At 70.0% G+C, this 55,942-nt stretch carries 55 protein-coding genes and 3 tRNA genes (2 of these 58 cut by a window edge); 30 read left to right on the top strand and 28 right to left on the bottom strand.

What is annotated here, in order from left to right; translation table 11 throughout:
* A protein-coding gene (locus FFT09_RS08955; RefSeq protein WP_138382373.1) for a glycosyltransferase crosses the window boundary here: on the top strand, nt 1-1,883 show its 3' portion. 64 nt of this gene lie to the left of the window's left edge; the window shows 1,883 of its 1,947 coding nt (coding positions 65-1,947); its start codon lies beyond the left edge, outside the window; its stop codon occupies nt 1,881-1,883.
* 82 nt (nt 1,884-1,965) lie between these two features.
* Here the strand turns inward: FFT09_RS08955 and FFT09_RS08960 are convergent, their stop codons facing one another.
* Complete coding sequence (locus FFT09_RS08960) at nt 1,966-2,208, bottom strand: hypothetical protein (protein ID WP_024876586.1); 243 nt, start codon at nt 2,206-2,208, stop codon at nt 1,966-1,968.
* Nucleotides 2,209-2,369: 161 nt separating this feature from the next.
* Here FFT09_RS08960 and FFT09_RS08965 point away from each other — a divergent pair, with 161 nt between their 5' ends.
* The 4 genes from FFT09_RS08965 (at nt 2,370) to FFT09_RS22885 (ending at nt 5,881) form a co-directional block, all read left to right on the top strand.
* A complete protein-coding gene (locus FFT09_RS08965) occupies nt 2,370-3,149 on the top strand; it encodes an ESX secretion-associated protein EspG (RefSeq protein WP_138382374.1) in 780 nt (259 codons plus the stop codon).
* A 127-nt stretch (nt 3,150-3,276) separates the two neighbouring features.
* Entirely contained in the window at nt 3,277-3,753 is a 477-nt protein-coding gene (locus tag FFT09_RS08970; protein ID WP_138382375.1) for a hypothetical protein, read from the top strand.
* A 2-nt stretch (nt 3,754-3,755) separates the two neighbouring features.
* Nucleotides 3,756-4,334, top strand: a complete 579-nt coding sequence (locus FFT09_RS08975; RefSeq protein WP_138382376.1) for a DUF3558 family protein — start codon at nt 3,756-3,758, stop codon at nt 4,332-4,334.
* A gap of 23 nt (nt 4,335-4,357) precedes the next feature.
* A complete protein-coding gene (locus tag FFT09_RS22885; RefSeq protein ID WP_167305351.1) occupies nt 4,358-5,881 on the top strand; it encodes a hypothetical protein in 1,524 nt (507 codons plus the stop codon).
* A 55-nt stretch (nt 5,882-5,936) separates the two neighbouring features.
* On the opposite strand, the gene glfT1 is transcribed toward FFT09_RS22885, so the two are convergent.
* From glfT1 to wzm, 3 genes are read right to left on the bottom strand one after another with little or no spacing between them, the layout of a single operon-like run.
* Complete coding sequence (gene glfT1 / locus FFT09_RS08985) at nt 5,937-6,839, bottom strand: galactofuranosyltransferase GlfT1 (RefSeq protein WP_081192976.1); 903 nt, start codon at nt 6,837-6,839, stop codon at nt 5,937-5,939.
* Nucleotide 6,840: 1 nt separating this feature from the next.
* Nucleotides 6,841-7,647 carry a galactan export ABC transporter ATP-binding subunit Wzt/RfbE gene (gene wzt, locus FFT09_RS08990; RefSeq protein WP_024876582.1) on the bottom strand — a complete coding sequence of 269 codons (807 nt, stop codon included), beginning with the start codon at nt 7,645-7,647 and terminating at the stop codon, nt 6,841-6,843.
* A gap of 7 nt (nt 7,648-7,654) precedes the next feature.
* Complete coding sequence (gene wzm, locus FFT09_RS08995; RefSeq protein ID WP_081192978.1) at nt 7,655-8,545, bottom strand: galactan export ABC transporter permease subunit Wzm/RfbD; 891 nt, start codon at nt 8,543-8,545, stop codon at nt 7,655-7,657.
* Between the two features lie 288 nt (nt 8,546-8,833).
* Between wzm and FFT09_RS09000 the strand changes: the two genes are divergently transcribed.
* The 4 genes from FFT09_RS09000 to pseI are packed head-to-tail and all read left to right on the top strand — an operon-like array spanning nt 8,834 to nt 11,578.
* Nucleotides 8,834-9,463, top strand: coding sequence for a hypothetical protein (locus FFT09_RS09000; RefSeq protein WP_138382617.1), 630 nt, complete (start codon nt 8,834-8,836; stop codon nt 9,461-9,463).
* A gap of 45 nt (nt 9,464-9,508) precedes the next feature.
* Nucleotides 9,509-9,985 (top strand): hypothetical protein, encoded by a 477-nt coding sequence (locus tag FFT09_RS09005; protein ID WP_081192982.1) that lies wholly within the window; start codon nt 9,509-9,511, stop codon nt 9,983-9,985.
* Entirely contained in the window at nt 9,978-10,532 is a 555-nt protein-coding gene (locus FFT09_RS09010; protein ID WP_081192984.1) for a GNAT family N-acetyltransferase, read from the top strand. Before FFT09_RS09005 ends, FFT09_RS09010 begins: the two co-directional genes overlap by 8 nt.
* Nucleotides 10,529-11,578, top strand: coding sequence for a pseudaminic acid synthase (pseI, locus tag FFT09_RS09015; protein ID WP_138382377.1), 1,050 nt, complete (start codon nt 10,529-10,531; stop codon nt 11,576-11,578). Before FFT09_RS09010 ends, pseI begins: the two co-directional genes overlap by 4 nt.
* 4 nt (nt 11,579-11,582) lie before the next feature.
* Here pseI and FFT09_RS09020 read toward each other — a convergent pair whose 3' ends face one another.
* Together FFT09_RS09020 and pseB are read right to left on the bottom strand one after the other, a co-directional pair.
* Nucleotides 11,583-12,719 (bottom strand): DegT/DnrJ/EryC1/StrS family aminotransferase, encoded by a 1,137-nt coding sequence (locus FFT09_RS09020; protein ID WP_138382378.1) that lies wholly within the window; start codon nt 12,717-12,719, stop codon nt 11,583-11,585.
* Nucleotides 12,712-13,695, bottom strand: a complete 984-nt coding sequence (gene pseB, locus FFT09_RS09025; RefSeq protein WP_138382379.1) for a UDP-N-acetylglucosamine 4,6-dehydratase (inverting) — start codon at nt 13,693-13,695, stop codon at nt 12,712-12,714. The genes FFT09_RS09020 and pseB overlap by 8 nt, the downstream gene beginning before the upstream one ends.
* 40 nt (nt 13,696-13,735) lie before the next feature.
* Between pseB and FFT09_RS09030 the strand changes: the two genes are divergently transcribed.
* Genes FFT09_RS09030 through FFT09_RS09040 form a run of 3 tightly spaced genes read left to right on the top strand, consistent with a single transcriptional unit; the run spans nt 13,736 to nt 17,099 of the window.
* Nucleotides 13,736-14,494, top strand: a complete 759-nt coding sequence (locus tag FFT09_RS09030; protein ID WP_208544401.1) for a cytidylyltransferase domain-containing protein — start codon at nt 13,736-13,738, stop codon at nt 14,492-14,494.
* Entirely contained in the window at nt 14,491-15,516 is a 1,026-nt protein-coding gene (locus FFT09_RS09035) for a spore coat protein (RefSeq protein WP_138382380.1), read from the top strand. The genes FFT09_RS09030 and FFT09_RS09035 overlap by 4 nt, the downstream gene beginning before the upstream one ends.
* Nucleotides 15,513-17,099, top strand: a complete 1,587-nt coding sequence (locus FFT09_RS09040; RefSeq protein WP_138382381.1) for a hypothetical protein — start codon at nt 15,513-15,515, stop codon at nt 17,097-17,099. The genes FFT09_RS09035 and FFT09_RS09040 overlap by 4 nt, the downstream gene beginning before the upstream one ends.
* Nucleotides 17,100-17,124: 25 nt before the next feature.
* Here the strand turns inward: FFT09_RS09040 and FFT09_RS09045 are convergent, their stop codons facing one another.
* Nucleotides 17,125-17,691 (bottom strand): bacterial proteasome activator family protein, encoded by a 567-nt coding sequence (locus tag FFT09_RS09045; protein ID WP_138382382.1) that lies wholly within the window; start codon nt 17,689-17,691, stop codon nt 17,125-17,127.
* Nucleotides 17,692-17,828: 137 nt separating this feature from the next.
* Here FFT09_RS09045 and FFT09_RS09050 point away from each other — a divergent pair, with 137 nt between their 5' ends.
* The gene (locus FFT09_RS09050; protein WP_081193000.1) at nt 17,829-19,034 is read left to right on the top strand and encodes a cysteine desulfurase-like protein; all 1,206 of its coding nucleotides are present in this window, start codon (nt 17,829-17,831) and stop codon (nt 19,032-19,034) included.
* Between the two features lies 1 nt (nt 19,035).
* On the opposite strand, the gene FFT09_RS09055 is transcribed toward FFT09_RS09050, so the two are convergent.
* A complete protein-coding gene (locus FFT09_RS09055; RefSeq protein ID WP_081193002.1) occupies nt 19,036-20,010 on the bottom strand; it encodes an NAD(P)H-quinone oxidoreductase in 975 nt (324 codons plus the stop codon).
* Nucleotides 20,011-20,128: 118 nt separating this feature from the next.
* On the opposite strand from FFT09_RS09055, the gene FFT09_RS09060 reads away from it, so the two are divergent.
* The 3 genes from FFT09_RS09060 to FFT09_RS09070 all read left to right on the top strand — a co-directional run bounded on the left by FFT09_RS09060 (nt 20,129) and on the right by FFT09_RS09070 (nt 22,717).
* Entirely contained in the window at nt 20,129-21,664 is a 1,536-nt protein-coding gene (locus FFT09_RS09060; protein WP_138382383.1) for a M28 family metallopeptidase, read from the top strand.
* A gap of 469 nt (nt 21,665-22,133) precedes the next feature.
* Nucleotides 22,134-22,610, top strand: a complete 477-nt coding sequence (locus FFT09_RS09065) for a MarR family winged helix-turn-helix transcriptional regulator (RefSeq protein ID WP_081193006.1) — start codon at nt 22,134-22,136, stop codon at nt 22,608-22,610.
* Between the two features lie 22 nt (nt 22,611-22,632).
* Nucleotides 22,633-22,717, top strand: a tRNA-Ser gene (locus tag FFT09_RS09070).
* A 171-nt stretch (nt 22,718-22,888) separates the two neighbouring features.
* Here FFT09_RS09070 and FFT09_RS09075 read toward each other — a convergent pair.
* The 4 genes from FFT09_RS09075 to FFT09_RS09090 form a co-directional block, all read right to left on the bottom strand.
* Nucleotides 22,889-23,563, bottom strand: coding sequence for a hypothetical protein (locus tag FFT09_RS09075; RefSeq protein WP_138382384.1), 675 nt, complete (start codon nt 23,561-23,563; stop codon nt 22,889-22,891).
* Nucleotides 23,556-23,738: a hypothetical protein gene (locus tag FFT09_RS09080; protein ID WP_037335109.1), complete on the bottom strand. Its 183-nt coding sequence runs from the start codon at nt 23,736-23,738 to the stop codon at nt 23,556-23,558. Before FFT09_RS09080 ends, FFT09_RS09075 begins: the two co-directional genes overlap by 8 nt.
* A gap of 113 nt (nt 23,739-23,851) precedes the next feature.
* Nucleotides 23,852-24,439, bottom strand: a complete 588-nt coding sequence (locus FFT09_RS09085; protein WP_138382385.1) for a TetR/AcrR family transcriptional regulator — start codon at nt 24,437-24,439, stop codon at nt 23,852-23,854.
* Nucleotides 24,440-24,508: 69 nt separating this feature from the next.
* Nucleotides 24,509-26,041: an MFS transporter gene (locus FFT09_RS09090; protein WP_425273051.1), complete on the bottom strand. Its 1,533-nt coding sequence runs from the start codon at nt 26,039-26,041 to the stop codon at nt 24,509-24,511.
* Between the two features lie 132 nt (nt 26,042-26,173).
* Here FFT09_RS09090 and FFT09_RS09095 point away from each other — a divergent pair, with 132 nt between their 5' ends.
* The gene (locus FFT09_RS09095) at nt 26,174-26,812 is read left to right on the top strand and encodes a LysE family translocator (RefSeq protein ID WP_081193014.1); all 639 of its coding nucleotides are present in this window, start codon (nt 26,174-26,176) and stop codon (nt 26,810-26,812) included.
* A 48-nt stretch (nt 26,813-26,860) separates the two neighbouring features.
* Here the strand turns inward: FFT09_RS09095 and FFT09_RS23420 are convergent, their stop codons facing one another.
* Nucleotides 26,861-29,422 carry a LuxR C-terminal-related transcriptional regulator gene (locus FFT09_RS23420; protein ID WP_279631015.1) on the bottom strand — a complete coding sequence of 854 codons (2,562 nt, stop codon included), beginning with the start codon at nt 29,420-29,422 and terminating at the stop codon, nt 26,861-26,863.
* 189 nt (nt 29,423-29,611) lie between these two features.
* Here FFT09_RS23420 and FFT09_RS09105 point away from each other — a divergent pair, with 189 nt between their 5' ends.
* Nucleotides 29,612-30,127, top strand: a complete 516-nt coding sequence (locus FFT09_RS09105) for a DUF7144 family membrane protein (protein ID WP_081193018.1) — start codon at nt 29,612-29,614, stop codon at nt 30,125-30,127.
* Between the two features lie 15 nt (nt 30,128-30,142).
* Here the strand turns inward: FFT09_RS09105 and FFT09_RS09110 are convergent, their stop codons facing one another.
* Nucleotides 30,143-30,724 (bottom strand): ImmA/IrrE family metallo-endopeptidase, encoded by a 582-nt coding sequence (locus FFT09_RS09110; protein WP_024876559.1) that lies wholly within the window; start codon nt 30,722-30,724, stop codon nt 30,143-30,145.
* Nucleotide 30,725: 1 nt separating this feature from the next.
* A complete protein-coding gene (locus tag FFT09_RS09115) occupies nt 30,726-31,094 on the bottom strand; it encodes a helix-turn-helix domain-containing protein (RefSeq protein WP_024876558.1) in 369 nt (122 codons plus the stop codon).
* Nucleotides 31,095-31,248: 154 nt separating this feature from the next.
* Between FFT09_RS09115 and FFT09_RS09120 the strand changes: the two genes are divergently transcribed.
* A complete protein-coding gene (locus FFT09_RS09120) occupies nt 31,249-31,488 on the top strand; it encodes a DUF2188 domain-containing protein (RefSeq protein ID WP_081193020.1) in 240 nt (79 codons plus the stop codon).
* An 11-nt stretch (nt 31,489-31,499) separates the two neighbouring features.
* On the top strand, nt 31,500-32,663 hold the full coding sequence (locus tag FFT09_RS09125; protein ID WP_138382387.1) for a glycoside hydrolase family 3 N-terminal domain-containing protein: 1,164 nt from the start codon (nt 31,500-31,502) through the stop codon (nt 32,661-32,663).
* A gap of 16 nt (nt 32,664-32,679) precedes the next feature.
* Here the strand turns inward: FFT09_RS09125 and FFT09_RS09130 are convergent, their stop codons facing one another.
* Nucleotides 32,680-33,162 carry an SsgA family sporulation/cell division regulator gene (locus tag FFT09_RS09130; RefSeq protein WP_138382388.1) on the bottom strand — a complete coding sequence of 161 codons (483 nt, stop codon included), beginning with the start codon at nt 33,160-33,162 and terminating at the stop codon, nt 32,680-32,682.
* Nucleotides 33,163-33,428: 266 nt separating this feature from the next.
* On the opposite strand from FFT09_RS09130, the gene FFT09_RS09135 reads away from it, so the two are divergent.
* Complete coding sequence (locus tag FFT09_RS09135) at nt 33,429-34,193, top strand: hypothetical protein (protein WP_138382389.1); 765 nt, start codon at nt 33,429-33,431, stop codon at nt 34,191-34,193.
* 191 nt (nt 34,194-34,384) lie between these two features.
* The gene (locus FFT09_RS09140; protein ID WP_176218304.1) at nt 34,385-35,410 is read left to right on the top strand and encodes a beta-ketoacyl-ACP synthase III; all 1,026 of its coding nucleotides are present in this window, start codon (nt 34,385-34,387) and stop codon (nt 35,408-35,410) included.
* Nucleotides 35,411-35,425: 15 nt separating this feature from the next.
* Here the strand turns inward: FFT09_RS09140 and FFT09_RS09145 are convergent, their stop codons facing one another.
* From FFT09_RS09145 to FFT09_RS09170, 6 genes are all read right to left on the bottom strand, one after another.
* The gene (locus tag FFT09_RS09145) at nt 35,426-36,880 is read right to left on the bottom strand and encodes an adenylate/guanylate cyclase domain-containing protein (protein WP_081193026.1); all 1,455 of its coding nucleotides are present in this window, start codon (nt 36,878-36,880) and stop codon (nt 35,426-35,428) included.
* A 113-nt stretch (nt 36,881-36,993) separates the two neighbouring features.
* Nucleotides 36,994-38,016, bottom strand: a complete 1,023-nt coding sequence (ku, locus tag FFT09_RS09150) for a non-homologous end joining protein Ku (RefSeq protein ID WP_138382390.1) — start codon at nt 38,014-38,016, stop codon at nt 36,994-36,996.
* A gap of 48 nt (nt 38,017-38,064) precedes the next feature.
* Entirely contained in the window at nt 38,065-38,574 is a 510-nt protein-coding gene (locus FFT09_RS09155; RefSeq protein WP_176218306.1) for a DNA polymerase ligase N-terminal domain-containing protein, read from the bottom strand.
* A 201-nt stretch (nt 38,575-38,775) separates the two neighbouring features.
* Nucleotides 38,776-39,576, bottom strand: coding sequence for a SigB/SigF/SigG family RNA polymerase sigma factor (locus FFT09_RS09160; protein ID WP_081193030.1), 801 nt, complete (start codon nt 39,574-39,576; stop codon nt 38,776-38,778).
* Nucleotides 39,573-40,004, bottom strand: a complete 432-nt coding sequence (locus FFT09_RS09165; RefSeq protein ID WP_024876548.1) for an ATP-binding protein — start codon at nt 40,002-40,004, stop codon at nt 39,573-39,575. Before FFT09_RS09165 ends, FFT09_RS09160 begins: the two co-directional genes overlap by 4 nt.
* A 71-nt stretch (nt 40,005-40,075) precedes the next feature.
* Entirely contained in the window at nt 40,076-41,236 is a 1,161-nt protein-coding gene (locus FFT09_RS09170) for an Rv2629 family ribosome hibernation factor (protein ID WP_138382391.1), read from the bottom strand.
* Between the two features lie 174 nt (nt 41,237-41,410).
* Between FFT09_RS09170 and FFT09_RS09175 the strand changes: the two genes are divergently transcribed.
* Entirely contained in the window at nt 41,411-42,199 is a 789-nt protein-coding gene (locus FFT09_RS09175; RefSeq protein WP_024876546.1) for a sulfite exporter TauE/SafE family protein, read from the top strand.
* Nucleotides 42,200-42,241: 42 nt separating this feature from the next.
* Here FFT09_RS09175 and hisC read toward each other — a convergent pair whose 3' ends face one another.
* Nucleotides 42,242-43,297: a histidinol-phosphate transaminase gene (gene hisC, locus FFT09_RS09180; protein ID WP_138382392.1), complete on the bottom strand. Its 1,056-nt coding sequence runs from the start codon at nt 43,295-43,297 to the stop codon at nt 42,242-42,244.
* Nucleotides 43,298-43,448: 151 nt separating this feature from the next.
* On the opposite strand from hisC, the gene FFT09_RS09185 reads away from it, so the two are divergent.
* The 6 genes from FFT09_RS09185 (at nt 43,449) to FFT09_RS09210 (ending at nt 48,113) form a co-directional block, all read left to right on the top strand.
* A complete protein-coding gene (locus FFT09_RS09185) occupies nt 43,449-43,907 on the top strand; it encodes a hypothetical protein (RefSeq protein WP_138382393.1) in 459 nt (152 codons plus the stop codon).
* Entirely contained in the window at nt 43,904-44,953 is a 1,050-nt protein-coding gene (locus FFT09_RS09190) for a WXG100 family type VII secretion target (protein ID WP_081193038.1), read from the top strand. The genes FFT09_RS09185 and FFT09_RS09190 overlap by 4 nt, the downstream gene beginning before the upstream one ends.
* Nucleotides 44,950-45,732 carry an ESX secretion-associated protein EspG gene (locus tag FFT09_RS09195; RefSeq protein WP_081193040.1) on the top strand — a complete coding sequence of 261 codons (783 nt, stop codon included), beginning with the start codon at nt 44,950-44,952 and terminating at the stop codon, nt 45,730-45,732. The genes FFT09_RS09190 and FFT09_RS09195 overlap by 4 nt, the downstream gene beginning before the upstream one ends.
* Before the next feature lie 85 nt (nt 45,733-45,817).
* Nucleotides 45,818-47,812 carry an acetoacetate--CoA ligase gene (locus FFT09_RS09200; RefSeq protein ID WP_138382394.1) on the top strand — a complete coding sequence of 665 codons (1,995 nt, stop codon included), beginning with the start codon at nt 45,818-45,820 and terminating at the stop codon, nt 47,810-47,812.
* A gap of 81 nt (nt 47,813-47,893) precedes the next feature.
* Nucleotides 47,894-47,982, top strand: a tRNA-Ser gene (locus FFT09_RS09205).
* 58 nt (nt 47,983-48,040) lie between these two features.
* Nucleotides 48,041-48,113: transfer RNA gene (locus tag FFT09_RS09210), tRNA-Arg, on the top strand.
* Nucleotides 48,114-48,221: 108 nt separating this feature from the next.
* Here FFT09_RS09210 and FFT09_RS09215 read toward each other — a convergent pair.
* Both FFT09_RS09215 and FFT09_RS09220 read right to left on the bottom strand, forming a co-directional pair.
* Nucleotides 48,222-49,454, bottom strand: a complete 1,233-nt coding sequence (locus FFT09_RS09215) for a tyrosine-type recombinase/integrase (protein WP_138382395.1) — start codon at nt 49,452-49,454, stop codon at nt 48,222-48,224.
* A gap of 13 nt (nt 49,455-49,467) precedes the next feature.
* Nucleotides 49,468-49,986: a hypothetical protein gene (locus FFT09_RS09220; RefSeq protein WP_244231281.1), complete on the bottom strand. Its 519-nt coding sequence runs from the start codon at nt 49,984-49,986 to the stop codon at nt 49,468-49,470.
* Nucleotides 49,987-50,132: 146 nt separating this feature from the next.
* On the opposite strand from FFT09_RS09220, the gene FFT09_RS09225 reads away from it, so the two are divergent.
* A complete protein-coding gene (locus tag FFT09_RS09225) occupies nt 50,133-50,357 on the top strand; it encodes a helix-turn-helix transcriptional regulator (protein ID WP_138382397.1) in 225 nt (74 codons plus the stop codon).
* Nucleotides 50,358-50,517: 160 nt separating this feature from the next.
* Here the strand turns inward: FFT09_RS09225 and FFT09_RS09230 are convergent, their stop codons facing one another.
* From FFT09_RS09230 to FFT09_RS09240, 3 genes are all read right to left on the bottom strand, one after another.
* Entirely contained in the window at nt 50,518-52,092 is a 1,575-nt protein-coding gene (locus FFT09_RS09230) for a hypothetical protein (RefSeq protein WP_138382398.1), read from the bottom strand.
* Nucleotides 52,093-52,427: 335 nt separating this feature from the next.
* Nucleotides 52,428-53,144, bottom strand: a complete 717-nt coding sequence (locus FFT09_RS09235; RefSeq protein WP_244231282.1) for a M48 family metallopeptidase — start codon at nt 53,142-53,144, stop codon at nt 52,428-52,430.
* A protein-coding gene (locus FFT09_RS09240; RefSeq protein ID WP_244231283.1) for a type I restriction endonuclease subunit R crosses the window boundary here: on the bottom strand, nt 53,141-55,942 show its 3' portion. 471 nt of this gene lie beyond the right edge of the window; only the last 2,802 of its 3,273 coding nucleotides appear in the window; its start codon lies off the right edge, out of view; the stop codon is at nt 53,141-53,143. Before FFT09_RS09240 ends, FFT09_RS09235 begins: the two co-directional genes overlap by 4 nt.

Genomic DNA, 55,942 nt, shown 5'->3' on the forward strand with positions numbered 1-55,942 from the left:
GCACACCCGCGAGCGCGGAGGCGCCCCTGTTCTCCGAGCACGCGGGCGCGGGCAGGCTGCTCGCGCAGCGCGGCCTGTTCGCGGGCCCGTCCGACGTGGTGAGCAAGGACCTCTACTCGGAGATCTCGGAAGGCGTGGCCGCCCGGCAGCGCGACTCGGTGGCTCTGGAGCCGTCGGCCAGGGTCTCCGGCAACACCTACTTCGGACGCTTCCCCGCCAGCTACTGGCAGCGGTGGTCCACGGCCAAAGCCGTCACCGTCGAAGCCGACGTCACCGGTTCGGGGCAACTCGCCGTGCGTGCCTCCGACACGGAGGGTGAGCCCCGGACGGTCGCCGTGCGGACCGTCAGTGGCGCCGAAGGCGAGCACGTCGTGCTCGACGCCACGCTCGACAAGTTCCTCGACGGCGGCGCGCTCTGGCTCGATCTGGAGACCGAGAGCGGCACGCTCACCGTGTCGAACGTGCGCTGGACCGTCGACTCGCCCGAGAAGGTCCGGCCCACCGCGGTCACCATCTGCACGATGAACCGCGCCGACGACTGCCTGGCCAACCTCACGGCGCTGGCCGACTCGCTGCCCGCGCTCGACACGCTCGACGCGATCTACGTCGCCGACCAGGGCACCGACACCGTCGACTCGCGCGAGGGCTTCGCCGACGTCGCCGAGCGCCTCGGCGCGAAGCTGCACTACATCAAGCAGCCGAACCTCGGTGGCGCGGGCGGCTTCACCCGCGGACTGTTCGAGGTGGCGGGGCACACCGAGACCGAGCACGCCAACGTGCTGTTCATGGACGACGACGTACTGCTGGAGCCGGACCTCGTCATCCGGTTGACCGCGTTCTCCAACCGCGCCGCCGACCCGATGATCGTGGGCGGGCAGATGCTGAACCTGCTGCACCCCAACCAGCTGCATGTGGGCGCCGAGTACGCGCGCCTCAACACGCTGGAGCCGGGGCAGCCGGTGCCGCACAGCCTGACCACCGCCGACCTGCTCGACGTCGACCCGAAGACGGGCAGGCCGAACCGGCAGGAGCGCAGGCTCGACGCGGGCTACAACGGCTGGTGGTCGTGCCTCATCCCGTACGAGATCGTCAAGGAGATCGGCTACCCGATGCCGTTCTTCTTCCAGTGGGACGACGCCGAGTACAGCTACCGGGCTCGCGCGCACGGATTCCCGACGGTGACCCTGCCCGGGGCGGGCGTGTGGCACGCCGACTTCCACTGGAAGGACTGGGACGAGTGGCACCGCTACTTCAACCTGCGTAACTCGATCATCACGGCGGCGCTGCACAGCCCGTTCGACCTGAACCTGCTGTCGCGGGTGCTGCTGGCGCAGCTCGTGCGGTACCTGCTCGGCATGCAGTACGGCCTGTCGGCCACGCTGATCACCGCGGTGGAGGACTTCCTCAAGGGCCCCGACGTCCTGCACGACGGCGGGGTCGCGGCGATGAAGCGGATCCGCGAGATCCGCGCGCAGTACCCCGAGACCAAGCGCTACGCACCCACCGAGGTGCCGGGCATCGCGTCGAACGACATCGGCATCATCAACACCGCGCCGAGGCCGAGCATGCAGCGGCTGGTGCTGCTCAAGCGCATCATGTACCGCCTGCTGGGCAAGCACCGCTTCGACCTCGGCGCCATCCCCAGCGACGAGGCGCACTGGTGGCACGTGTCGCAGTTCGACACGGCCGTGGTCACGGACGCCTCGCAGGAGGGCGTGCGGGTGCGCCGCTACGACCGGCAGCGCATGTTCGAACTGGCCAGGCAGGGTGTGCAGGTGGTCAACCGGCTGCGCAAGGAGGGCAAGGCCGTGCAGGCGCAGTACCAGCACGCCATGCCGCAACTCACGAGCCGCGAGAACTGGCAGCGCCTGTACCGGCTCTGACCGTCCCCGGATGTGGTGCCGCGAAGGCCACCTTCACTGCGTCTCACGCCGCGAAGGTGGCCTTCGCGGCGTGAGACGCACGTCAGCGCAGGCCGAAGACCTTGCCCTGGCGCTGGAGGTCGTCGATGTACGCGACGGCCACGTGCGCGAAGTTGATCTGCACGGCGCGGTCCTCCGAGGTGTACACCGTCTCCACGGAGCCGTGTTCGAGGTGCAGGTGCAGTTGCTTGCGCAGCTCGGCGACGTCGTCGAGCCGCAGTGTGAAGATCAGAGGTTCTCCACCGCTGACGAGGTGGAGCACGAGCGCGGGTTTCTGTTCGGCCATGCACTCACATCAGCAGCCAGACCCGGCGGTCGCAACGAAGTTTGCTCTGGGCGTGTGACGATGCCGCGCTGATCACCCGTTAGGGTTATCGTCCGGAGGTCACCGGCTCTACTGCTACCGTGCGATTCGGACACACCGTTGCACAGTGGGGGAGCCGGGGAATGGTGCGCTCGTTCTCGTTGTCGTTGGCCGCCGTCGACATCGTCTTCGACCATCTCGAACTGGGCCGCGCGCCCTTTCCGTTCGAGGTGCCGACCCTCGGGGAGACGTTCACCGAACGGGCACAGATCCGGCAGGCGGTGTTCCGCGACCTCGAAGGCCGTGGGCTCGTCCGGGGCGGGCGGTTCAATCCCGATGCGGAAGCGGCGCTACGGACCTTCGTCGGTGGCAGGGTGGCCGTCACGGCAGCGGCGACCCTGGACGACGGGAAGAAACTGTTCGCGCGTTCCGCCACCGACGGCAGACTCGCGGTGGTCGGAAAGCGCGACGGCAACTTCCTGGTGTTCACTGAAATCAGGCCCGTGGGCCTGGTGCCGGAAATCGTGAATCTCATTCCCGCGACCCGCCCCGCGCCGGGCCAGTCGGTCACACTGGCGAAACCGGACACGAAGCCGGGCAGGCACGCGGCGCCCGACGGCTACGACCCGTTCGCCGACGTGTCCGCGCCCGCTGCCAGGGCTTCGGTTCAGGAACGCGCGGTGGAGCGCATGTTCGACAAGCCGCAGCGGCGATTCGGGCAGTTCACCGCCTTCGCCCATGACGGCAGGGGCCCGGCCGAGTACCTGGACCCGGTGGCGTGGTTCGACACCGACGACGGCCGGGTGTTCACCACCCGCCGTGTCACCGAGGACGGCCAGGCGTGGCTGACCTTCGCGCCCGCCGACAACGCGCGTATCGTCCAGCACCTCCACAGCCAGGTGCAGCCGTACCTGCGGGGATGAGGAACGCGCAGGTCACGGTGAGCGTCGAAGTGAACGACCGGTACCGTCGTGGCCGAAGTGGCTGGTCCAACGGGGGGTGACCGGTAGACTCCGGCCTGGTCTGTGACGAATGACGCGGGGGTGACAGATGCCGATCTGGGACGAGGGGCAGACAAGTACTGGTGCGCGCGCAAAGGAAGTTGCCACCGGTGGGGCGGTGGGGGCGGCGCTGGCAAACATGGACGGGGCGTCCATGAACAAGATGGCGAGCGAAGCCAAGGAGATGTTGAAGTCAGCCAGAAGCGGCGGCTTCCGGGTGAGCGAAGAGTCAGCGAAACCGATCCGGGAAGCGCTGCTGGAAGTTCAGCGCGACATTGACAGGATCGTAGTCGACTTGAATCGCCTGGGCAGGCAAGAGCCTTCTCTGGGAGGCCATCCATACGGCCAACGCGTTGCTGAACATCAGCGATATGGGACTGTGGAGGCTCCAGGCTCCCCTGCAATGGTCCTGGATGAGTTGCGGAAAGTCATCGCGGACGCCGATAAGGCGTTGGAAGTGGCGATAATGAAATATAAAGAAACGGAAGAATCGGCATCTGATCGTTTTAGTTCTGGCCAGGTCTGACCATGTTTTCCGGACTACCTCGGTGGCGCACTATTTTGGCCACTCTTGCGCTGACTGCGCTCACTGCAACCGGATGCGCTGACACGAATCCCGGTTCTGGGTCTCCATCTTCCGATTATCCGGATTTGGAGTCTCCGCGGCCCACAATTACTAGCTCCGAAGCGAGTGAACAGGCGGACGCCGACATCGACCCGTGTTCGCTGCTCTCCGATGAGGAAATCGGTCAATTCGGCGAGTTCGACGGGCCCTCGAAGCGGGTGGTGGGCAGTGGGCAGGTATGCACTTGGCAGGGCGCCAAGGAGACTGTGGGTGACCAAGCGCCTCTCGTCAACTTAGTAGTACGCGACAACGTCGGGCTGTCGGGAGTTGTCGACATGGGAGACGGGTTGACGCCGGGAGCGACCGAGAACACTGGTCGAGCCTTGGTGCGGACGATGAGCCCCGACGGTTGCCTCATCGCAATGAAGATCACCAGCGGGTCCCGGCTCGATGTCGATGTCGCTGAAGTATCCGGTGACGACGCCTGTGATCTTGCTGGAAAGATGGTTGAAATAGTCGATACACGGCTTCCTCGGGGATGATGACGTTGGCGAACGATGGACAGGTGAGCGCGGAGGAGTTCCTCAGCATGCCCGCTGGGGAGATGCGGTCCTACTTACAGGGCGACAAGGTGCCCCCGCAGCTGACCGAGCAGCAGATGGCGCAACTGCCGCCCGGAACCGAGTTTTCCTATGCGCAGGCACGCGCGAAGGGGGGAGACGACAGCTGGCTGCAGTACTTCCAGTCGATGGCGACGAGTGCTGCTGCGGCTGAGGAAGCTCAGCAAGACCGCCGCAGTCAGTTGGCGACGTACGATGTCGAGTACCGCGACGGCGTGCCGGGATCAGACTCCAACTACAGCGCGCACCGACACGAGGACCTCAAGAAATTCGTCGAGCCGATCACCGCCGAAAACATCACGATCTACTCGGATACTTATCACGACCTCTACAACACGTTTCAGCGCATGTCCGACGTGCTTCGCGACTCCGTCGGGAAGTCGCAGCATGATTGGGAGGGCGGCGCGGCCGACAGTGCCCACGGCTATTTCACCAGCCTTTCGGAATGGGCCAACGGCAACTCGGAGAACGCGCGCATGGCCTCGGACGTGATCAGTTCGGAGGCTGAGGCCGCCACTCGGGCGAAGAACAGTATGCCGGAGCCGATTCCGTTTTCGATGGATCAGGAGATGAAGAACTGGGGGAGTAACCCGTTCTCGATCCATGAGGAGATCACGAAGACGATCGAGAAGCAGGCGCAGAGCCGGCAGGCGCATGACGAGGCTGTGCAGGTGATGGCGCAGTACGACGCTGATCTGCAGGATGCCGGGAACAAGCAGCCGGTGTTCGCGGAGCCGCCCAAGTTCAGTAGTTCCGGTGGCGCTGGTGGGCCGGACATGCCGTCGGCCAACGTGATCAGCATTCCCGGTGGTGATGCGGGTACGAGCGCGTCCGGGTTCGCGGGTGGCGTGGGGGGATCGCCCACTGGCCCTGCTGGGGGAGGTGCGATCAGTACGTCCCCGGGTGGTGGTGCCGGCTCGTCGTCGTCGCCGCCGTTGGCGGGCGGTCCGTCCACGGGTGCGGGTGCTGCGCCTCCGGTGGGGACCGCGCCGTCGGGGTTTCAGCCCGGGCAGCGTCCGCCCGCGACTCGACCCGGTAATCGGCCGGGTTCGGGACCGAACCAGTTCGGTCCCGGGGGCGGTCCGATGCCCGTCGGCGGGATGCCTCCTGGTGGCGGTCAGTTCGGGCCCGGTGGTGGTCCCGGCACTGCGGGGCGGATGTCCGGTGGGTTCGGCCCGGGCGGTGGTGCGGGTGCCGGTGGTGCTGCGGGGCCGGGTGCTGGTGCGGGCACCGGTGCGAAGGCGATGGGTGGGCCCGCGGCCGCGGCGGGTCCTGGTGCGGCGGCTCCTGGTGCGGGCTCGGGCGCGCGTGGTGGCATGGGCGGTGCCCCGATGGGCGGCGCGGGCGGCAAGGGCGGCCAGGGTGGCGAGGACAGCGATCACCAGCGTCCGACGTTCCTCGTGGAGGCGGATCCGGACGAGGTGTTCGGCACGAGCGAGCGCACCGCGCCACCGGTGATCGGCGCGTGAGCGCGACGCGGGGCGTGGCACCCGGTGTTCGGCCGGGTCACCACGCCCCGCGTGCTCAGTAGCGGAAGAAGCGTTCCCGGCGGCCCTGGCGCACCAGCCTGAGCCACTGGGCGAACGCCTTCGGGTCGCGCTTCACGCCCACGAAGTACAGCCCGAACCGAAGCAACTCCAGCGCACCGATCTTGCGCATCCCCGGCTGCGACAGCAGGTACCCGCGGTTGCGGTACGTGTAGTAGCGCTTGACCTCGTTCTCCGGGTCCTGCGCGTGGAACCGGCCGCCCAGCATCGGCTTGAACTCGTCGGAGCCGTTCGGGTGAAGGTACGCGGTGCGCAGGGAGGTGCCGAACGGCAGACCCGACCGCACCAGGCGCCGGTGCAGCTCCACCTCGTCGCCACGCACGAACAGCCGCAGGTCGGGCACGCCGGTGACGTCGAGGGTGGAGGCCCGGAACAGCGCGCCGTTCATCAACGACGCGATACCGGGCAGGAAGTCGGTGCCCAGCTCGGCGGCCTGCCGCTTCCAGGTCAGGCCACGACGCAGCGGGAACGCGAGCGCGTCCGGCGCGTCGATGTTGGTCACCACGGGTGACACCTCGGCGAGGTTCCGGCGCTGGGCTTCCTCCAGCAGGATCTGCAGCACGTTCTCGTCGGCGGGCCTGCCGTCGTCGTCGGCGAGCCACACCCACTCCGCGCCCAGCGCGAGGGCGTGCAGCATGCCCAGCGCGAAGCCGCCAGCACCGCCGAGGTTGCGGTGGGAGGGCAGGTAGGTCCACGGCAGACCGCACTCGGCCACCACGTCGTGTGCCGGCTGGTCCGGTCCGTTGTCCACCACGATCAGGTGGTCCACCGGCCGGGTCTGCGCCGCGATGACCTTGAGCGACTCCGCGAGCAGGTCGCGGCGGTGGCGGGTCACCACCACCGTCACGACGGCGCCGTCGGGCAGGGCTTCGGCCGTCACGTCAGGTCCCGCTCGTGGCCGAGGTCTGCTCCAGCCGGTCCAGGGTCTCCTGGCTAACGTTCTCGAACGGGTCCCTGCCCTTGTACGCGGTGAGGACCTCGCGCAGCGAGCCCTGCATCTTCATCCGGCCCTCGTCCATCCAGATGGCGGAGGTACACAGCTCCAGCAGCAGGTCGTCCTGGTGGGAGGCGAACACGAGCAGGCCCGAGCGGCGCACCAGGTCGACGAGCCGGTCCCGCGCCTTGTTGAGGAACGCCGCGTCGACCGCGCCGATGCCTTCGTCGAGCAGCAGGATCTCGGGGTCGATGGAGGTGACGACGCCGAGGGCGAGACGCACGCGCATCCCGGTGGAGTAGGTGCGCAGCGGCATCGACAGGTAGTCGCCCAGTTCGGTGAACTCGGCGATGTCGTCGATGCGCTTCTCCATCTCCTTGCGGGTCATGCCGAGGTACAGGCCACGGATCATGATGTTCTCGTAGCCGGAGATCTCCGCGTCCATGCCGACCCCGAGGTCGAACACCGGCGCCACCCTGCCCCGGACGCGCGCCGCGCCCCGGGTGGGCTCGTAGATCCCCGACAGCAGCCGCAGCAGCGTGGACTTGCCAGCGCCGTTGTGGCCGACGAGCGCGACCCGGTCGCCACTGTTCAGCGACAGGTCGATGTCCTGCAGCGCCTCGATGATCGGAACTCTGCTCTCGGTGCCGATCTTGCCGCCGACCTTGCCGAGGACCTTCTTCTTCAACGACCGCGTCTTGGCGTCGAAGATCGGGAAGTCGACGGAGGCGTTCCACACGTCAATGCTGATCATGAATTTGTCACACCCAATACGAGACGCGGGCACGGTAGTTGCGCATGACCACCAGAGCGAGTGCCCAGCCGACCACGGTGATACCACCGACGATCGCGTAGTGGTGCCAGCTCGTGGTGTTGCCGATCAGTGGTGCCCGCACGATCTGGATGAAGTGGTAGAGCGGGTTCAGCTCGGCGATCCAGTCGCGCCAGTCGGCGGTGTCCCCGAAGCGGTCCTTCAGGATGTCGGTGGTCCACACGATCGGCGTCATGAAGAACAGCAGGTTGATGAGGCTCGACACCACCTGCGGGATGTCGCGGAAGCGGGTGGAGGCGATGCCGAACAGCAGCACCACCCAGCCCGCGTTGAGCGCGAGCAGCGCGAAGCCGGGGATGGCGAGCAGGGCTTCCCAGTTCAGGCCGGGGTGCGGCATGCCGCCGTCGGTCATCGTGTAGTTCGGCGTGGTGATGTCGCCCCAGAAGATGGCGATCACGACGAAGTAGATGATCATGTTGTGGGCGAACATGATGCTCTGCCGCCACACGGTTCGGAGCACGTAGACCGACAACGGTGCCGGTAGGTGTTTGATCAGGCCCTCGTTCGAGATGAACGTGTCCGTCCCCTCGGTCAGGCAGCCGAGCAGGAAGTGCCAGACGATGAAGCCCGTGGTGATGTAGGGCAGGAAGGTTCCGACGGACGCGCCGAAGAGTTGCGAGTACAGCAGCCCGAGGCCGAGCGCGGTGATCCCCATACTGATGGTGATCCACAGCGGCCCGAGTACCGAGCGGCGGTAGCGCTGCTTGATGTCCTGCCAGGCGAGATGTCCCCAGAGCTCGGTCTGCTTGAACCCACTTCGGAGGTCCGCGAAGGCGCGGCCGAAGGAGCGGCTGTCCGAGGCAGGGGCTGCCGACGTCATCGTTGTCGTCTCTGCGGGGTCGACGGTGCTTGTGGCATGCACGGGATATGAGGGTACTGGCGCCGGTGCGGGCCGATCGCGCGGTCCGCCCGAACGCCGTCGAGGCGCGCCCGATCGCCCGACGTCGCAGGTGAGCGGCCTGTCGTGACCGCGTGAGATCGCCGTGAGCTCCCGGCCGGTCCGGCTCCCGCGACCACGCTGTGTCGAAGTCGGGCATACCCGGCGCGCACGGGCACGGGTGCTGATAACTTCCGCCGCATGAGTTCTGGCGTCCTCGCTCCGAGCCTGGTGGTCGAGCTCCTCCGGGCCTACGCCGATCGGCCGGACCCCCGGTCCGTGGCGGTGGTGGGGAACCAGCCGCTGGAGCCCGACCCGGAGCGTGCGAAGACGATCGATGCCTGCGATCTGGTGGTCCGGGTCAACGGCTTCGTCTGTGACGAACCGGGCGCGCCGCCCGCCGTGGGATCGCGCACCCACGCCGTCGTGTTCAACCGCGCACTGCGCGCGACGAAGTGGGTGTTCTCGGGGTACCGGTCGAAGCTCTACCTGATGGTGGAGCCGGGCAGGCTGCACTGGGAGCCCGAGGACATCCCCGGGTGGTGGCCTGCCGATCTGGGGTTCGTGCCGGTACCGAACACCGAGGTGACGCTGCCGTTGTCGCGGGCGATGGGGTTGTCCAGCCAGCAGGAGGCGGCGTGGGCGACCACCGGCACGATGGCGGCCTGGCTGGCCCGCACGTCGTTTCCCGGCGCGGAGCTGGTGTTGTCCGGGTTCTCGTTCCTGGACGACCCGGACCAGACCGCGTGGGAGCACGCGGCCGGCGACTCGTGCATCGTCGGTCCGGAGCACCGCATCGCGCTGGAAGGCGCGCTGCTGCGCTCCTGGGTCGACTCCGGTACCGCCCGGTTCCTCCGCTGACGCCCGTGGAAGCACTCCCCTCTCGCACCGAAGGAAACGTCGAACATGACCTCGAACCCGCTTGCAACGTTGCGTGCCGGACTGGGCCGCAGAATCGCGCGCTTTGTGGACTTCCGCGTCGACGAGCGCACCCAGGGCAGGCTGGAGCACCACGATGTGCGCCTGCGTGAGGCGGAGGCGCGCGTCACCGAACAGGAGCACTGCACGGTAGACCACCGGCGTCGCCTCGACGAGCTGGAGGCGGGACTGGAGCGGGTGCGCGGTGACCTGCTGTGGACCACCGGTGAGGTGCAGCGGCTCGTCCCGCACGTCGCCGCGCAGGAAGCCAGGCTCGAGGACCTGCGGGAGAGCATCGCGCTGGTGCCGGCCGGCGACGGCGGGCAGGTCGTTCAGGCCCGCACGCTCATCGAGGAGATCCAGCGCCAGCATGCCCAGCTCCGGGCGCGGCTGTCCGGCGTCGCGCGATACGAGCACCGGCTGCGGCAGCTGGAGGAACGGGCGGGCGAGACCGCCAATGGCTGAGCGCTCCGGTGTCTCCGGTGTCTCCGGCGGCCCCGCGCTGCGGCTGCGGGAGGCGGCGGACACCGACGCCCCGGCGTTGCTGCGCTGGCGCAACGACCCGGACACGCGGCGCTGGTCCCGGACCACCGACCCGGTGGCGCTGCCGGAGCACCGGGCGTGGCTGTCGCGGGTGCTGGCCTCGCCGGATCGGTTGCTGCTGGTGGCGGAGTCGGCCGGGACCGCCGGTGCGGAGCTGGTGGAGGAGCCGGTCGGGATGGTGCGGTTCGACGACGCGGGCGAGGGCTGCTGGGAGGTCAGCATCGCCGTCGCGCCGGAACACCGCGGTCGTGGCCTGGCGGCCCCGTTGCTGGCGGAGGGTGAGCGGCAGCTCCGGCACCGGCACCGCCCGGGTACGGTGGTCGCTGTGCTGGCGGTCGTCCACCGGGACAACGCGGCGTCGGTGGCCCTGTTCGAGGCGGCCGGTTACCGCCCGGACGGTGTGGCCGACGCGGCAGGGGACTTCCTCCGCTTCGTCAGGGCGCAATCCATCGACGGGAGTGAGCGATGACGTCGATCCGCATCGGCGGCCACGAGATCGGACCGGACCAGCCGCCGTTCGTGATCGCGGAGGTGTCCGGCAACCACAACGGCAGCCTGGATCGCGCGCTCGACATCATCGACGCGGTCGCCGGAACGGGTGCCCAGGCGGTGAAGCTCCAGACCTACCGGCCGGACACGATCACGATCGACGTGGACACGCCCGCGTTCCGGATCGGCGACGACCACGAGCTGTGGAGCGGGCAGAACCTGTACTCGCTGTACGAGCGGGCGCACACGCCGTGGGAGTGGCACGAGGCGCTGTTCGAGCGCGCGCGCTCGCACGGCATGGAGGTCTTCTCCAGCCCCTTCGACCCGACCGCCGTGGAGCTGCTCGAGTCGCTGGACGCGCCCGCCTACAAGATCGCCTCGTCGGAGATCGTGGACCTGCCGCTGATCGAGCTGTGCGCGCGCACGGGCAAGCCACTGGTGATCTCGACGGGCATGGCGACCGTCGCCGAGATCGACGCGGCCGTGCGCACGGCGAGGGCGGTCGGCAACGAGCAGGTCCTGGTGCTGGGCTGCACGGCGTCGTACCCGGCTCCCGCGTCGGACAGCAACCTGCGGTCGCTGCCCGTGCTGGCCACCGCGTTCGGCACGCCGGTCGGGCTGTCGGACCACACTCCGGGCATCGGCGCTCCCGTCGCGGCGGTGGCGCTGGGGGCGTGCGCGATCGAGAAGCACGTCACACTCGCCCGCGACGACGGCGGCGTGGATTCGGCGTTCTCGCTGGAGCCCGCCGAGCTGGCCGCGCTGGTCACCGAGACCCGGCGGGCGTGGGAGGCGCTGGGGGAGGCCAGGATCGGCCCGAAGGCCAGTGAGCGGGAGGGGCTGCGGCTGCGCCGCTCGCTCTACGTCGTCGCGGACGTGCAGGCGGGCGACGAGGTGACCGAGCACACGGTGCGCTCGATCCGGCCGGCCGGAGGACTGCCGCCCGCCGAGCTGACCACTCTGCTGGGTCGCACCTTCCGCACCGACGTCGCGAAGGGCACGCCCCTGACCTGGGACCTGGTGTAGTCCCTCACTCGCCGAAGAAGCCGCGCACCGCGTCGATGACCCGGTCGACGTCGCTGTCGGTGAGGTCGGCGAACAGCGGCAGCGACAGCTGCTGGGCGTAGAAAGCCTCCGCGTTCGGGCACAGGCCGCGCCGGTAGCCGAGGTCGGCGAACACGGGATGCCAGTACGCGGGGATGTAGTTGACCTGCACCCCGATGCCATGGGCGCGGAGGTGCTCGAACAGGGCCCTGCGCCTGCCGTCCAGTACGCGCAGCGCGTAGAGGTGCCACATCGGATCGGCCCCGTCGCGGCGCGCGGGGGTGAGCACACCCGGCACGTCGGCCAGTGCCGCGTCGTAACGGGCGTGGATCTCGGCTCGCCGCCGCCGGAACGCGGCGAGCCTGCCGAGCTGGCTGCTGCCCAGCGCGCACAGCACGTCGGGCAGCCGGTAGTTCAGGCCGAACTCGTGGACCTCCTGGTGCCAGGCTCCCTCGTCGGGGTGGCGCTGGCGGTCGCGGTCGCGCACGAGCCCGTGGTTGCGGAAGGCCCGCGCGCGGTCCAGCAGCTCGGGCGAGGGGCTGGCGACCGCGCCGCCCTCGGCGGTGGTGAGGTTCTTGGTGGCGAAGAACGAGAACGTGGTGAGGTCGGCCAGCGAGCCGACGGGCCGTTCGTGCCACCGGCTCCCGATCGAGTGCGCGGCGTCCTCCAGCAGCAGCGAGCCCGCCGTGTCCGCGACCTCGCGCAGCGCGTCCAGCTCGGCCGGGTGGCCCGCGTAGTCGACGGCGGCGAGCACCCGGGTGCGGTCGGTGACGGCCGTCCGCGCGGCGGCGGGGTCGAGGTTGCCCGTGTCGAGTTCGACGTCGGCGAACACCACGGTGGCGCCGTGCAGTGCGGCGGTGGCGGCGGTGGCGACGAACGTCAACGGACTGGTGACGACCTCGTCGCCCGCGCCGACACCCGCGGCGGCGTAGGCGACGTGCAGCGCGGCGGTTCCCGACGTCACCGCCACGGTGGGGGTGCCGCCGGTGTGCCCGGCGAGGTCGGCCTCGAAGCGGGTGACGGCGGGACCGGTGGTCAGCCAGTCACCCCGCAGCACGGCGGCGACGGCGTCGAGGTCCTCGTCGGCGACCGACTGGCGCCCGTACGGCAGGAAGTCAGTCATGCTCGGCGATCAGCTTCCTGATGTCGTCGGTGGACAGCCACAGGTCGTTGGTGTCGGAGCGGTAGGAGAACCCGTCGGGCACGGGCTCGCCGCCCTCGGGCGGCTCGTAGCCCCAGCCCGCGATGTGGGGCTGCACGACGTAGCGATCACCGAGGCGCACGGTCCGCCGCGAGTCGTCGGGGGCGATCATCTCCTCGTGCAGCTTCTCGCCGGGCCGCACGCCGACCTCGTGCATGGGGTTGCCGGGGGCGATGGTCTGTGCCAGGTCCACGAGCCGCATGCTCGGGATTAGCGGCACGTACAGCTCGCCGCCGCGCATGAGGTCGAAGGAGTCCACCACAAAGCGCACGGCCTGCGGCAGGGTGATCCAGAACCGGGTCATCTCCTTGTGCGTGATCGGCAGCGACTCGCCCCGCTCGGCCAGCGAGCGGAAGAACGGGATCACGCTGCCCCGCGAGGCCATCACGTTGCCGTAGCGCACCACCGCGAACCTCGTGGGGTGCGGCGCGGCGTAGTGGTTGGCGCTGATGAACATGCGGTCGGCACACAGCTTGGTGGCGCCGTAGAGGTTGATCGGGCTGGACGCCTTGTCGGTGGACAGGGCCACGACCCGGCGCACGCCCGCGTCGATGGCCGCCTCGATGACGTTCTGCGATCCGACCACGTTGGTCTGGACGAACTCGAACGGGTTGTACTCGCCGGTGTCGACCTGCTTCAGCGCGGCGGCGTGGACCACGTGGTCGACGTCGTGCATGGCGCGTTCGAGCCTGCGCCGGTCCCGCACGTCGCCGATGAACCACCGCAGGCGGGGGTCGTCGCCGAACATCTGCTTGACCTCGTACTGCTTCAGCTCGTCGCGCGAGAGCACGACCAGCCTGCGCGGGTTCAGTTCGGCGAGCGCGTGGCTGATGAACGCCTTGCCGAACGAGCCCGTTCCCCCGGTGAGCAGAATGCTGGACCCGTCGAGCTCGGCCATTCGTAACCTCCGCGATGGTGCGTTGTTGCCGGACGCCATGATGTCACCCATGCCCTCACCCGCGACCGTGAACGTCGTCATCCAGGCGCGGGCTTCGTCGACCCGGCTTCCGGGCAAGGTGCTGCGCCCGCTCGCGGGCCGCTCCGTGCTGGGCTGGGTGGTGCGCGCCGCCCGCGCGGCGCGCGGGGTGGACGGAGTCGTGGTCGCCACCTCGGACGCGCCGGACGACGACGCCGTGGCCGACGAGGCCCGTGCCTGCGGTGCGGCCGTGGTGCGGGGGCCACTGGACGATGTGCTCGCGCGCTTCCTGCTGGCGTGCGAGGCTCACCCGGCTGACGCGGTCGTGCGGTTGACGGCCGACTGCCCGCTGCACGATCCGGCGTTGCTGGAGCAGGTGGTGGCCCTGTGGCGGGCGAGCCCCGAGCTGGACTACGTGAGCACGACGCTGAGGCGCACCCTGCCTCGCGGGTTCGATGCGGAACTGGTGCGGGTGCCGGTGCTGGCCCAGCAGGCCGGAAAGCCCCGGGGGCCGCACCGCGAGCACGTGACCTCGGGCGTGGTCGGGGCTCCCGGCCGGTACGCCTGTGCCGGGGTGGTGGTGGCGCCGCGTGCCGACGACCTGCGCGTCACCCTGGACACCGCCGACGACTGGGCCCTGCTCGACGCGCTGGTGGCGGAGCTGACCCGGCGGCACGGCGACGGCCCGTTCGCCTGGCGGGACGTCGTGGCGCTGCTGCGGGGCAGGCCCGACCTGGTCGCGCTGAACGCACACGTCGAGCAGAAGAAGGTCACCGGATGACGTGCGTGCTGTTGCGGGCCGACGCCTCGCCGACGATCGGGGTCGGGCACGTTTCGCGCATGGTGGCGTTCGCGGAGGCGGCGCGGCGGCGCGGCTGGGAGGTCGCGTTCTCCGGCAGCCTGACGGGCGCGGACTGGTTCGCCGAGCGGCTCGCCGGGCTGGGTGTCGCGCTGGTGGAGCCCACCGATCCCGGCGACCCCGCCGCGTTACCCGAGCTGACCGGCACACTCGGCGCCGACGTGGTGGTGGTCGACCACTACGGCATCGGGCAGCAGCGCGCGGCGATCAACGCCGAGGGCGCCGTGCTGGCCTCGCTGGAGAGCCGGACGTTCGGGCGCAGGCAGGCCGATGTGGTGGTGGAGCCGGAGCCGCACGACCTGCCCCGGCCCGACGACGGATCGCCCATGGTGCTGCGCGGCCCGCGCTACGCGCCGCTGCGGGCCCAGGTGCGCGGCGCGCGTGAGCGGCGGGCGGCCCGCACCGCCGCCCGTGCCGGCACCGTGCCCCGGGTCGTGGTCGTGCTCGGTGGGGGCGCGATGTGGGGTGACACGGTGACGCGCCTGCTGCGGGAACTGCGCGACACCGCCATGCCGTTCGACGCCGAGGTGATCGCTCACGGCGAGCCCGCCGTGCCCTCGCCTGGCCCCGGCCAGCGGTTCACGGTGTCGCCGCCCGACCTGCGGCTTGCCGAGTGGCTCGCCGACGCCGACCTCGCGGTGAGCGCGGCCGGGGTCACGCTGCTGGAGGCGTGGTGCATCGGGGTTCCCACGGCACTCGTCCTGCTGGTGGACAACCAGCGCGCCGGGTACACGGCGGCGGTGGAACGGGGATTGTCGGTCGGACTCGGCAGACCGGACGAGCTTCACGGTGCCGCGCGCCCGCTGGCGAGACTGCTCGACCCGGGCAGCGGTGCCGGGGAGCGGGACCGGCTGTCGGCGCCCGCGGCGGCGGAGGTCGACGGCCTCGGCGCCGACCGGGTGCTGGACGCGGCACTCGCCCGCGCTGACACAGTGGGGCCATGACATCGGTGGCGCCCGGTCGCTCGTGGCGGACCGTGGTGGGCGTGTCGGCCCTGGTGACGGGGCTGCTCGCGCTCTTCGCGCTGGGCACGTGGGCGGCCTGGGATTTCACGGTGGACGACGCCTACATCACCTTCCGCTACAGCGAGCACCTCGCCGAGGGCCACGGGCCGGTATGGAACGTCGACGGCGACCCGGTCGAGGGGTTCACCAACTTCGGCTGGATGGTCCTGCTCGCGCCTGCCGCCGCACTCGGCTGGGATCTGGCTCTGACGGCCGCGGTGGTGTCGGCGGCGCTCGGCGTTCTCGTCGTCGGCATGCTTCTCCGGCAGGGTCACCGGCTCGGTGGCAGGCTCGCCGCGGTCGTCGCGAGCCTGGCTTTCGTGGTGTTCCTGCCGACGTACTTCCACGTCAACGGCGGGCTGGAGACCGTGGCGTTCGCGGCGGTGGTGCTGCGCGCGACGGTGGTGGGCCTCACCGCCCTGCGCTCCGAGCCGGTGCGGGTGTGGGAGCCGCCCGCGCTGGTGGTGCTGGCAGGGCTGCTGCGGCCCGAGGGCGTGCTCGTCGCGGCGGTTCCGTTCGCGGTGTGGCTGTGGCGGCAGCGCCACGACCGGATCGCGTGGTTCTGGACCGCGCTGGCGGGCGTGGTCGGGCTCGGCTACACGGGATGGCGCTGGTGGTTCTACGGCTACCCGCTGCCCAACACGTTCGCCGTGAAGTTCGGTGACCTCGACGCGGGGTGGGCCTGGGTCGAGGACACGGCGACGGTCGTCGGCCCGCTCGTCCTGCTCGTCGGGCTGCTGCTCCTGCGGCGCACCACGCGGGCACAGGGGGCGCTGGTGCTGGGCGTGGTCGCGGCCACCTACATCGCCTACGCCGTGTCGGGGCCGTCGATGGACTACCTGCACCGGTACGCTTTCCACGCCTACCCGGTGCTCTGCCTCGGCGCCGGTCTGGCGGTGGCGGCCGTGACGGCGGTGACGCCGACGACCGCGACGGCGGGGCGGACGCGACACCGGCGGATGGTCGGCGCCGCCACCGGCGCGCTGGCCGTGGCCTGGGTCGGCCTGTGGGGAGTGCTGTCGGAGCAGCTACCGCTGGTCGCGAACTACGGCGTCGACCTGCGGCGCTCCCACGAGGCCATCGGCACGGCACTCGCCGAGACCGCCGTGCCACCGCCGCAGCGCACCCTCGCGGTCAGCGACGCGGGCGCGATCCCGTACTTCAGCGACTGGGAGACGGTCGACTACCTCGGCCTGAACAACGAAGCCATCGCCCGCGGCGCGGACCCGACGCGGGTGGTGAGCGAGCAGCGCCCGACGGTGGTCGTGGTCACCGCGTACCACCCGGGCATGCCCCGCGCCGCCTACGGGCTGCGGGTCACCGAGGCGACCGCGGGCTACGAGTACATCGGCAGGGTGCGGATGCGGGAGGGGTACTGGCAGCACCTGTTCGTGCTGCCGGAGTGGGCGGGCGAGGTCGCCGAAGCCGTGGAGCGGCGGGCGGCCGAGGAGGCCGCCGAGGACCCCGGGCGCTACGAGAGCTCGCTGCAACGCTGGTTCGACCGCCTCGCGGGCCGGTTCTGACAGAGCCGGAACCGGCCCGACGGGCTCACAGGTACTGGCCGGTGCTGCCCAGTCCGGGCGCCTGCTGGTCGCCGCCCTGCTGCCCGCCAGCCGGCAGCCCCTTGCGCATCTGCTCCAACTGCACGCGGGCGGCCATCTGCTGCGCGAACAGCGCGGTCTGGATGCCGTGGAAGAGTCCCTCCAGCCAACCCACCAGCTGCGCCTGGGCCACCCGGAGTTCGGCGTCGGAGGGCGTGCGCTCGGCGGTGAACGGCGCGACGAGCCGTTCCAGCTCGTCCCGCAGTTCGGGTGCCAGTGCCTGTTCCAGCTCGGCGATCGACGTCTCGTGGATCTCGCGGAGCCGGTTCCGGCTGGCCTCGTCGAGCGGAGCCGCCCTGACCTCCTCCAGCAGTTGCTTGATCATGGTGCCGATGCGCATGACCTTGGCGGGCTCCTCGACCATGTCGCCCACCGACTCGGACTTCTCGTGCTCGTCGGGGTTGAGGCGCGCGGCGCCGACCGGTGACCCGTCCGGGCCCACGACGACGACGTGTTGTGACCCGTCCGGCTGACCCGTGACCGCACTCGGGTCCGGGAAGTTCGGCTCCGTCATAGGGCTCCATCCTGGGTGTGGGCGACGATCCGGTCCTCGCCCAGGGTAGTCGGCGGGATGGCTGCCGTGGCTCGCCCAGGGCACGGGTTCGACAACCCCGGACGCGCTGCGAAATTACTGGTCCGTACGGTGTCCGCATGGCGTTCGACGTCGCTCGGATACGTGGGTTGTTCCCCGCTTTGGGTGACGGCTGGATCCATCTCGACGGTTCGGCGGGGATGCTCGTCCCGGAACAGGTCGCGTCCGCCGTCTCCACGGCGATGCGGGCTCCCGTGTCGGGGCCCGGAGGCGTGTTCCCCGCTTCGCAGCGGGCCGAGAGCATCGTCACGGCCGCACGTCGCGCCGTCGCCGATCTCGCCGGTGCCGACCCGGACGCCGTGGTGCTCGGCCCCAGCGCCACCGTGTTGCTGAACCGGCTGGTCGACACGCTGTCCGACACCTGGACCCTCGGGGACGAGGTCGTGGTCTCCCGGCTCGACGAGCAGGCCAACGTCGCGCCATGGCTGCGGGCGGCGAAACGGGTCGGGGGCACCGTGCGCTGGGGCGAGATCGACATCGAGACGTGTGAGTTGCCGGCGTGGCAGTACGAGCAACTCGTCGGTGCCCGCACCAAGGCCGTGTCGGTGACGTGCGCCTCCGGCTCGGTGGGCACCAGGCCCGACGTCGCGACGGTGGTGGAGATCGCGAAGCGAGCGGGCGCGCTCGTGGTGGTCGACGCGACCTACGCCGCACCGTTCGTGCCGCTCGACCTCGCCGCGCTGGGCGCCGACGTGCTCGTGCTCTCGGCGCAGGCGTGGGGCGGGCCCGCCGTGGGCGCGCTGGTGTTCCGGGACCGCCGCCTGCTGGACCGCATCCCCGCGGTGGCGCTCGATCCACACGCGGTCGGGCCCGAACGCCTGGAGCTGGGGCCGCACGCCTACCCGCTGCTGGCCGGGCTGGTCGCCTCGATCGACTACCTCGCCGATCTCGACGACGCCGCGTCCGGCTCGCGACGGGAGCGGCTGCTCACGTCACTGGGCTCGGCGAAGTCCTACCAGGCCGGCCTGCTGGCCCAGCTGTCCACGGACCTGCGGTCGCTGCTGAACGTCATGGTGATCGGCGACGCCACCCGCCGCATTCCCGCGCTCGCGTTCACCGTCGCCGACACCAAGGCCGCCGGCGTGGCCCGCCACCTGGCGTCGCACAACGTCTGCGCGTTCGCCGACGAGGGCGCCACCGGTGTCTTCGCGTCGCTGGGGGTCGGTGAGGTCGGCGGGGCCGTCCGCATCGGACTCGCGCACTACACCAACGTCTTCGAGATCAACCAGCTCGTGAACCTGCTGCAGGACCTGCCGTCGAGCTAGCTCAGCGGGCGGTCAGCAGCAGCTTGCCGAAGACCCCGCCCTGCTCCAGCATGCGGTGGGCGTCCGAGGCCCGCGACAGCGGCAGCACCTGGTCGATCACGGGCCGCACGCGGTTCTGCTCGACCAGCGGCCAGAGCTGGTCGCGGACCTCCGCCACGATGGCGGCCTTCTCCTCGGCGGGCCGGGCGCGCAGGGTCGTCGCCGCGATGCTGGCGCGCTTGGCGATCAGCGCACCGAGGTTCAGCTCCGTCGTGGTGCCGCCCTGCATCCCGATCACGACCAGCCTGCCCCCGGTGGCCAGCGCCGAGAGGTTGCGTTCCAGGTAGGCGGCGCCCATGTTGTCGAGGATGACGTCGGCCCCGCCGAGTTCGGTCCGCACCACCTCGGCAAAGTCCTGGGTGCGGTAGTTGATCGCGAGGTCGGCGCCGAGCTGGCGGCAGGCTTCGGCACGCTCGTCGGAGCCCGCCGTCACGGCCACCGTCGCGCCCAGTGCCTTGCCCACCTGAACGGCGTGCGTGCCGATGCCGCCCGCGCCGCCGTGGACCAGCAGCGTCTCGCCCTCGGCGAGGTGGGCCAGCGACACGACGTTCGACCACACGGTGCAGGCCACCTCGGGCAGTGCCGCCGCCGCGACGAGCTCCACCTCGCCGGGCACGGGGAGAAGTTGCCCGGCGGGCACGGCGACCCGCTGCGCGTACCCGCCGCCGGACAGCAGCGCGCACACCTCGTCGCCCACCTGCCAGCCCGTGACGCCCTCGCCCAGCTCGGCGATCGTGCCCGAGCACTCCAGGCCGAGGATGTCGCTGGCTCCGGGCGGCGGCGCGTACTTGCCCCTGCGCTGAAGCAGATCGGCCCGGTTGACGGCGGTCGCGGCGACCTCGACGAGCACCTCACCCGGACCGGCGACCGGGTCGCCGACCTCCGTCCACTCCAGATTGGCAGGGTCACCCGGTTCGTGGAGCATGATCGCGCGCATGTCACGACTCTATGTCACTGTCGAAGTTCGAGACGACCACGTTCCTACGAATGGCGCTTGCTTTGCGGCGTCCGACGAACCAGAGTGACCCGTCAATCGTGACGAAGGGGATTGTTCTATGTCATCTCATCGAGCGAGGTTGAGACCGGCCGTCGCGGTCGCGGCGGCCGCGAGTCTGCTGCTGACCGGCGCCGCCGCCGGCACGGCCGCCGCCGCGCCGAAGGCCGACCCCACGCTGCCCGACCAGCTCGCCCAGCAGGTGAACCTCGGCAAGATGAACCGGCATCTCGTTGCCCTGCAACGGATCGCCCACATGCACGACGGCAACCGTGCGGCGAGCACCGAGGGCTACGACGCCTCCGCCGAGTACATCGCCGAGAAGCTGGAGCGCGCCGGGTTCGATGTGACCCGCCAGGAGTTCCCGTTCACCTACTCGGAGACGCTTGCCGAGAAGCTCGTCGCGGACGGCTCCGAGCTGCCCGTCACCATCATGACCTACAGCCCCTCCACCGAGGAAGGCGGCATCACCGCTCCGGTCGCCGCGATCCCGGTCGACGACACCCCCGGATGCGAGGCGTCGGACTACGGTGACGTGACCGGTCAGATCGCCCTCGTGCAGCGCGGTAGCTGCGCGTTCGCGGAGAAGAGCCTCGCCGCGGCCGAGGCGGGTGCCGTGGCCACCCTCGTCTACAACAACACCGAGGGCCCCGTGAACGGCACCCTCGGCGAGACCAACGACGGCTACGTGCCCACGGGCGGCATCACCCAGGCCGACGGCGAGGCGCTGGCCGAACTCGACGGCACGGAGATCACCCTGGAGCTGCGCGCGCTGATGGAGGAGCGCAGCACCTACAACGTGGTCGCCGAGACGCAGACCGGCCGCAAGGACAACGTCGTCATGGCGGGCGCGCACCTCGACAGCGCCACGGAGGGCCCGGGCATCAACGACAACGGCACCGGCTCGGTGGCGCTGCTCGAGACCGCGCTGGCGATGGGGGCCGAGCCCGAGACCAACAACGCCGTGCGGTTCGCCTGGTGGGGCGCGGAGGAGTTCGGGCTGGTTGGCTCGACCCACTACGTCGACTCGCTGAGCTTCGAGCAGCAGCTCGACATCGCGCTGTACCTGAACTTCGACATGATCGGTTCGCCGAACGCGGGCTACTTCGTCTACGACGGTGACGACTCCGACGGCGTCGGCGCCGGTCCCGGCCCGTACGGCTCGGCACAGATCGAGCAGGCGTTCGTCGACTACCTCGAGGGCGCCAAGGAGGTGCCGACGGAGGGCAAGGACTTCGACGGTCGCTCCGACTACGGCCAGTTCATCGCGGTCGGTATCCCGGCGGGTGGCCTGTTCACCGGTGCCGAGGTCGAGAAGACCGAGGAGCAGGTGGCCAAGTGGGGCGGTGAGGCCGGTGCGTCCTTCGACCCGTGCTACCACCAGGCGTGTGACGACCTGGGCAACGTGGACCGGCGGGCGCTGGACCGCAACGCCGACGCGATGGCCTACGTGACCGGCTCGTACGCGCTGAGCACCGAGGACGTCAACGGCATCACGTCCACGAGCGAGAAGGACGAGGCCGAACTCGCCGAGCAGCGGGCGAGCCAGATGCGCCTCGCGACACTCTCCGCGCAGGGCGAGGCCGACCGGGCCTGACGAGAGCACGACGCGACCCGGGTGCGGACGGCGAGACCGCCCGCACCCGGGCCTGCTTACCGAGGTTTGTGCGAAACGCGGCTGACCGGTTCACCGGGGCGAGCACCCGCCCGGTTACTCCGCGGCGGAAGCCGGGCCGGGTGTCGTGCGCGCAGACAAGCACGTCCCACCCCGAACTGCCCTTCGTCACGACCGGCCGGTTTGAGCCACCTCGATCGTGGGGCTGCAGTCCCCGCTGCCGTGCAGCGGGACGGTCAACCGCGTGGGATCACCATTCGTCACCACATCACCTGACCCTTCCCGGTGGGCGCATCGAACCGGGTCCGGGGCGGAACTCCGTCGTCCGGTGCGACCCGCCCGTTACGCCCAGGATGCCCCGCCATCACGGTTTCACACCCTTTCGTGACCACGGATCGCATGGTGGACGCGCTGACGACCGGGCGGTAGTGGGTGTCTACTCTGCGTGGTCATGGACCGGGAATCCCACGAGGTGCGCTGGTTGACCGACAGGGAGATGCTGGTGTGGCGCTCCTACATCGTGTCCACGCTCATGCTCCGGCAGCGGCTTCACCGGGAGCTCGTCGACGGCCAGCAGGTCTCACTCATCGACTACGAGGTCCTGGTGTGCCTGTCCGACGCCGAGGGTGACGCCATGCGCATGTCGGACCTCGCCACCCTGCTCGGCTCGACCAAGAGCAGGCTGTCGCACCAGATCGGTCGCATGGAGGCGGCGGGGTTCGTGCGGCGCGTGCGGCACCCCGGCGATCGCAGGGGAGTCACGGCCGAGCTGACCGACAAGGGCGCCGAGTTGCTCCGCCGATCCGCTCCCACCCACGTCGACAGCGTGCGCGAGCACTTCGTCGATCTGCTGACCGACCAGGAACAGGAGATCATGGGCCGCGCGTTCACGCGGGTTCTCGCACACCTGTCGGAGGCCGGTGAGTGAGACGTTAGGCTAGGGGCCGCAGGGAAGCGTGGCAGAGCGGCCGAATGCACTCGCCTTGAAAGCGAGCGACGGGCAACCGTCCGGGGGTTCAAATCCCTCCGCTTCCGCGTCTGTGACCAGCGACAACGCCGGGACTGCCGACCGTGCTCACTCGGCGTTGTCGCGGTCGCGTGGCAGTTTCCGTTGCGGCGGGCCGGTTCGACTACCTCTCACAGGCCGAGTTCCCTGGCCACATCCTCAGCGGACATCACCTCGACCTCGCCCGACCGGATTCCTTCTCACCACGTGTCGAGGGCCTTGGCGTTGTCCCTCTGCGGCCCCTTCTCCGGTGGCTCGATCTTGTAGCCGAGGTCGGTGAGGACGTCGACGGCCTCGCTTGGTACGTCGCGAACGACGGCTCGGACCTGCCGTCGGCGCCAGCGTTCGCGACCGTCGCGGATCGCTGCCTCCCAGCCTTGCTTCGCCTGGAACCGGCAATCGCGGATAAGGAACTCGAGTAGATCCTCCAGCGCGGGACGGAAGCGGGCACCGCCTGTGGGGAAGTGAAGTGACTCCAGCGCATGAGGTTTCGGGTGGCCTGATTGGGACAGGACATGCGAGACCGCGCCGCGATGGGCGTGAATTTGTATGTGGGAGGACGGTTTCGACCGTGCATGCCGGTCGTAGTCGTAGCGCACGATCGGTGTCCGGTCCACGGCGGCGCTCACCTTGAACACCGATTGCTCGACGGCCAGGTACTTCTCCGCGCTGTCGAGGCAGAACCGCTGGAATACGTGCAGTTCCGCCAGGCGGTCACCTCTGGCGCCGAGCAGATGTCCCTGCACCTTGGTGACGACACGGTCGCCGCGCGACTCGATGTCTGGTTCGCTGATTTCGGAGAAGCACGCCGCGAGCAGTGCTCGTGTCTCTGCGGTGAACCTGTCCACTTCGGCGTGCAGGTCGAGTCTAGTCATCGCCGAGAAGGAACGAGATGTTCTGCAGTTCGTCCCAAGCGTCCCACTCTTCCCCCACGAGGCAGAAAGCGTGAGCGCGCTCGGTGAATTCGCTGAGAGTGGTGTCGAAACGCTCGAGAATGTGTTCTCGTCGTTGGAGGAGCTGGTCGCGTGTCAGTTCCACCGCGTGTGTCATGACGCCTCCTCGCCGTGGTCTCGTAGCTCCATCTTCCGGCCAGGGACGACAAACGCATCACATCGACGAGTCATCATCGCCGACGTCACTCGAAAGAAGCAATCCGGAACGGATCACCCCTGGCCCAGGGCGCGGGCGAGGACGTCGCGGATATGGCCGGGGTCGGCGTCGGCGCAGTCGAGCAGGAGGGCCGCGCAGAGGCCGTCGGCGGCGGCGACCATGGTCTCGACCGACAGCGGGTCGGTCGTGTAGCGGCGGGCGATGTCGGCGACCGCCTCGCGCCAGTCCTTCGCCGTGGGGCGCAGGGCGGGTCGCCGCGCGGCGAGTGTCGAGAGTTCCCGTTCGGCCACGGCGCGGCGGCGCCCGGTGCCGGCGGTGGTGGCGATGAGGGCGGCGAGCCCGGCCAGCGGGTCGTCGTGCTCGTCGATCTCTCTGAGCTGGGCGACGTACTCGTCGGCGATGGCCGACAGCGCCGCCACGAGCAGTTCGTCCAGCGTCGCGAAGTAGTACGTGAGCAGCCCCGGTGGCACGTCCGCCTCGCGTGCCACGGTGCGGTGGGTGACGCCGTCGGCGCCGTCCCGCTCGATGACTTTGAGCGTGGCGTCGATGAGTTCCGCCCTGCGCCGCTCGCCCCGCGCGCGCCTGCCGTCGGTGGCCGGTGACTTCGCCGACTTCGTCGGCTTGGCCGCGCGCCGCTCCACGTCGGGTCCTCCCTGTCGTGCTCGGGCTGGTGAGCAGGTCACACACCCTAGCCCGCCGCCGCGGCGCCGTTACCGCTGTGCCGGGGCGGCCTCCTGCTCGGCTCCCGTGGGTGCGCTGTGCCGCAGTACCGTCGCGGCCAGCGCGGCGAGTCCGATCGTGAGCACGCAGGCGACGGTCGCGGTGACGCTCAGTCCCGAGGTGAAGGCGAGTTTCGCCTGTGCCAGCAGTTCCGGGCCGGGCGAGGCGGACAATGCGTCGGCCAGGTTCTCCCGCAGTGCCGCCTCGACGGGCGCGGGGAGGTGTCCGGGCAGTTCGGCGGAGATCCGGTCGCGGTAGACGGCGGTGGCGAGGCTGCCGAGCAGGGCCACACCGGCCGCCACGCCGAGTTCCTGCACGGTTTCGGACAGCGCGGCCGCCGAGCCCGCCTTCTCGGGCGGGGCCGCGCTCACCACGAGGTCGGTGCCGAGGGCGGCGATCGCGCCGAGTCCGAGGTAGACCAGTCCGAAGCCCGTGACCACCAGCGGTGCCTCGCCCGGGCCTTCGACCTGGCTGAGCAGGAACTGGCCGACGGCGGAGGCCGCGAGGGTGCCCGCCACGACCCAGCCCGGCCTGACGCGGCGGGCCAGCAGTGGCGCGGCGATCGCGGCCACGAACATCAGCAGTGCGGGCGGTCCGAGCCAGGCCCCGGCCACGAGCGGGGTCAGGTCGTCGACGAGTTGCAGGTACTGCGTGACCAGGAACATCACTCCGCCGACGCTGACCAGGCCGAGCAGCAGCACGGTGAGTGCCGCGCCCAGGGTGCGGTTGGCGAAGAGCGACACGTCGAGCAGCGGCCGGGGCAGCCGCCGTTGCCTGCGCACGAACAGGACGGCCGCGACGGCCCCCGCCACCAGCGCCACCACGGCGACGCCGTCGACGCCCGTGTCGGCGACGTGCTTGACCGTGTAGACCACCGGAAGGATCGCCGCGAGAGAGAGGACGACGCTCGGCAGGTCGAGCGGGCCGCCGTGGTCGTCGCGGTGGTCCGGCAGCATCAGCGGTGCGAGTGCCACCACGAGAACGGTGATCGGGACGGCGAGGAGGAAGGCCGCGCCCCACCAGAAGTGCGCCAGCACCATGCCACCCACCACGGGACCCGCGGCCATGCCGAGGGCGAACATCGTCGCCCAGACGCCGATGGCCACCGCGCGCTGCCGTCCGTCGGGGAACAGGACGCGGATCAGCGCGAGAGTCGCCGGCATGAGTGTGGCGCCCGCGACGCCCAAAGCGGCTCGCGCGGCGATGAGCAGCCCGGCGCTGGGAGCGAAGGCGGCGAGCACGGACGTGACGCCGAACGCGAGTGAACCGATGACCAGCAGGCGGCGGTGTCCGTAGCGGTCGCCGAGCGAGCCCATGGTGATGAGCAGCCCGGCGATCAGGAAGCCGTAGACGTCCATGATCCACAGCGTTTCGGTCGTGGTGGGGCGCAGCTCGACCGAGAGCACCGGAAGTGCCTGGTAGAGCACGGTGACGTCGAGGCCGAGCAGCATGGTGGGCAGGGCCAGGACGGCGAGTCCTGCCCAGTCCCGGGGGCGGGCTCGGGTGGCGGGTGCCGCGTTCACGGGGACCTCCGGTGGCGGTGGAGCAGCAAAGTTCTTGGAAGAACGTACAAGTAGTACTATCGTCCAATCAACTGGTCCCGCAGGGTGGGATACGTGCTACCGCCATCCCTCGGGCGCGGCGAGGATGGCCGGATGAGCGAGATCCTGTCCTTCCTCCTGCTCGCGATCCTGCTGTCGGTGACGCCGGGCCCCGATGCCGTGCTGGTGCTGCGCAGCAGCGCACGCGGTGGCCGCAGGCTGGGCGCGGCCACCGCGCTCGGCGCGGCGACGGGTTCCCTGTTCTGGGGACTGCTGGCGGTCGTGGGGCTGGCCGCCCTGATCGCGCAGGCGGGCACGCTCTACCAGGTGGTGCGGCTCGCGGGCGCGGCCTACCTGATCTATCTGGGGGCCAGCACGCTGGTCGCGCACGTGCGCAGGCGCACGACGTTCGACACGGCGACGACCGGCGACGCCGCGCCGACGGGCACGCCGGCCGGGATGGGCAGGGCCTTCGCCACCGGATTGCTCAGCGACCTGCTCAATCCCAAGGTCGGACTCTTCTACATCGCCGTCGTGCCGCAGTTCATCCCGCCGGGGGCATCGGTGGTGCGGTACTCGCTGCTGCTGACCGCCATCGAGATCACCGTGGCGGTGGTGTGGCTGGTGCTGCTGGCGTGGCTCGCCCACCGGGCGATGGACTGGCTCCGGCGTCCCGCCGTGTCCCGGTGGCTCGACCGGACGCTGGGCGTGTCGCTGGTGGGTCTTGGCGTCGCGGCGGCGGTCGATCGCTGAGCGCGACACCGCACCGGGGCTTCCCGCGGCCCGGGGCCAGCGCCGCTCTCACCTGTCGAGGAGGCCGAGTTCCCGCGCGCGGCGCACGGCGGCGTAGCGGCGGTGGACGCCGAGCTTGCGCAGGATGCCGCGCACGTGAGTGCGCACGGTGTTCACCGACACGAACATCGCCGCCGCGATCTCCTCGGTGGTGAGCAACTCGGTGAGGTGGCCGAGGACCTCGCGTTCCCGCGCGGTCAGCGCCTCGACCGGGACGTGCTCGTCGCCGGGGCTCTCCCCGGCCGGCCTCTGGCGCGGGCGGGTCCGGCCGGCCAGCAGTGCCCGCACGGCGGGGCTCGCGTGCCGGAACGGCAACCGCAGGTGGTGCGGGGCGGCGAGCCGGAGCGCGGCGTCGACGGCGGCCTCCGCGCGGCCGGACGTGTGGTGGTTCAGGCGCAGGTCCGCCTCCACCAGCAGCGCCTCGACCCGGTCCCGCACCGAGGGGAACCCGTCGGCCACCGCCGCCAGCGCCCGTCCGGCCGCCGTGTCGTCCTCGGCGCGGCCCCGCCTGGCATGCGCGGCCGCGGCGAGGACGGCGGCGGCTCCGCTCGGCCGGGTGAGGACGTCGAGTTCGTGCAGCGCGAGGCCGGGATGCCCGTCGAGAAGGGCACCCCGAGCCGCCTCGATCCGCAGCCGGTCGGCGATCCACGGATCGGTGCCGCGGGCTTCGGCGGCTGCCGCGTGCAGGCGATTCGCCGCTGAGGTCGAGTTGCCTTCGGCGGCGTCGAGGGCAGCCGTGACGTGGTGCGCGAGGTACCGGGGCAGTGGCTCGACGACGGGTTGTGCCGCGTTCAGATGGCGCCGGACCGCGATGAATTCCTCCCGGTCGAGTGCGACGAGGGCGAGCGCGACGTGTGCGGTGGCGTGGCCGCCGAGCGCCGAGTCGAACTCGCCCGCGAGTTCCAGTGCGTCGGCCGCGGCGGCTTCGGCGTCGGCGAGCGTTCCCTCCACGGCACCGGTCAGTGCGAGGTGGGCCAGGCCGTCGGCGCGCAGTGCCCGGACCTCGCCGTGGTCCGCGGCGTCCTCGAACGCGGCACGGGCCAGCTCGAACGCACCGTGGCGCAGGAGCGCGACACCACGGCACTGCCGCACCAGCATGGGCAGGGCCCCGGCGGGGTGCGCACTCAGCTCGCCGCCCAGCACGCGCGCCGCGGCGTCGGCCGAGCGCAGTGCCGTGGCCGCGTCACCCACCAGCCGTGACCGGGCGGCCGCCACCGCCGCACGGCCACGTTCCGCCCCGTGAGCGGGCACACGGGCGAGTTCATCGGCGCAGCCGACCGGGTCCGACACCGCCAGGTGGCCTGCCGCCCGCACCACCGCCGCCGCGGAAACGGTGGTGCGGGCGGTTCGCAGCCGGAGGGCCGACGGAGCCAGTGAGCCGCCCGCGCCCTCCAGGACCAGGCGCACCAGCAGCCGCTCGTTCGCCAGCGTCTCCGCGAGCTCGTCCCAGGCACCGGCCGCGGCGAACTCGCGCACGGCGTCGTCCGCCGCCCCCCGGCGGCGCGACCAGCGTGCGGTGGCCGCGCGGATCTCGCGCAGCCGGTGCGGATCGCCATGGACGAGCAGGCTGCGCAACACCGCGCGAACAACCGGGGGATAGGTGTGGTGGCCCTCCCGCGACGACGGCAGCGCGAACGCGACGGCCCGTGCCGCCCGCAGCAGGTCGTCGGCTCCGGGCCCCGCGACCTCCTCGGCCAGCGCGTCGTCGAACTCGTCCGGCAGGCAGGTACCGAGGACGAACCGGCGCAGCGCGCCGGGCAGCGCGTCGATCACCTCGCGGCGCAGGTAGTCGGCCACGTCGAGGTCGGGTGCGGCGGGCGCGGTGGCCGATCTGGTGCGCGCTCCTCGGCCCGCGAGCACCAGCCCGGCCGCCCAGCCGTGGTGGTGCGCGTTCAGGGCGTGGATCTCGGGCCGTCCCGGCGCCGTGCCCACGGCCGCCAGCAGGGCCGCAGCCTCGGCATCGTCGAAGGCCAGCTCGGCGAAGCCGAGCTCCAGCACGGCGTCGGTCATGCGGTAGCGATACAGCGGCAGCGCGGGCGGGTGGCGACCCACCAGCACCAGCCGCAGCCTGCCCGCCGTCAGCCTGAGCAGGAGTTCGACGTCGACCATCACCTCGTCGCTCGCGAGGTGATGGTCGTCCAGCACGAGGGTGAGCCGCCGTCCCCCCGCGACCACCGCCGCCGCCAGTGACGGCAGCCACGAACCCGCCGGGCCGGGGTCGTGACCCACCGCCACACCGAGGTCGTCGAGACACCGCAGAACGGCGTTCCAGAACACGCCGGGGCCGAGCCGCGCGCCCAGCGCGCCGTCCCCGCCGTCGAAGGTCACCCACGCCGTGTCGCCCGACCGGCCTCCCGACTTCACCCACTCCGCGACCAGTGACGTCTTGCCGGTTCCCGCGGGAGCGACCACCACCACGAGAGGGACGGCGTCGGCTCGCGTGAGCAGGTCGAGACCCCGGGGCCGAGGGACGTGATGGCGGGGAAGCTCGGGAGTTCCGAACCGGGACGCCGCCGCGCGCACGCCTCTGGTCGTGTCGTCGCCGGGTTGTCGCGTGGGATTCTCCTTCACCGCGAATGCCTCCGGTGGGTGCTGGACCCCCGTGACGCTACGAGTGCCGCGCGGTGCCCACCACGGACCAAAGACCCGCCCGCGCGAGGTCGTCGGCCCGAACTTCATCCACCGCGCATGATGTGCTGCCGCGCGCGACAGCCCACGGTGGATGAGGACAGTCCGTGGTCGTTTGGCGGGAGGAACGTCATGAGCGAGACGTCACAGGCCCGGTCCAGGGCCGAGCAGGCCCAGGAGACCGGCACGGAGCACGTGCCACCCCAGACGCGCGGCCGGGTCGAGGAGGACTACCGGCAGACGGGCGCGTACCGGCGGGAGTCCGGCTGGGACTGGGGAGGCATCGCCTTCGCCTCGACATTGCTGATGGTGGCCGGGGCTTTCAACATCATCGTGGGGCTCACCGCGATCTTCAACAGCGGGTTCTACACGGTCACCGAGAGCGGCCTGGTCATCAACGTCGACTACAACGCCTGGGGCTGGGTGCACTTCGGTCTCGGTGTGGTGGCGTTGGCGGCCGGTATGGGATTGCTGGCCGGACAGCAGTGGGCGAGGGTCGCCGGCATCGCGATGGCCTCCATCAGCGCGATCGTGAGCCTCGCGTTCATCCCGGCCTACCCGTTGTGGTCGCTGGTGGTCATCGCGCTCGACATCGTGGTGATCTACGCGATCGCCGTGCACGGGGGCAGGGAACGCACCACGGCGTGACCTTCGGGAGCCACCTCAGGCGCTGCTGCCGACCCGGCCGCAGCGCCGGGACCGGGAGGCGATACGGCGGGCGCCGGTGACGTTCATGCGCCACCGGGCCAGCCGTTCGCTCACCCGGAAGTACCGGGCCGTCCTGGAGTCGGTCCAGCCCCGGAAGGCGGCCGTCCTGGCGGCGTCGGTGGGCAGCAGCAGTTCCCCGGACAGCTCGGCGGCCTCCTGCTCCACGACGGCGGTGGTCGCCCGGCAGGCCGAGCCGCGGGTGACCAGCACGCCGACGTGGTGTTCGAGCAGCACGTGGGCCATCTCGTGCGCCACGGTGGAGCGGCGGCGGTTGCGGTCGTGCGCGTGGTTCTCGATGATCACACAGCCGGTGCCGACCGGGATCAGCGCACCCGAGAACGCGTCGGCGGCGGGCCCGGTGAAGTGGGCGACGGCCTCCGGCGGCAACCACGGCTCGTCGAGTGTCAGGACGTCGATCCCGTAGAGCCGGGCGAGCGCGTACGGGTCGAAGGGCTGGAACGTGCGCACCCCGAGTTCGTCGCGCACGTCGGCCGCGAGCCGTCTGGCCGCCGCCTTGAAGCCGCGCCGCAGCGTCACGTCACCGCTCCCGTCGGTCCGCCTTGATTCGTCGCAGGGTGGCGCCCACGATGTCGAGCAGGTAGTCGCGGTCGGCGTCACTGAGGTCGTCGCGCGCCCGCAGCAGGAGCGCGAGTTCGGTTTCCAGACTGGGTCGTGACGGTGGTCGCGCTTCGGCCGAGCGGCGCATGAACTCCTCGGCGGGTGCGCCCAGCCACTGCACGAGTGCGATGAAGCCGTCGAGGTCGGGACGTTGGCCGTTGCCCATCCGGCTGAGCAGCGACGGGCTCACACCGGCCTGCTCGGCGACCTGCCGCCACGACATCGCGCGCGCCCCGCGCTGGGCGTCGAGCGCGTCGTAGAGCCGCCGCGCGTCCATCCGGCCTGTCACGTTGTGCCCGCGCCTTCCTGTGTGTTCCGCGTTTCCGCGTTTCCGCGTCACCGGCCCGCCGTCCACCTTTCACTATCACAGGCGTGTGTCACTCCCGCCACCCGTTGCAGTTCCGGTCTAGTGTTCCAGTAACGCAATGGACCGGAGGTGTGGGATGAGCACGGTGTTTCCGGAGATCACGGTGGTTTTCGAGTTCTCGCCCGACTCGCTGACGTGGCTGGTCGGCCGCGGCGACGTGGTCCTGTCTCGGCACTGCCGCAAGCACGACGCCGTGCGGGAGGCCGCCGGACGGGCGCGGGCGCACCGCGACGCTGTCGTGCGAGTGGAGCGCATGGACGGCACCGTTCAGTGCCGTCACCGGTACGGGCGCGCGCGGCGACACGGGCGGCGCTAGCGTGTGGGGTGATGAAGCGATGGATGCTCGCGGCGACCTGCGTCGCCCTGCTCGGAACGGCCGCCTGCGGCGGCGACGACCAGTCCGGCGACGGCGGGACGCCCGACACCGCCTCGCCACCGCAGAGCCCAACCGGCACGCAGGGCTCGCCGGAGCCGACCAGCCCGGCGCCCGGCGGGGAGTGCGCGAGCGTCATCGAGTCGCTCTCGCCGCGTGAGCGCGTGGCCCAGCTGCTGGTCGTCGGCGTGGAACCGAGCGACCCGGCCGCCGCCGTGCGACTTGTCAGCGATCACAGGGTCGGCGGCATCTTCATCGGCGGCAACGCCACCGACCTGCTCACCGGCGACGCGCTGGAGCAGGTGCAGCAGGCGGCGGGCGAGGTTCCGGTCTCGGTCGCCGTCGACGACGAGGGCGGTCGGGTCCAGCGCATCGACGAGCTCGTCGGATCGATCCCGAGCGCCAGGGAGATGGCGGCGACGATGACACCCGAGGAGGTGCGGCAACTCGCGGTCGAACGCGGCGAGCAGCTCAGCGCCCGTGGCGTGACCGTCGACTACGCCCCGACGGTCGACCTCACCGACGGGCCCGCGAACGGCGTGATCGGTGACCGGTCGTTCAGTGCCGACCCGCAGACCGCCACAGAGTACGCCGCCGCGTTCGCCGAGGGGCTGTCGGAGTCGGGCGTGCGGCCCGTCATCAAGCACTTCCCCGGCCACGGCAGGGCCAGCGGTGACTCCCACCAGGGACTGGTGCAGACGCCGCCGCTCGACGACCTGCGCGAGAGCGATCTCGTGCCGTACGAGGACCTGGGTGTCTATCCCGACGACACCGAGGTGATGGTGGGCCACCTCGACGTGCCGGGGCTCACCGAGGGCGAGCCGGCCTCGCTCTCGCCCGCCGCGTACCAGCTGCTGCGCGAGGACTACGGCTACGACGGCGTGGTGCTCACCGACGACCTGGGCGCCATGCGCGCGATCTCCGACACCTACACGCTCGACGAGGCCGTGCTGCTGGCGGTCCAGGCGGGCGCGGACCAGCCGCTCTGGTCGGCGGGGGGCGACGTCGCTCCCGTGATCGACCGGCTGGAGACTGCGGTGGCCGAGGGCGAGCTGCCTCAGGACCGCCTCAACGAGGCGCTGACGAGGGTGCTGACGGCCAAGGGCGCCTGCGGCTGAGCCCGCGAGGCCGCCCTCAGGGACGCGCGGTGGTCAGACTGGTGATCACCGCGTCGAGGTCGAGCCGCTCCGACTCGTAGCCCAGCGGCACGCGGGACAGCGTGGCCTCCACGAACTCCTGCACATCGCCTCTGTCGATCTCCACGGCGGCGTAGCCGTCCGGGGATTCCAGCTCGATCACGAGCAGGGCGTCGTCCGGGGCGGGGAGGTCGGGGCGGATGCGGATGTCCCCGATGCCCGCCGGGGCGTGCAGCCCCGTGATCAGCAGATCACGGGAGAACTCCCACTCCACCCACTCCTCGGAGTCGACCCGGAAGGCGAGAGAAACCGTGAACGGCGCGCTGGGCGCGTAGCTCAACCTGGCCAGTACAGGCGTCTCGCACCCGCTGAGGTAGACGAACTGGCTCTGTTGTACGGCGTTGTTGTCCACGGCACGCTCCCGTTCCTCCGTGGCGCCCGCCTGGCGCGTGCGGTCCTTCCCTCTATAGAAGACGTCCATCTGCCACCGAAGTGATGCGCCATTCGGGCGAATCTTCGTGATCGAGACGGACAGTAGAGCAGGCGTCGTGGCGTGTCGCGGGGGAGGGTGGTGTCACTGGGCCGGTCGGGGGCGGCGGGCCGTACCCGGAGTCACACGATCGAGTTCTCTTGGTTTGAGATCGGCGATCGCGGGTGACAGAGCGGCGTCCGGCGCGGTAGACAGCCAACAGATCTTGTCGTGCGACGTTCGGGCTGGGGGACCGCGGTGATGGAGGGACGACCGTGATGGCGCCCGGCATCCTGCGTCGTACCCCGCACGACGGCGGCATGCTCGACCGCACGGGAATCCTGGGCGCCAGCGCGCCGCCCGGGAAATCGTTTGCGGATGTCGCGGAGGAGGACGCCTTCCAGCGCCGGGGACACCGGTCGCGGGTCGCCGGGCTGGCGGCTGTGGCCCTCATGGTGGCCGTGGCGCTCACCGGGACGTCGGGCGATCCGAACCGGCACGACGTGGAGGTGGCGCGTGAGACCACGGGCGATGCCACCCCGGAGCTCGGCCGGACCCCCGTCGCGTCCCGTCCCCCACCGTCCGGTGAGGTAGTGCTCGACCCTGAGCATCGCCCGGGTACGCGGCCGTCGTCCACGCTGGCGACGACTGCCGAACCGACTACGGAGCCGGCTGCCGAGCCGACTGGCGAGCCAAGCCCCGTACCTGCCCCGGAACAGCGGCCCGCACCGCCCGCGGACCCGGCGCCGACTTCGGGGCCGCCCGTGCGAGGCCAGGACCGGGTCCCCGTCGAAGTGCTGCTTGAAGACTCTGACGCGGCGAGCCTGGCGATGCGCGCGGCACGAGAGGCACGAGAAGCACTGTCGGTGCTACCCGGGCAGCGTGGGACGACGGACGACGATCACGGACGGCAGCCCGACGACCGGCGGGACCGCGACGGTGACAATGACGAGGAGCGCGAGCGTGAGCGCGAGCGCGAGCGTGACCGTGACGAGGAGCGTGAGCGCGGCGGCGACCGGGAGTGGCACCTGCCGCGGTGGTGAGTGCTCAAACGGAGAATCGGCGAGGGCCGCTGATCTGCCGCGTGAACAGGTCGGAAAAGATCCGCAATCACCCAGGAGTATCTGGTTACTGTGATTGAGCACACATGTAAATCTCTTACCCTGTGGTAGCCGGAAAAGTTGGTGCGGGCCGGTTTCGCCTCTCGTTGTCCCCGACGTCGGTCCGTGGAGGAATGCAGGTGCCCACGCACAACACGCGGGGTGGGGCAGTGCTGGCCGGCCTCGGTGGCTGGCTGCCGCCCCGCGTGGTCGACAACCACGAGCTGAGCCGACGACTCGACACGTCGGACGAGTGGATCCGCACCAGGACGGGTATCACGGCCCGGCACGTCGTGGCCCCCGGAATGTCCACGGTGGACATGGCGGTCGAGGCTGGGCGCAGGGCGCTGGACTCGGCGGGTGCGGACGGTGAGCGCGTTGACGCGGTGGTGCTGGCCACCAGCACTCCCGACCACGTCTGTCCCGCCAGCGCCCCGCAGGTGGCTTCGCGCCTCGGGCTCGCCGGGGCGGCGGCGTTCGACGTCAATGCCGTGTGCAGCGGATTCGTCTACGCGCTCGCCACGGCTGCCGGGCTCCTCGCGTGCGGAGCCGCGCGGCGGGTGCTGGTGGTGGGTGCCGACGCCTTCACCACGCTGCTCGACCCGGGCGACCGCTCCACGGTGCCGATCTTCGGCGACGGCGCGGGCGCGGTGGTGCTGCGGTCGGGGCGGCCCGACGAGCCGGGCGCCCTCGGCCCCTTCGACCTGCACAGCGACGGCGAGCTCGCGGATCTGCTCATCGTGCCCGCGGGCGGGTCCCGGCAGAAGGTGTCGGACCAGCCGTCGGATCACTACCTCACCATGCGCGGGCCCGCCGTCTTCCGCCACGCCACCGCACGTATGGCCGAGTCGTCCCGCGCCGTGCTGGCCGAGGCGGGCTGGACGGCGGCGGACGTCGACCGCTGCGTCGGCCACCAGGCCAACATCCGCATCCTGACGGCGACCGCGAAGAACCTCGGCCTGTCCGCCGACGCCCTGGTGGTGAACATCGGGCACACGGGCAACACGAGTGCCGCGTCCATCCCGCTCGCGATGGTGGACGGAGTGCTCGACGGCACGCTCAAGGACGGCGACCGCGTACTGGTCACCGCGTTCGGAGCGGGGTTGACCTGGGGTTCCACCGTGTTGCGCTGGCCGGAGCTGCGCTGCGTGCCGCTGTGAGGGCAGGAGACCGGCTCAAACGCCACCGGTCCAGGTGAGTGTCGGACTCTCGCGGCCCCGCAGGTGCAACGCCGCGTGCCGTTGCCAGTGGGCGCGCTCGGACTCGGCGGCCGATTCGACCGCCGCGCCGCTGGCCAGGACCCGCCCGGGCAGCTGCTTGGCGTGCTCGGTGAGCCGGGCCGCCTCGTTCACCGCATCGCCGATCACCGTGTACTCCAGCCTGCTGCGGGCGCCCAGCTGCCCGGCGAACACCCGGCCCGTCGCCACCCCGATACCGAGATCGAGTTCGCCGTGGCCGTGGACGGCATCCCGGATGGCGCGGGCGGTGCGCAGGGCGGACGTCGCGGCGTCGGCGTGCCGGGCCGGCGCCCCGAACACGCAGAGCGCGGCGTCGCCCTGGAACTTGTTCACCAGCCCGCCGTGGGTGTTCGTCGCCTCCACCACCGCCGCGAAAAGCCGGTTCAGCCTGCGCACGACCTCGTCCGGCGGTAGCCGGGTAGCGAGGGTGGTCGAGTCGGCGACGTCGACGAACAGTGCCGTCACCTCGCGCACGTCCCCGGACAGCGAGATGCCGTGTTCCAGCGCGTGCCGCACGACGTCGTCGCCGACGTGGCGGCCGAACAGGTCGCGCAGCCGTTCCTGCTCGCGCAGGCCTGCCGCGAGGTCGTTGACGGACGCCTGCAGCATGCCGATCTCCCCGGCGTCGTCGATGCCGACGGCGACGTCCCGGTGCCCGCTGCCGATGCGGTCCAGCACGAGCCGCAGCCCGCGCAGGGGAGCGGCCACCGCGCGGGCGAACAGGCCCGTGGCCAGCGCGCCGAGCACCAGCCCGATGAGGGAGAGCACGAGCAGGCTCGACGACGGGTCCGTGTCACCCAGGTCGGGTGGCAGCACCAGCAGCAGGACACCCACCAGGGGCACTCCGCTTGACAGCCCCCAGGTCACCACCAGCCTGGTCAGCACGGTGGTGGAGGACGAGACCCCGTGTGGCCCGGCCACCTTCAGCGACAGCGACTGCACCGGCCTGGCCACCCACTCGGCGGCGAGATAGGTCAGGCCCGTGGTGGCCAGCCCGCCCAGTGCGATCATCAGGACCACGCCGACCGCGTCGAACCAGGAGCCGAACACCGCGGCCAGCACGCCGAACACCGTGGCACCTCCCGCCCACAGCGTTCCGGTCACCACGGCGAGGTCTCGCGGGATGCGCAGCGCCTTCGCCGCCTCCTTCGGCGTGGGTCGGCGACCGGCCACGAACCAGAGCACCGTCCGGCTCTGGAGGTAGCCGGCCCACACCGTGCCGATGACGAACGCCAGCAACACGTAGCCCAGCGCGCTGACGAGGACGACCCAGCTCGCGGGCCCGAGGTCGTCGGGAAGGCCCTGCAGCCACAGCAGCAACATGACCAGGGCCGCGCCGCAGAAACTGGTGCCGAATCCGATCGTGGCGAAACCGAGGCTGGTACGGAGCACGGTGCGAACTCGCGCGGACACTCGCCCTCTGGCCACTCCGAGATGGTATGGGCCCGGAGACGGGAAGGACATGCCCGACCCGGAACAGAACCCCGCGGCACGCCACCCCCGGGTCAGGAGGCGCGTCGGCGATCCTGCCGCTTGCTCGCGGCGCGGACCGCCTTCTCCAGTTCGTCGCGGTTCATCCGGGACCGGCCCTTGACGTCGAGTTCGCGGGCCATACGGTCGAGGTCGGCCTTGGTGGCCTCGGACAGGTCGGGCTCGGCTTGCTTGCTCCGCGACTTCGCCTCGCCGCCGCTGGTCCCACCACTGCGGGCCGCACGCTTCGGGCGGGCCTCGGCCTCCTGCTCACCGCCCTGCTTGCGGCCCTCGACGCTGCGCGAGAGCGCCTCGAACAGGTCGACCACCTTGGTGGCCTCGCGCGGTTCCTCGGCGGGAGTGATGGTGCGGCCCTCGCGCTTGTCCTCGATGAGCTGCATGACGCGCTCGGTGTAGGTGTCGTGGTAGTCCTCGGGCTGCCACTCCTCCGCCATCGACTCGATCAGGCTGACCGCCATGTCGACCTCCTTGCCACGGGGTTCGACTCCGGTGGGCAGCTTGCTGATCTCCTGCTCCGGCACGCGGATGTCCTCGGGGAACAGCAGCGTGTTGAGCACCAGCACCCCGTCCCCGGCGCGCACGGCGGCGATGTACTCCTTGCCACGCATCACGAACCGCGCGAGACCAGCCCGGTTCGTCTTCGCCATCGCCTCGATGAGCAGCGTGTACGCGCGACCGAACTCCTCCTTGCTCGGCGCGAGCCAGTAGGTCTTCTGGAAGTAGATCGGGTCGATCTCCTCCAGATCCACGAACGCGTCGATGTCGATCGTGCGCGACCGCCCCGGCGCCACCTCGTCCAGCTCGCCGGGCTCGATGAGGACGTACTCGTCGCCTCCGAGGTCGTAGCCCTTGACGATCTCGTCGTAGGGCACTTCCTCGCCGGTGCGCTCGTTGACCCGCCGGTACCGGATGCGGTCCGAGGTGCCACGCTGGAACTGCCTGAAGTGGACGGTGTGGTCCTGGGTGGCGCTGTAGAGCTCGACGGGCACCGTCACCAGGCCGAAGTTGAGAGCTCCGCTCCAGATCGCTCGTGCCACGGCTCCTCCTGGACTGGCGTCCGTCGTGTCATCCGAGCATCCCGCAGCTCACCGGGGTGGGCCACTCGGACGGGGGTACGCGGTCACCACGGCCTCGCCACGGGCTGGGGAGCCGTCGCTCACCTCTCGCGTGATGAGCAGCCACTGCTCCTGGTCGGGACTGCGGTGGGCACGCACCAGGACGAACACCCCGCGTAGCCGATGTCCGGTGAGCCGTAGTGACAGTCGCCCCTCCGCGAGCGCGCGGTCCCAGGGCAGGTCCCCGAGGTTGTCGACGGTGCCGTGGTCCCACACGGCCGCACCCGACCGGTCCTGGGCAGGCGTGCGGATGGCCAGCCGCTTGTCGCCGGGGATCAGGGACGGATGTTCGGGGATGGCCCAGGACGCCGACACGGCGCCGAGCGTGAGGCGGAAATCGTAGTGCGGACCGGCGGGATCAGGCTGTTCGACTACGTAGAGTGATGATGATGGCGCTGCGTCATCGCACCCACGCTGCTCATCGGAGCGCCGTGGGTGTGGTGGCCCGGGCGTGCCGCCCGGTGCGTCACCATCGGCCATGTACGGGAAGATACCCTGTCGTGAACTGCGAAAACACCCGGGTGGGCCGGGGTGTTCCGGAGTGCGGCCCCACTCGTACCGTCAGGGGACAGCGATACCGCCCAACGAGGGACACCGGCCGGTCACAGAAATGCGCCGTTCAGTGCCTTGCACTCGAGCATCATCACCGAACGTAATCATTTTTTCGAGTGGTCCGCCCAGCTATGAGAGGTCGTCGTCGACGAGGCCCTCGCGCAGCTTCTTGAGTGTCCTCGCGAGCAGGCGCGACACGTGCATCTGGGAGATCCCGACGCGCTCGGCGATCTGCGTCTGCGTCATGTTGTGGACGAATCGCAGCGCGAGGATCGTGCGCTCCCGCTCGGGCAGCTGCCTGACCAGTGGTTGCAGCGTCTCGTGGTTCTCCACGCCCGTCAGCGCTGCGTCCTCCTCGCCCAGCGTGTCCCCGAGCGCCAGGTTCTCGGTGTCGGCGGAGAGCACCTCGTCCAGCGACATCGAGTGATAGGCGTTGCCGGCCTCCAGCCCCTCGAAGACCTCCTCGGGCGTCAGGCCGAGGTGCTGGGCGATCTCACTCGGGGTGGGGGCCCGGCCGAGCCGCTGCGAGAGCTGGGTGCTGGCGTTGTTGATCGAGAGGTGCAGTTCCTTCAGCCGCCGGGGAACACGGATGACCCAACCGGTGTCCCGGAAGTGCCTGCGGACCTCGCCCATGACGGTGGGCACGGCGAACGACAGGAAGTCCGACCCCCGCGCGGGATCGAACCGGTCCACCGCGTTGATCAGGCCCACCCGGGCGACCTGCACCAGATCCTCCTTGGCCACCCCTCGCCCCGAGAAGCGCTGGGCGATGTGCTCGGCCAGCGGCAGGTGGCCGGTGACCAGCTCGTCGCGCAACTCGGCGCGCCGGGGGTCGTCCTCGCCGAGGGCCACGAACTGCTCGAAGAGCGGGGTCAGGTGCTGGTAGTCGTCCGACGGGGCGCGCGATCCTCGTGTCGTCGATTCGGTCACGTAAAAGCCGGCTTCCGTTTCGCAAGCTCGATGTGAATCCAGTTGCGCTGCCCGTTCTGCGCGTTCTCGTCCGCCCACGCAGCGGCCGAGTCCGCGAGCGTCGTGAGCACGCGCCAGCCGAACGACGCGGTGCTGGGCGCGTCGGGCTCGCTCGACGTCACGGCCCCCCGGAACAGCAGTTGCTCCTCGCTGACGGTGAAGCGGCACACCATCGTGCTGCCGGGCACGGCCCTGGTGATGAGCGTTGAGCACGCCTCGTCCACCGCGAGGCGCAGATCGGCGATGGAGTCCAGGTCGAAATCGGCCCGCATCGCGATGCTCGCCGCGACCGAGCGGATGATGGGTAGGTGTACCAGGCTCGCACCGAGCCGGAGTTCGATGTCGTCCTGCGCGCCGACATCACTCGTCGGCGGCTTGGTTTCGGTCACTGTCACCTCGGTGTTCTGCCGACCGTTCAACGTTCCCCGCTAACACTAGCCATCGTGGACCATTCTTTATCTCAGTCGTGGCGGAGCAGCGCGCCGAACCCGTCGGTGAGGTCGACTCGCTCACCCACACTGATGACATCGGCTCCGACCGCGACAGCGGCCACGAGCAGCGCCTCGTCGGCCCGGGCGCGGCGGGTGTCACCGGCTTCGATCCCCTGCGCGGTGAGTTCGTTCTCGCGCAGGGCCAGCAGCGCGGGTTCGGGGCCGGTCAGCACTTCCGCGACCTCGCCGCCAGTGTCGCCGTTGTCGCCACTGCCGCCACTGCCGCCACTGCCGCCACTGCCGAGTCCCCCGAGCAGCAGCGTCGCCACGTTGTGCTCGCGCAGTGCGGTGGTGACGGCTTCGAGGCCCTGCACGGCGAGCCCGGTGGGCTTGCCCAGCTCGGCGGTGAAGCGCTCCACGACGTCGTCCCGGCGCGCGCGGACCGCGTCGGCCAGCAGCTCGTCGATGCTGCGGTCCAGCTCGTCCTCGCCGGAGCCGGGCTTCCTGCCGCCCGGCTGCACCTCGACGGCGTGCCCGCGCACCGGCTCGGGCAGCGCGTCGAGCAGCGCCTTGCGGGCCTGCGACTCGCCGGCGACGACGACGAGCGATGCGCCGGTGCTCCTGGCGGACGCGGCGACCCGCTCCGCGGCCCGCTCGATGTTCTGCTTGACGAGTTCCTCGGTGTGCTGCTGCAGATCGCGGTGACCCCAGCCGCCCCGGCGCACCTTGTGGACGTGGGAGTCGGTTCCCTCGACGGTCAGCGCCTCCACGACCGTGCCGTGCTCGTCGACGGCCGTGATGTCCGCGCCGATGCGGTCGGCCACGGCGACTACGTGGGGTGGCGGCAGTTCCCCGTACTCGACGAGCGGGACGAGGTAGGGGAGGCGGGACAGCCGAGCCTCCGACCGGGCCGGAGGTTCGGAGAGGTGGCGGTCCAGCCATTCGCCGTCGGCGGTGGCGACCAGCGCACGCCCACTGCGGCCGACGGGCGGCTCGCCACCGAGGACCGCGGCCTCCAGCGCGTCGAGCGTCACCTCGGAGGCGTCCTGCTCGGCCAAGCGGGCACGGAGGTCGCGCCACGTCAGTTCACGCTGCTTCGCGGCGTCCTCGGTGTTGTGGGTATCGTCGAAGTAGACCGAGGCGAACGGGCCGTCTCCCGTGACCAACTCGCGCAACCTCGTGGTGTCCACTCGTACCTCCCTTTGTGCGACGACGTGTGGCGCATGACTACCCGGTCGGGGTGCTCCGAAACGTCCGCGGAGATCATCGATGCCCGGTCGCGGTGGTGACTCCGCACACCCTTGCGGGCACTGCGAGCGCCCCCGGGCGCGAGCTTGCTTATCGTCGGCTCGCGTGAGTGCAGCATGATCTGGTGGCACGCCGTGCTGATCGCCGTGGCCGGCGTCTGGGCTGGAATGATCAATACGGTCGTCGGTTCGGGGACGCTCGTGACGTTCCCGGTACTGGTGGCGCTCGGCTACCCGCCCGTGACGGCGACGACCTCGAACGCGATCGGTCTGGCGCCGGGCAGTATCAGCGGCGCGATCGGATACCGCCACGAGCTGCGCGGGCAGGGCAGGCGGTTGCTGACCTTCGTGCCCGCGTCCCTGCTGGGCGCGATCGGCGGCTCGATCCTGTTGCTGTCGCTGCCCGCCGACGCCTTCGAGACCATCGTGCCCGCGCTCGTGGGACTCGCCGTGGTGCTGGTGATCGTCCAGCCTCGCGTGTCGAGCTGGGTGCTGCGCCGCCGTGAGGAGCGCGCGCTCACCGGAGGGCCGCCGTCGTCGGGCCTGGCCACCTCGGTGCTCGTGATCGGCTCGATCTTCCTGATCGGGATCTACGGCGGCTACTTCACGGCCGCGCAGGGCGTGATGCTCATGGCGGTGATGGGCATGCTGCTCGACGAGCCCATCCAACGGCTCAACGGCGTCAAGAACGTGCTCTCGGCCGTGGTGAACGTCGTCGCGGGCACGGTCTACGCGTTCGTGGCGCCGGTGAACTGGGCCGCCGTCGGACTGCTCGCGGTGGGGTCGGTCATCGGCGGTCTGCTCGGCGCCAGGGTCGGGCGCAGGCTGTCGCCGACCGCGCTGCGTGCCGTGATCGTCGTGGTGGGCGTGGCGGCCGTGGTGCAGCTCATCCTGCGGCAGCTGTGACCGCGGGAGTGCCGGTGCGCCGCGCGGGCACACCGGCGACGCTCACCCGGCGAACGTGCGGGCCGCCTCCAGGAAGATCGTGTTCTCCTCGGGCGTGCCGATGGTGACGCGCACCCCGTCACCCGCGAACGGGCGCACGACCACCTTGTGCTCCATCGCGTGCTCGGCGAACGCGACCGCGCGCTCACCCAGCGGCAGCCACACGAAGTTCGCCAGCGTCTCCGGCACGGCGTAGTTCTGCTCCCGCAGTGCGTCGTACACCCGCGTGCGCTCGCGCACCAGGTCGTCGCACCGGGCGAGCAGTTCGTCCCTGGCGTCGAGCGAGGCCAGCGCGGCGGTCTGGGCCAGTGCGTTGACGCTGAACGCCACGTACACCTTGCGCACGGCCTCGATCACCTCCTCGGCCGCCACCGCGTAGCCGACGCGCAGCCCGGCCAGCCCGTACGCCTTGGAGAACGTGCGCAGCACGGCCACGTTGCGGCGCGCGGGCGCGAACTCCATACCGTCGGGCACGTCGGGGTCGGTCACGAACTCGCGGTAGGCCTCGTCGAGCACCACCAGCACGTCCTCCGGGACGCGGTCCAGAAACGCCGTCAGCTCGTCGCGGCGCACGGCCGTGCCCGTGGGGTTGTTCGGGTTGCACACGAACACCACCCGGGTCCTCGGCGTGATGGCCGCCAGCATCGCGTCGAGGTCGTGGCGGTGCGAGTCGGTCAGCGGCACGCGCACCGGTGTGGCGTTGCCGACCTGCGTGACGATCGGGTACGCCTCGAACGAACGCCACGCGAACACGACCTCGTCGCCGGGCGCGCACAGCGCCTGCACGAACTGCTGGCACAACGACACGGACCCGCACCCGACCGCCACCTCGGACTCCGACACACCGAACTGCGTGGCCAGCCGCCGCACGAGTTCCCACGCGCCCATGTCGGGATAGCGGTTGATGTCCGCGCTGGCCCTGGCGATGGCGTCGGCCACGCTCGGCAACGGGCCGCCGGGGACCTCGTTGCTGGCGAGCTTGATCGCCCCCGGAACGGTCCGTCCCGGGACGTAGGCGGGCAGTGCGGCGAGGTCGGCACGTGTCGGGATCACGGACATGGCGGCTCCTCGGCGTCGAGAACGGGTCGAACCCAAACTACCGTGCGGCACCAGCGCCGAGCTGGTATGCCGAAAACGGCCTCGCGCAGAGCCACGCGCAGTACAGTGTTCCCGGACACAATGCGGTACGGCACGGGTACTGGGGGTGGACGTGACGGAGGTCGGTGCCGGGGCGAACGCGCCGGGCCTCGGGTTCGCGGGTGCCGCCGCCGCGTCGCTGGCGCCGGTGGCGCGCGAACTCGACACCGTGGGCCGCCGCGTCAGCTCGGGTCAGTTGCGGCTCGATCCGGAGTCGGCGCGCACGTTGCTGGCCGAACTCGACGGCCTGTGCGCACGGGTGCGGGCGTTGGCCGAGCGCGAGGGCGACGGGATCGATCGGCCGCTGCGGCTGGGCGACAACGTGGTGGCCCACGCGATGGGAACCCGCCTGCGCGGCGCCGCCTCGGGCGGGCCGGACGCGGCGATTCCGGTGCTGCGCCGGTTCGCCGCGCAGTTGGAGAAGGTACGCGGCATCGTGGCCACGGCCTCGGGACTCGTGCGCGACCAGGACGAGGCCGCCGCCGAACAGCTCGGTGCCGCCGGGCGCGCCGACGAGGTGGAATCGACATGACCGTGCCGCACGGGCATCCCCTGCCGCCGTTGTCCTGCCTTCCGTGGCCGGTGCCGGAACCCCCGCTCGTTGAGGCGGACTTCCACGACGACATCGACTGGGCCACCTTCTCGCACGAGGAGCTGTACCGGATGGCCACCGACGGAATCGACCTGGAGGGGGCCACCGAGATCGCCGCGCGGTGGTCGAGGTTGGGTGCCGAACTCGACGAGATCGGCACCGAGCTGAACCGCGCGCTGGAGTGGTCCGCCGATGCCTGGCAGGGCGAGGCGGCGCAGGAGACGCGGGAGACGATGTCGCGGCTGGTGACCTGGACCCGCGACACGGCCGACGCGAGCACCGAGGTGTGCGGGTGCGTCACCGAGCAGGCGGAGCTGGCGGCCACCGCCGCGGGCCAGATGCCGCAGCCGGTACCGCCGATGCGGCCGCTCGAACCCGAGCGGGAGCCGTTCGCCGGTGCGGCGGTGCTCGTCGAGGACCCCGGGCCCGGCAGGCAGGACGTCACGCTCGCGCACCGCAGGGCGGCGGAGGTCATGACCCGCTACCAGGAGCAGTCGCGGGCCATCTACCCACGCGTGCCCGCGTTCCCCGATCCCGACCCCGACGAGGTCCGCATCGACAGCGACCCGGACGGCGGTGGTGGTGGCGGTGGTGGCTCGGACGACTCGACCACGACCAGCGGTGTCCCGGGCGGCGGCGCGGCGACACCACCGGTGGGGGCCGTGCCCGGTTCGGCGGCGGGCGGGCCTGCGACCGGCGCCGTCCCGGCCGCGGGCGCGCCCGGCGCGTTGCCTCCCGGAAGCACCACCGCCGTGGGCCCGACCACGTCGTCCGCCGCGCAGGCCGCCCCCGTGAGCAGGCCGGGCGGGGCGGCGGGCCCCGTACCGATGGGCGGAGGCGCCGGTGCCGCCCGGCGTGGCGAGGACGACGCGGAGCACCACCGCCCCGCCTACCTGCAGGAGGACACCGAGGACCTCTGGACCGACGGTGCTCCGGTGACGCCGCCGGTCATCGGTGAGAACCCGCACCCGGGCGCAAGGCCGTGAGACACGGCGACAGCGGGTGGCTGTCCCTGCACCCCGGCGAGTTCTGCGTGTTGTGGGACCGGCTGGGGCTGGGCGAGCTTCCCGACGCCCTCGGCCTCGCCCGTGGTGGCCGGACGTCCGCGGCGCGGGCGGCGTTGCGGGACTCGGCCGAGCTGTCCCTGCGGGAACGGGACCTCGGCTCGGTCGACGATCCCGATCCGGACGTGGTGGCACTGCTGAGGGCGCTGGCCTCCGGCAGGCTCCGGCTCGAACTGGAGGTCGCGGCGGGCGGGGAGGTCTTCCGGGCGCTGGGCACGTCGGGGCCCGACGGACACGTGACGGCGGGCGCGGGCGAGGGCGAACTTGAGATCAAGCTCGGGCCGGTGTCGGAGTCCTCGCTCGTGGCCACCCTGCTCGCCCCGGCCGGCGACGTGCGGGCCGGGGTGGGCGCGTCGGGCAACGTGCCCGTCGAGGACTACCGGCGCGCGTGCCGGGCGGGGCAGTACGGCGGAGCCGACGCCTTCCTCCAGGTGATGCGCGAGGCCGGTGCGCGCCCGCCGGAGGCGAACTCGTTCCTGCGCGCGGTCGGCCGCGCCCACGCCGTGGGCAGGCTGGGCGGCACCGCCGAAGACGGCACGGACGGCGCGGGACAGCGCCGCGTCCCCGGCGTACTCACCTGGGTGGACACCGCGGACGGCCGCTACGTGCTGCGACAGCGAGGCGGCTGGGTCACCGTCACTCCCGCCGACGCGGCGAGGCTCGTGGCGATCGCGGAGGACTTCGCGGCAGCGGTGGCCTGACCCGCCTTCGACCACAGCGGCGAAGGACGAAGTGTGTGGCCCGCAACCGGCGAATCGGGGTGTTGGGGTGGCCTAGGCTGCGGCCATGAGTGCTGACAGTGCTGACGGTGCTGATACCGACGGTCCGGAGACGCTGTGGCGTCCGACCGCCGAGCAGGTGGAGCGCAGCCGCATCGCCGACTTCCGGCGCTGGCTTCGCGACGAGCGCGGCGTGGCGGTCGCCGACTACGACGAGCTGTGGTCGTTCTCGGTGGAGTCGATGCCCGAGTTCTGGGGCGCGGTGGCCGACTACTTCCCGGTGCGGTGGCACACGCCGCCCGCCGAGGTGCTGGCCGACGACGCGATGCCGGGCGCGCGCTGGTTTCCCGGCGGGACACTGAACTACGCCGAGCACGCCCTGCGCCCCACGGCGGCAGCGGCGAAGGGCGACGACGATCCGGCGGTGGTCTTCGAACGCGAGGACGGCGCGGGGCGCACGATGACCTACGGCCGGTTGCGTGCCGAGGTGGGCGCGGCCAGGGCGGCGCTGCGCGAGCTGGGCGTGGGCAAGGGCGACCGGGTGGTGGCGCTCGCGCCGAACTGCCCGCAGACCCTCGTCGCGTTCCTCGCCGCGGCCAGCCTGGGCGCGGTGTGGTCGTCGTGCTCGCCGGACTTCGGGGTTCGCGCGGTGGCGGACCGGTTCACCCAGATCGAGCCGACCGTGTTCCTCGCGGTCAACGGCTACGTCTACAACGGGCGCTCGTTCGACGTGCGCCCGACGATCGAGCAGCTGCGTTCGCAGTTGCCGAGTCTCGCGGCCACCGTCGTGGTGGACTACGAGGGTGGTGGCCGGGTGCCGGGCACCCTCGACTGGGACACCCTGCTGGCCCAGCACGAGGGGGCCGAACCGGAGTTCGAGCCGGTGGAGTTCGACCACCCGCTGTGGGTGCTGTACTCGTCGGGCACCACGGGACTGCCGAAGGGCATCGTGCAGGGCCACGGCGGGATCACCGTGGAACACCTGAAGGTGCTGGCGCTGCACTGCGACCTCGGGCCGGGCGAGCGGTTCTTCTGGTTCACCACCACGGGCTGGATGATGTGGAACTTCCTCGTCTCCGGCCTGCTCGTGGGCAGCACCGTGGTGCTCTACGACGGCAGCCCGGGCCACCCGGACCTGCGGACGCTGTGGCGGTTGGCCGAGCGGCACCGGGTGACGTACTTCGGCACGTCGGCGCCCTACGTGCAGAGCTGCCTCAAGGAGCGCCTGCGACCGGCGGACGAGTTCGACCTGTCCGCGCTGCGCGCACTGGGCTCGACGGGTGCGCCGCTCAGCGTCGAAGGGTTCCGTTGGATCGCCGACGCCGTGGGTAGCGACGTGCAGATCTGTTCCGTGTCGGGCGGCACCGACCTGTGCACGGCCTTCATCGGCGCCGCCGCCGACGTCCCGGTGTGGCTGGGGGAGCTGTCGTGCCGCTCGCTGGGGGCCGCCGTCGCGGCCTACGACGACGAGGGCCGGGAGGTGACCGACCAGGTCGGTGAGCTGGTGATCACCAAGCCGATGCCGTCGATGCCGGTGTTCTTCTGGAACGACCCGGACGGCACCCGGCTGCGGGAGGCGTACTTCGAGGACTTCCCCGGCGTGTGGCGGCACGGCGACTGGATCAAGATCACTGGGCGGGGCTCGGCGATCATCTACGGTCGCAGCGACTCGACGTTGAACCGGGGCGGCGTGCGCATGGGCACGGCCGAGTTCTACCGCGTGGTGGAGGGCTTCGACGAGGTCAACGACTCCCTGGTGATCGACACCTCGGCCGGCGAGGAGGGGGAACTGCTGTGCTTCCTCGTGCTGGCCGAGGGCGCGTCGCTGACGGAGCTGGAGCCCGCCCTGCGCGGCGAACTGCGCAAGGCGCTCTCACCCCGGCACGTGCCCGACCGGTTCGTGCCCGTCGACGCCGTGCCCAGGACCCTCAACGGCAAAAAGTGCGAGGTGCCGGTAAAGAAGATCCTCAAGGGCGCCGACCCCGACCGGGCGGTCAGCCGCGACGCGCTCGCCAACCCGGAGTCGCTGCGCCCCTTCGTGGCCTACGTGGGCGGCGAATGAGCAGGTCACCCGACTGATGGGGGGTGGGTGAACCGGCCCCGGCGGGGGTGTGTAACCTTTGTAGGCAGTGGTCGCGACCTGGGAGGCTTCGCCTAGTCTGGTCTATGGCGCCGCACTGCTAATGCGGTTGGGGGTAACCCCCCTCCCGGGTTCAAATCCCGGAGCCTCCGCCGGGGCTCGGCCCAGCCGAGCACCACCCGACTCCGGTCGGATACAATTGAACACGTTGCGCCCGTAGCTCAACGGATAGAGCATCTGACTACGGATCAGAAGGTTTGGGGTTCGAATCCCTACGGGCGCGCATAGTAAGACCAGGTCAAGGCCTTGTTCTCAGCAATGAGACGAGGCCTTGACTGCTTTTCGGCGGCCGATCGTCTCACAGCTTCTCACGTACGTTCGTACTGCTTGTTCAGGTGTTCTTGTAGATCTTGCCGAGTGCGTCGGTTCCGGTCTGGAGATCCTCCTCGGTGGCGTGTACGTAAGTCGAGTACGTAAACGCGGTGTCGTAGTGCCCGGCCCACCTGCTGACGATGGAGATCGGCACCCCGGCCTTCTCCATCAGGCTCAGCGCCGTGTGGCGGCCCTCGTGCAGCACGATCCGCTTGACTCCCGCTCGGTTGGCGAGCCGACCGAACTCGTCGGAGTACCACTCGGGGTGAACTGGCTCACCCAGTTCGTCGACCACGACGTAGCCGCTGTCGATGTACGCCTTTCCCGCCGCGAGCTTTTCGGCGTTCTGAGTGACCTTAAGCTGGTGCAGCGCCGATGCGGCCGTGGCATCGAGAGGCAGCGTCCGGAAGCCATTGCGTGACTTGGGCGGCACGACCTGGGTCGTGCCCTCGACAAGCACTCGGGCCTGCTGCACGCGGATCGTCGCGGGCTTGTATGTCGACCCCGCCCCGTAGCAGTCACCGCACCATGGCTTCTTGTGTCCCCGGCATGGCTCTGCGAAGGAACCGAAGTCGATGTCCTCCTGCCAGCGGAGTCCGAGGACTTCGCCTCTCCGCAGCCCGTAGAGGGACAGGCGCCATCCGGCGTGGAGCCGGTCGGTCTTGGCTTTGTCGAGGAACTTCCGTACCTCTTCGGCCGACCACGTGCTCCGAGGAGTCGGAGCGTACTTCGGCGGCTTGACGAGCTTGGCCACGTTACGGGGGAGTAGCCCTTCCAGGGCCGCCATCTCGAACGCCGCCGTCAGCCGCCCGAGGGTCAGCCGCACGCTTCGGGGACCGAGTCCGGTACCGGGCTTGCCTCCGCGACGGCGGCCGGACGTCTCCATCCACGTGACCATCCGCTCGATGTCGGCCTTGCCGACCTTCTGGATCGGCATAGAGCCGAGCCGCTCGTGGACTGGCTGTAGTGCGTCCTGGTAGCTCCGCTTGCTGGAGTCCCGCAGGTCCCGTGCCGCCCCTTCCAGCCAGCCGTCCAGGTACTCGGACACCGTGATGTTCGTGGGGCGGATGTAGGTGCCCTCGTTCAGCTGGTGCCGGATCTTGTCGTACTCGGCGCGTGCCTCGCGTTTGGTGCCGAAGGTGAACGTCTTCTGCTGGCGGCGTCCGGTTTCCGGGTCGCGACCGATGTCGACGACGAACCGATAGCGGACGGTCCCGTCCTTGAGTGTGATCTTCTTGATCGGGTCTGCCATTCGTTGCTGCTCCTTATCCTTCCTGCTGCGGGTCCGGTGCGGGCAGTAGTCCCAGTTCGCGTGCACGGCGCACGTACCGGGACGCCTGTGCGCGGGAGCGATTCATGGTGTGGGCGACGGCCATCGTCGGCGCTCTGCTGCCTGTCGCTACCGCCTCGAGGTAGATGCGCGCCGCCAGTTCGGCCTCCTGATCGACCTTCCGGCGGTGCCGGGGTTGGTCGGTCGGTTCCCTTGGCACGGCGGCTTCCGCGAGCGCTCTGCTCAGTAACTGGTCCACGAGTACGCGCCGCAACACAGATGTGGTGATCGGTTCTTTGACGTTCGCGCGAATGGCCAGATCGACGACGACCGGCCGTAGGTCAGCGCCGACGAACACCTCGATCGTGACACTCGCCTGTGGCTGCTCCAACGCGAACGAAGCGATGAAGCGCGTCGGTACGGCAGTGTCTGGACCAGTGGGCAGATAGCCGGTCGGACTCAGTGGCTCTATGGAGACCCAGGCGATGCTGAAGTTCTTCGGCTGGCGCGGCATGCCGGGACGATACGGCCGGTGACTTTCTCGGACCAAAGCGCGAGACACCCTGGACACCTCCCCTCGTGCATGGATGACACGGCAATGTCATTGACTGTATCGTAGTTGGATGCCTGTTGGGGGACGAGGCGAGTACAGGGGGAACCGTGGAGACCAGAATTCAGGGAGCATCCAGCGCGCCAACACTGGCGGAGATCAAAGAAAACTGGCCGGCCAGCGTGGACGTGGCCAAGGCGGCGACCGCGTTCGGGATCTCCCGAAGCCACGCTTACGAGCTGGTGGCGAGGGGCGAGTTTCCCGCAAGGGTCATCAAGGTCGGTGGCCGATATCGAGTGATCACCGCATCGGTGATCGGTGTTCTCTCGGCATAGCGATGAAGCGGAGCAGGCGCGGGGCACGTTGGCGGCCAGCGTGCCTGGTCACGCAAGATGGCGCTTGGCTTTCAAAGGGTCCCACACGCTCACCGACTATCACCGGCAGCGTTCAGCCGGTACACGGGGCGGACAACTCGTGGACTACCAGTGCATGCGGTCAAAGACCATAGAGCTTCAGACCAACATGGTCGACGATGAAGCGCTCGCCATCGGAATCCATGGCAAAGTACACGCGGCCGACCTCATTCGGCGACGTGTGGTCTCCAAGCTTGAGGTGTGGCAGGCGGCTGTACTCCTTCCCATCCAAGGTGAAGGTGTCCAGCCCGTTCTTGCTCATGTACTTGTCCGTTGACGCGAGCGTCAACTCCCACTCCTGTTTGAACCAGTCATCCGGATGCATGCCCAGTTGGCATCCGAGGCGGCTATAGTCGATGGCGGCTCTTGTCAACGTGATCAAGGCATCTCGCATGGCGTCGATCCGTGGATAGGCGTCGCGCTTCCATGCCTGGCGTGCTTCGCGCGTGAAGACGATCGCACCCTGAGATTGCTTCTCAAGGAAGGATGCCAGTTCGGTCAGGTCAGCAGGATCGAGCGCCGGGGCCTCGGCCCAGTCCGTGTCCCGCACTCCGGCGGCCTGTCGGGCGCGTTCAGCTTCCTGCCGCCAGTACGCCGCTTGAGCTGCTTGTGCCTTGTAACTGTCGCGCTCCTCTTCGACCTGTCTGAACCAGGATTCGTACTGTTCGACTTCGCTCTTGAGCTCCGCGATCGCGCGCGCTTGAGCGTCCACCTCGCGTGACAAGTCGCCCTGCGCCTTCGCAGCGGCGAGGTCGGCGGCGATCTGCTCGTTCCGAGCTGATCGTTGAGCGGCGGCCGCCTTCCGGAGGAGGTGATTGACGCCCCGCACCGTGACAGACACCGAACTCAGCATTCGGAGCAGTCGCCCAGCCGCGAATGGCGCCTGGTCCGATGTGAACACAGGATGTCGCAGGACAAGGTCCGGCCACACAAGTCGTGCGCCGCCTCGTGGAATGGAGGCATTAATCTCCGCGAGTCGATCTTCGAGAAGGTGCTGTGAACGAACGTCAACTGCAAGTACAGGGGCAAGGCCGGCAAGCTCACCCGCGGCCCGCCGAGCCAGCTTCTCACCCTCCTCATCGCTCCCATCGACGAGAAGGATGGGTAGGAGGCGTTTTTCGACTGAGATCGCCTCCCATATGAAGTCGACGTGTTTCGGATTGACCCAGTTGAAGCGACCGTCCACCCGGCTCGGCCCAGCCCAGCACTGAAGGTCACGATCGCGGAGCAGCAGGACTAGGAGGTGGGGGCGCCGGAAGAAGTCGATCCCTGCAGGCGCCAGAACACCATCTAGGGATTCCCTCGCGAGCTCAATCCGTACGGAGGTCCGTTCCTCTTCGGTGAATATCGTGACGATACAGACGAAGTCTGCTCTGCCGCTCTGGGTGATCTCGGTTCTGGTGGTGACAACCAACGCGGTGACTTCGTTGGTGCCTTCGATCGACCATGACGCCCGGAGATCCGCACGGCCGTCAGAATCGCTAAGCAGCGTGGCTTTCCCACTGCTCTCGAAGGACTCACTCAGGAGTCTAGTCGTACGCCCGTAACTCAGCCAATCGACGACATGCTCCAGAACCCGCCCACGTACCTCGGTCGGCCTGATCCCACCTGCGTCCGATGCGCGAACGCCAAGTTCTACGACGTACAACAGCTCCATCTAGATGTTCCTTCCTGCGCCACATGAGTGGACATCAACGACGTGGTCCGGGTAATACTGTCGTGTTAGCCGACCATCGTGTTAGCCACATGTCGCGAGCAGTTGCGGACCGAGGACCGCAATGGCTGGCAGATCAAGAGACTCGCTCGCACACCGCCGCTACCGTGGCCTCGGAAATCCGCAGGCCCAGCAGAGCTCACTGCGGTCGATCCGCTACTTGATGATCTCAGCGAATCGCTCGTGGTCATCCACCGGCACGAGGGTGCACACCGGCTTGGTCAAACCGGTGCATAGTGGAGGGCATCGCCCGCGAGCGTAACTTCATCGGCTACGGGTCAGTAGCGCTCAGTCGTATGACCGAACCACAACCCGATACCCTCCTTGGCCAGATCGACTTTGCGCTCGTCGTAGTCCGGCATGACGCGCGCCAGGAGCTGCCAGAAGCTCGGGCCGTGGTGCGGTTCTCGGAGGTGTGCGAGCTCGTGTGCGAGAACGTAGTCGACCAAGAGCGGTCGTAGCTGCATGGTGGCCCAGTGGATACGGATGCGTCCAGGGTTCGTAGCGGAGCCCCATTTGTGTCCAAGATCGGTGACTTCAAGCCGTTTTACGTTGACGCGGAGCCGGGTGGACCACTGCCGGACGTGCGACTGGAGCCAAGCTGTGCCGCAACGCGCGTACCAGTTGATAATCGCGCGGTCGCCGGCATGGAGACTTGAACGCGGGAGTTCGAGCCGACCACGGTGTAAGCGGACGTCGCCGGAGGTATCAGCGATCCGGAGACGGTAGCTGCGGCCCAGGTAGAGGAAGCCCTCGCCGTCGACGAGCTCCTTGGTGGCCGGTTCCTGAAGCAGAGCTTCCTTCTCGGCGAGCTTGCGGTAGATCCATTCGCGCTTGGAGATGAGGAATTCCCTCAGCTCCGTTTGTTCTACGTCCGGTGCCGCCCGGAGGCGCAGGCTGCCGTCGCGTTCGACCGTCAAGGTAGCGCGGCGTGCGGTGCCGCCGATCTCTACCGGGACGGACATGCCGTCCAGCTCAAGCGTCGGCGCGGTCACGGCTGTGACTTCCCACGCTGAGAGATCAACGTCTGGTTGGCCTTGGCCAGCTCCATGAGCTTGTCCGCGACCGCGGGCTGCTCGCCGAAGGGGAACAAGTCGTCGCGTTCGTCGAGGGCGAGGACAAGCTCCTTGCGCAGCTCATCCTGAGCGTGCGGGTTGTGCCAGAACTTGACGATGCCGGCGTGGGACGTGACCTGATAGACGATCTTCTCGGCCATGTGGACGACATCGATTCTGAGGTCGTCGGGCAGCGTGTCGCTGGTAGCGACCTCTGCTTCGAGCACGCCGTAGAACCGGGCGACCAGCGGATCCGCATGCGGAGCGTCGGCGTGCTGGGTGTCTTGCGCTTCCTTCATTAGCTCTTCCAACGCGAACGCCAGCTGGTCCCACTGTCCGGCGAGGTTGTTGAGGATGTCGTCGAGGCGCTCGGAGAGCTTGGTGTAGCGGGCGGGGTCCTCGTCGAAGTTCTTGCGGATGTGGAACCGCAGGGCGTGTTCCATCTCCGAGGCCTTCGCCTTGTTCGAGGTCAGGCCCCGCACCTTCAGCAGGAACTCGGGATCGGTGATCGACACCGGCGGGATCTTGGTCGCGATGTCGAGTGCGGTGACGTGCTCGTCGATGAGTGCGCGTACCTTCTGCCCGTACAGCGATGGGTCGAAGTCGCCTAGCCCGTCGTTTCGATAGCGTCGCCGCGCGACCTTCTGGATCACACCGAGCCGCTTGGCATCCTTAACGAACGGCACCGCCTCCGGACGGGGTAACACGGTGTCGAGCGTAGTGAGGAACTGCTTGAGCAGCACCCCGAACCGGGCCCGCAGTGCCTCGTCGGCCAGGACCTGGACACAAGCTTCGACGTCCTGATCGGTGTCGAAGGTGTCGATCCCCGCTTGCGCGAACACCGCCACCACTCGGGCGTGCTGGTCGCTCAGTTTGGGCAACTCGTCTTTGATCGACGCGAGTGCGCCGACGGCGTCCTCGGCGTCCTCAGGGGCGTAGGCCTGCAGTGCGGACCGCAGATGTGCGCCGACCCCGAAGTAGTCGACCAGCAGCCCGGCGGATTTGCCCTTACTGGTGCGGTTGACCCGGGCGATGGCCTGCAGCAGTTCGGCGTCCTGCATCAACCGGTCCAGGTACAGCACCTGCTCTACGGGAGCGTCGAATCCGGTCAGCAACATGGTTCGCACAATCAGGAACGCCACCGGGCTGCTGTTCTCGTCGTCGAGCCCGAGGGGCTTCTTGAACGCCTCGATCGCGGCGTCCTGGCGGGTCTTGTCGGTCCACCGCGCCCAGTCGGCGGGGTCGTTGTTGCCTTCGGAGATGACTGGCACGAACTCCAGCGCCTTGAGCTGCTCCAGGTGCGGGTGTGCGCGGACCAGTCCCTGGGTGCGACGGTCCAGGCCGTCCACGTCGAACCCTTCGCTCAGCAGATGACCGGGCAAAGCCTCGATCTGCCGGACCAGCTCGTCGCGGGCAGCGATCAGGGCGTCGCCGTAACGCACCGCCGCCAACCGGCTCGTGGCCGCGACCTGGGCTTTGAACCCGCCGGGCAGCACGGTGGTGACGTAGTGCCAGAGCATGGACCGGGCTTTAGCCGAGATGAGCGCGGGAGCCTCCAGCACGGCACCGGTGGTGGCATAGCGCTGCTTGAGTTTCTCCAGCTCGTCCGGGCTGTGGTCGACGAACATGTCCTCGAACAGCTCGTCCAGGTCACTGGCGCCCGCCACGGCACCCTTGGCAGTGCGGCCCTCGTACAGGATCGGCACCACCGAGCCGTCGTTCTCGGCCTGCCGGATCGTGTACTTGTCGATGAAGTCGCCAAAGATCCGCTCGGTGCGCTTCTTGCCCTCCCGCATGATCGGCGTGCCGGTGAACCCGATCCGGGCCGCGTTCGGCAGCGCCGCCATCAGGTTCGCGTGCAACGTCGCGGCCTGCGAGCGGTGTGCCTCATCGACCATCACCACGACCGAGGTGTCGGTGTTCAGCTCCTCGAACGTCTCGGCGGACTCGTCGCCCGCCAGCCGGACGTCGACGTGCGGGGAGGTGTCGGTGTCGCGATACTTCTGGATCATCGCGAACACCAGCGCCGGACCTTTCTCCCGCAGCGTGGCCCGTAGCTTCTTCGAGGTCTGGGCGCGCTCCACGACCTCCCCGGACAGCTTCGCCGTCTTCGAAAGCTGGTCTTCTAGGTCGGTGCGGTCAGTCACGACCACAACCTTGAACGCACGCAACACGGGGTCGGAGCGCATCGCCCGCACCAAGAACACCATGGTCAGGCTCTTGCCGGAGCCCTGGGTGTGCCAGATGATCCCGCCGCGCCGATCGTTCTCACCGTCCTCGGCGCGAGTCTTGCCGCTGCGCAGCCGTCGCAGTGCCTTGAGCACCGCCCGATACTGCTGATAGCGAGCAACGATCTTTATTCGACGGCCATCTGCCTCGGTGAATAGAGTGAAGTGGCGGACGAAATCGAGCAGATTCGCCGGAGCCAGCATCCCGGCGACTAGCAACTCCTGCCCTGTCAGCTCCGCGGGCGACTTTCCGAGCTGCGCGGCGAGTTCTTCTCGGGTGAGCGGTGCCGGGTCCTTCCACTCCAGGAAGTGCTCCGGACCTGCGGTGAACGTGGCGACCCGAGCTTTATCGCCGTACGTGGAGATGACGAACTGGTTGGTCCAGAAGAGCTGCTCGTTGCCCTCCTGGTCGCCGCGCTGGTTGGCATAACGGCGCAACTGGAGGATGCCCTCCGCCATCGGGTCGGTGACGTACGGGCTTTTGCACTCGATCACCACCAGCGGGATGCC

The organism is Saccharomonospora piscinae, from assembly GCF_005862235.1.
GTDB lineage: Bacteria > Actinomycetota > Actinomycetes > Mycobacteriales > Pseudonocardiaceae > Saccharomonospora > Saccharomonospora piscinae.

Coding starts and splice junctions, on each gene's coding strand:
- FFT09_RS08960 (WP_024876586.1), bottom strand. CDS start 2,208: ATGGCCGAACAGAAACCCGCGCTCGTGCTCCACCTCGTCAGCGGTGGA.
- FFT09_RS08965 (WP_138382374.1), top strand. CDS start 2,370: ATGGTGCGCTCGTTCTCGTTGTCGTTGGCCGCCGTCGACATCGTCTTC.
- FFT09_RS08970 (WP_138382375.1), top strand. CDS start 3,277: ATGCCGATCTGGGACGAGGGGCAGACAAGTACTGGTGCGCGCGCAAAG.
- FFT09_RS08975 (WP_138382376.1), top strand. CDS start 3,756: ATGTTTTCCGGACTACCTCGGTGGCGCACTATTTTGGCCACTCTTGCG.
- wzt (WP_024876582.1), bottom strand. CDS start 7,647: ATGATCAGCATTGACGTGTGGAACGCCTCCGTCGACTTCCCGATCTTC.
- wzm (WP_081192978.1), bottom strand. CDS start 8,545: ATGACGTCGGCAGCCCCTGCCTCGGACAGCCGCTCCTTCGGCCGCGCC.
- FFT09_RS09005 (WP_081192982.1), top strand. CDS start 9,509: ATGACCTCGAACCCGCTTGCAACGTTGCGTGCCGGACTGGGCCGCAGA.
- FFT09_RS09010 (WP_081192984.1), top strand. CDS start 9,978: ATGGCTGAGCGCTCCGGTGTCTCCGGTGTCTCCGGCGGCCCCGCGCTG.
- pseI (WP_138382377.1), top strand. CDS start 10,529: ATGACGTCGATCCGCATCGGCGGCCACGAGATCGGACCGGACCAGCCG.
- FFT09_RS09020 (WP_138382378.1), bottom strand. CDS start 12,719: ATGACTGACTTCCTGCCGTACGGGCGCCAGTCGGTCGCCGACGAGGAC.
- pseB (WP_138382379.1), bottom strand. CDS start 13,695: ATGGCCGAGCTCGACGGGTCCAGCATTCTGCTCACCGGGGGAACGGGC.
- FFT09_RS09030 (WP_208544401.1), top strand. CDS start 13,736: ATGTCACCCATGCCCTCACCCGCGACCGTGAACGTCGTCATCCAGGCG.
- FFT09_RS09035 (WP_138382380.1), top strand. CDS start 14,491: ATGACGTGCGTGCTGTTGCGGGCCGACGCCTCGCCGACGATCGGGGTC.
- FFT09_RS09040 (WP_138382381.1), top strand. CDS start 15,513: ATGACATCGGTGGCGCCCGGTCGCTCGTGGCGGACCGTGGTGGGCGTG.
- FFT09_RS09045 (WP_138382382.1), bottom strand. CDS start 17,691: ATGACGGAGCCGAACTTCCCGGACCCGAGTGCGGTCACGGGTCAGCCG.
- FFT09_RS09050 (WP_081193000.1), top strand. CDS start 17,829: ATGGCGTTCGACGTCGCTCGGATACGTGGGTTGTTCCCCGCTTTGGGT.
- FFT09_RS09055 (WP_081193002.1), bottom strand. CDS start 20,010: ATGCGCGCGATCATGCTCCACGAACCGGGTGACCCTGCCAATCTGGAG.
- FFT09_RS09060 (WP_138382383.1), top strand. CDS start 20,129: ATGTCATCTCATCGAGCGAGGTTGAGACCGGCCGTCGCGGTCGCGGCG.
- FFT09_RS09065 (WP_081193006.1), top strand. CDS start 22,134: ATGGACCGGGAATCCCACGAGGTGCGCTGGTTGACCGACAGGGAGATG.
- FFT09_RS09075 (WP_138382384.1), bottom strand. CDS start 23,563: ATGACTAGACTCGACCTGCACGCCGAAGTGGACAGGTTCACCGCAGAG.
- FFT09_RS09080 (WP_037335109.1), bottom strand. CDS start 23,738: ATGACACACGCGGTGGAACTGACACGCGACCAGCTCCTCCAACGACGA.
- FFT09_RS09095 (WP_081193014.1), top strand. CDS start 26,174: ATGAGCGAGATCCTGTCCTTCCTCCTGCTCGCGATCCTGCTGTCGGTG.
- FFT09_RS09105 (WP_081193018.1), top strand. CDS start 29,612: ATGAGCGAGACGTCACAGGCCCGGTCCAGGGCCGAGCAGGCCCAGGAG.
- FFT09_RS09120 (WP_081193020.1), top strand. CDS start 31,249: ATGAGCACGGTGTTTCCGGAGATCACGGTGGTTTTCGAGTTCTCGCCC.
- FFT09_RS09125 (WP_138382387.1), top strand. CDS start 31,500: ATGAAGCGATGGATGCTCGCGGCGACCTGCGTCGCCCTGCTCGGAACG.
- FFT09_RS09130 (WP_138382388.1), bottom strand. CDS start 33,162: ATGGACGTCTTCTATAGAGGGAAGGACCGCACGCGCCAGGCGGGCGCC.
- FFT09_RS09135 (WP_138382389.1), top strand. CDS start 33,429: ATGGCGCCCGGCATCCTGCGTCGTACCCCGCACGACGGCGGCATGCTC.
- FFT09_RS09140 (WP_176218304.1), top strand. CDS start 34,385: ATGCAGGTGCCCACGCACAACACGCGGGGTGGGGCAGTGCTGGCCGGC.
- FFT09_RS09155 (WP_176218306.1), bottom strand. CDS start 38,574: ATGGCCGATGGTGACGCACCGGGCGGCACGCCCGGGCCACCACACCCA.
- FFT09_RS09175 (WP_024876546.1), top strand. CDS start 41,411: ATGATCTGGTGGCACGCCGTGCTGATCGCCGTGGCCGGCGTCTGGGCT.
- hisC (WP_138382392.1), bottom strand. CDS start 43,297: ATGTCCGTGATCCCGACACGTGCCGACCTCGCCGCACTGCCCGCCTAC.
- FFT09_RS09190 (WP_081193038.1), top strand. CDS start 43,904: ATGACCGTGCCGCACGGGCATCCCCTGCCGCCGTTGTCCTGCCTTCCG.
- FFT09_RS09200 (WP_138382394.1), top strand. CDS start 45,818: ATGAGTGCTGACAGTGCTGACGGTGCTGATACCGACGGTCCGGAGACG.
- FFT09_RS09215 (WP_138382395.1), bottom strand. CDS start 49,454: ATGGCAGACCCGATCAAGAAGATCACACTCAAGGACGGGACCGTCCGC.
- FFT09_RS09220 (WP_244231281.1), bottom strand. CDS start 49,986: ATGCCGCGCCAGCCGAAGAACTTCAGCATCGCCTGGGTCTCCATAGAG.
- FFT09_RS09230 (WP_138382398.1), bottom strand. CDS start 52,092: ATGGAGCTGTTGTACGTCGTAGAACTTGGCGTTCGCGCATCGGACGCA.